42 protein-coding genes and 1 pseudogene are annotated in these 46,009 nt (G+C 61.9%); 20 read left to right on the top strand and 23 right to left on the bottom strand.

Annotated elements, in window-relative coordinates; genetic code table 11:
* From rpsP to ABI546_RS19165, 6 genes and pseudogenes are all read left to right on the top strand, one after another.
* Positions 1 to 133, top strand: a pseudogene (rpsP, locus tag ABI546_RS19140) (30S ribosomal protein S16); the annotation flags it as partial.
* A gap of 24 nt (positions 134 to 157) precedes the next feature.
* On the top strand, positions 158 to 766 hold the full coding sequence (gene rimM / locus ABI546_RS19145) for a ribosome maturation factor RimM (protein ID WP_348049179.1): 609 nt from the start codon (positions 158 to 160) through the stop codon (positions 764 to 766).
* Positions 767 to 825: 59 nt separating this feature from the next.
* Positions 826 to 1,605 (top strand): tRNA (guanosine(37)-N1)-methyltransferase TrmD, encoded by a 780-nt coding sequence (gene trmD, locus ABI546_RS19150; RefSeq protein WP_348049181.1) that lies wholly within the window; start codon positions 826 to 828, stop codon positions 1,603 to 1,605.
* Between the two features lie 131 nt (positions 1,606 to 1,736).
* Positions 1,737 to 2,102, top strand: a complete 366-nt coding sequence (gene rplS / locus ABI546_RS19155) for a 50S ribosomal protein L19 (protein ID WP_077595343.1) — start codon at positions 1,737 to 1,739, stop codon at positions 2,100 to 2,102.
* 66 nt (positions 2,103 to 2,168) lie between these two features.
* Positions 2,169 to 2,876, top strand: coding sequence for a CoA pyrophosphatase (locus ABI546_RS19160; RefSeq protein ID WP_348049183.1), 708 nt, complete (start codon positions 2,169 to 2,171; stop codon positions 2,874 to 2,876).
* Between the two features lie 291 nt (positions 2,877 to 3,167).
* Complete coding sequence (locus ABI546_RS19165) at positions 3,168 to 4,196, top strand: CobD/CbiB family protein (RefSeq protein ID WP_348049185.1); 1,029 nt, start codon at positions 3,168 to 3,170, stop codon at positions 4,194 to 4,196.
* A 7-nt stretch (positions 4,197 to 4,203) separates the two neighbouring features.
* Here ABI546_RS19165 and rsgA read toward each other — a convergent pair whose 3' ends face one another.
* Genes rsgA through ABI546_RS19180 form a run of 3 tightly spaced genes read right to left on the bottom strand, consistent with a single transcriptional unit; the run spans position 4,204 to position 6,769 of the window.
* Complete coding sequence (gene rsgA, locus ABI546_RS19170) at positions 4,204 to 5,166, bottom strand: ribosome small subunit-dependent GTPase A (protein WP_348049187.1); 963 nt, start codon at positions 5,164 to 5,166, stop codon at positions 4,204 to 4,206.
* Positions 5,163 to 5,483 carry a 4a-hydroxytetrahydrobiopterin dehydratase gene (locus ABI546_RS19175; RefSeq protein WP_348049189.1) on the bottom strand — a complete coding sequence of 107 codons (321 nt, stop codon included), beginning with the start codon at positions 5,481 to 5,483 and terminating at the stop codon, positions 5,163 to 5,165. Before ABI546_RS19175 ends, rsgA begins: the two co-directional genes overlap by 4 nt.
* Entirely contained in the window at positions 5,480 to 6,769 is a 1,290-nt protein-coding gene (locus tag ABI546_RS19180; protein WP_348049191.1) for a M48 family metallopeptidase, read from the bottom strand. The genes ABI546_RS19175 and ABI546_RS19180 overlap by 4 nt, the downstream gene beginning before the upstream one ends.
* A gap of 35 nt (positions 6,770 to 6,804) precedes the next feature.
* On the opposite strand from ABI546_RS19180, the gene orn reads away from it, so the two are divergent.
* From orn to ABI546_RS19195, 3 genes are all read left to right on the top strand, one after another.
* Entirely contained in the window at positions 6,805 to 7,368 is a 564-nt protein-coding gene (orn, locus tag ABI546_RS19185; RefSeq protein WP_348049193.1) for an oligoribonuclease, read from the top strand.
* A 381-nt stretch (positions 7,369 to 7,749) separates the two neighbouring features.
* Entirely contained in the window at positions 7,750 to 9,705 is a 1,956-nt protein-coding gene (locus ABI546_RS19190) for a DEAD/DEAH box helicase (RefSeq protein ID WP_348049195.1), read from the top strand.
* 399 nt (positions 9,706 to 10,104) lie between these two features.
* Positions 10,105 to 11,016 (top strand): proline dehydrogenase family protein, encoded by a 912-nt coding sequence (locus ABI546_RS19195; protein ID WP_348049197.1) that lies wholly within the window; start codon positions 10,105 to 10,107, stop codon positions 11,014 to 11,016.
* 5 nt (positions 11,017 to 11,021) lie between these two features.
* Here ABI546_RS19195 and ABI546_RS19200 read toward each other — a convergent pair whose 3' ends face one another.
* The 4 genes from ABI546_RS19200 to ABI546_RS19215 all read right to left on the bottom strand — a co-directional run bounded on the left by ABI546_RS19200 (position 11,022) and on the right by ABI546_RS19215 (position 15,068).
* Complete coding sequence (locus ABI546_RS19200) at positions 11,022 to 11,918, bottom strand: NAD(P)-dependent oxidoreductase (protein WP_348049199.1); 897 nt, start codon at positions 11,916 to 11,918, stop codon at positions 11,022 to 11,024.
* A gap of 97 nt (positions 11,919 to 12,015) precedes the next feature.
* A complete protein-coding gene (locus ABI546_RS19205) occupies positions 12,016 to 13,374 on the bottom strand; it encodes a Gfo/Idh/MocA family oxidoreductase (protein WP_348049201.1) in 1,359 nt (452 codons plus the stop codon).
* A gap of 98 nt (positions 13,375 to 13,472) precedes the next feature.
* Positions 13,473 to 14,354: a phytanoyl-CoA dioxygenase family protein gene (locus ABI546_RS19210; protein ID WP_348049203.1), complete on the bottom strand. Its 882-nt coding sequence runs from the start codon at positions 14,352 to 14,354 to the stop codon at positions 13,473 to 13,475.
* 33 nt (positions 14,355 to 14,387) lie between these two features.
* Positions 14,388 to 15,068: a GntR family transcriptional regulator gene (locus tag ABI546_RS19215; protein WP_348049205.1), complete on the bottom strand. Its 681-nt coding sequence runs from the start codon at positions 15,066 to 15,068 to the stop codon at positions 14,388 to 14,390.
* 176 nt (positions 15,069 to 15,244) lie between these two features.
* Here ABI546_RS19215 and ABI546_RS19220 point away from each other — a divergent pair, with 176 nt between their 5' ends.
* Complete coding sequence (locus tag ABI546_RS19220; protein WP_348049207.1) at positions 15,245 to 16,135, top strand: alpha/beta hydrolase; 891 nt, start codon at positions 15,245 to 15,247, stop codon at positions 16,133 to 16,135.
* Here the strand turns inward: ABI546_RS19220 and ABI546_RS19225 are convergent.
* The 4 genes from ABI546_RS19225 to ABI546_RS19240 all read right to left on the bottom strand — a co-directional run bounded on the left by ABI546_RS19225 (position 16,132) and on the right by ABI546_RS19240 (position 22,549).
* Positions 16,132 to 16,521, bottom strand: a complete 390-nt coding sequence (locus ABI546_RS19225; RefSeq protein ID WP_348049209.1) for a tautomerase family protein — start codon at positions 16,519 to 16,521, stop codon at positions 16,132 to 16,134. The genes ABI546_RS19220 and ABI546_RS19225 overlap by 4 nt on opposite strands.
* 55 nt (positions 16,522 to 16,576) lie before the next feature.
* A complete protein-coding gene (locus tag ABI546_RS19230) occupies positions 16,577 to 17,554 on the bottom strand; it encodes a GMP reductase (RefSeq protein WP_348049211.1) in 978 nt (325 codons plus the stop codon).
* A gap of 483 nt (positions 17,555 to 18,037) precedes the next feature.
* On the bottom strand, positions 18,038 to 21,025 hold the full coding sequence (locus ABI546_RS19235) for a VIT domain-containing protein (protein ID WP_348049213.1): 2,988 nt from the start codon (positions 21,023 to 21,025) through the stop codon (positions 18,038 to 18,040).
* 78 nt (positions 21,026 to 21,103) lie between these two features.
* On the bottom strand, positions 21,104 to 22,549 hold the full coding sequence (locus tag ABI546_RS19240; RefSeq protein ID WP_348049215.1) for an MFS transporter: 1,446 nt from the start codon (positions 22,547 to 22,549) through the stop codon (positions 21,104 to 21,106).
* A 144-nt stretch (positions 22,550 to 22,693) separates the two neighbouring features.
* Here ABI546_RS19240 and ABI546_RS19245 point away from each other — a divergent pair, with 144 nt between their 5' ends.
* A complete protein-coding gene (locus ABI546_RS19245; RefSeq protein ID WP_348049217.1) occupies positions 22,694 to 23,626 on the top strand; it encodes a LysR family transcriptional regulator in 933 nt (310 codons plus the stop codon).
* Between the two features lie 34 nt (positions 23,627 to 23,660).
* Here the strand turns inward: ABI546_RS19245 and ABI546_RS19250 are convergent, their stop codons facing one another.
* Positions 23,661 to 24,386, bottom strand: coding sequence for a hypothetical protein (locus tag ABI546_RS19250; RefSeq protein ID WP_348049219.1), 726 nt, complete (start codon positions 24,384 to 24,386; stop codon positions 23,661 to 23,663).
* Between the two features lie 185 nt (positions 24,387 to 24,571).
* Between ABI546_RS19250 and ABI546_RS19255 the strand changes: the two genes are divergently transcribed.
* From ABI546_RS19255 to ABI546_RS19265, 3 genes are all read left to right on the top strand, one after another.
* Positions 24,572 to 25,909, top strand: a complete 1,338-nt coding sequence (locus ABI546_RS19255) for an NAD(P)/FAD-dependent oxidoreductase (RefSeq protein WP_348049221.1) — start codon at positions 24,572 to 24,574, stop codon at positions 25,907 to 25,909.
* Between the two features lie 173 nt (positions 25,910 to 26,082).
* Positions 26,083 to 28,515, top strand: a complete 2,433-nt coding sequence (locus ABI546_RS19260; RefSeq protein WP_348049223.1) for a UvrD-helicase domain-containing protein — start codon at positions 26,083 to 26,085, stop codon at positions 28,513 to 28,515.
* Between the two features lie 44 nt (positions 28,516 to 28,559).
* Positions 28,560 to 28,982, top strand: a complete 423-nt coding sequence (locus ABI546_RS19265) for a hypothetical protein (protein WP_348049225.1) — start codon at positions 28,560 to 28,562, stop codon at positions 28,980 to 28,982.
* On the opposite strand, the gene ABI546_RS19270 is transcribed toward ABI546_RS19265, so the two are convergent.
* Positions 28,975 to 30,129, bottom strand: a complete 1,155-nt coding sequence (locus tag ABI546_RS19270; protein ID WP_348049227.1) for an ABC transporter substrate-binding protein — start codon at positions 30,127 to 30,129, stop codon at positions 28,975 to 28,977. The genes ABI546_RS19265 and ABI546_RS19270 overlap by 8 nt on opposite strands.
* Before the next feature lie 186 nt (positions 30,130 to 30,315).
* On the opposite strand from ABI546_RS19270, the gene ABI546_RS19275 reads away from it, so the two are divergent.
* Entirely contained in the window at positions 30,316 to 31,152 is an 837-nt protein-coding gene (locus tag ABI546_RS19275) for an IclR family transcriptional regulator (protein ID WP_348049229.1), read from the top strand.
* A 21-nt stretch (positions 31,153 to 31,173) separates the two neighbouring features.
* On the opposite strand, the gene ABI546_RS19280 is transcribed toward ABI546_RS19275, so the two are convergent.
* From ABI546_RS19280 to ABI546_RS19295, 4 genes are all read right to left on the bottom strand, one after another.
* On the bottom strand, positions 31,174 to 31,893 hold the full coding sequence (locus ABI546_RS19280) for an iron dicitrate transport regulator FecR (protein ID WP_348049231.1): 720 nt from the start codon (positions 31,891 to 31,893) through the stop codon (positions 31,174 to 31,176).
* Positions 31,890 to 32,726 carry a BPSS1780 family membrane protein gene (locus tag ABI546_RS19285; RefSeq protein ID WP_348049233.1) on the bottom strand — a complete coding sequence of 279 codons (837 nt, stop codon included), beginning with the start codon at positions 32,724 to 32,726 and terminating at the stop codon, positions 31,890 to 31,892. The genes ABI546_RS19280 and ABI546_RS19285 overlap by 4 nt, the downstream gene beginning before the upstream one ends.
* Positions 32,727 to 32,852: 126 nt before the next feature.
* Positions 32,853 to 33,803, bottom strand: a complete 951-nt coding sequence (locus tag ABI546_RS19290; RefSeq protein WP_348049235.1) for a homoserine kinase — start codon at positions 33,801 to 33,803, stop codon at positions 32,853 to 32,855.
* Positions 33,804 to 33,852: 49 nt separating this feature from the next.
* Complete coding sequence (locus ABI546_RS19295; protein WP_348049237.1) at positions 33,853 to 34,209, bottom strand: hypothetical protein; 357 nt, start codon at positions 34,207 to 34,209, stop codon at positions 33,853 to 33,855.
* A gap of 154 nt (positions 34,210 to 34,363) precedes the next feature.
* On the opposite strand from ABI546_RS19295, the gene polA reads away from it, so the two are divergent.
* Both polA and ABI546_RS19305 read left to right on the top strand, forming a co-directional pair.
* A complete protein-coding gene (gene polA, locus ABI546_RS19300) occupies positions 34,364 to 37,195 on the top strand; it encodes a DNA polymerase I (protein ID WP_348049239.1) in 2,832 nt (943 codons plus the stop codon).
* A 33-nt stretch (positions 37,196 to 37,228) separates the two neighbouring features.
* On the top strand, positions 37,229 to 38,239 hold the full coding sequence (locus tag ABI546_RS19305; protein ID WP_348049241.1) for a M28 family peptidase: 1,011 nt from the start codon (positions 37,229 to 37,231) through the stop codon (positions 38,237 to 38,239).
* On the opposite strand, the gene ABI546_RS19310 is transcribed toward ABI546_RS19305, so the two are convergent.
* The 4 genes from ABI546_RS19310 to ABI546_RS19325 all read right to left on the bottom strand — a co-directional run bounded on the left by ABI546_RS19310 (position 38,202) and on the right by ABI546_RS19325 (position 40,790).
* Positions 38,202 to 39,107: a fatty acid desaturase gene (locus ABI546_RS19310; protein WP_348049242.1), complete on the bottom strand. Its 906-nt coding sequence runs from the start codon at positions 39,105 to 39,107 to the stop codon at positions 38,202 to 38,204. The two genes, ABI546_RS19305 and ABI546_RS19310, sit on opposite strands and share 38 nt — an antisense overlap.
* 49 nt (positions 39,108 to 39,156) lie before the next feature.
* On the bottom strand, positions 39,157 to 39,570 hold the full coding sequence (locus tag ABI546_RS19315; RefSeq protein WP_348049243.1) for a hypothetical protein: 414 nt from the start codon (positions 39,568 to 39,570) through the stop codon (positions 39,157 to 39,159).
* Between the two features lie 59 nt (positions 39,571 to 39,629).
* Positions 39,630 to 40,139, bottom strand: coding sequence for a DUF393 domain-containing protein (locus ABI546_RS19320; RefSeq protein WP_348049245.1), 510 nt, complete (start codon positions 40,137 to 40,139; stop codon positions 39,630 to 39,632).
* A 78-nt stretch (positions 40,140 to 40,217) separates the two neighbouring features.
* The gene (locus ABI546_RS19325; protein WP_348049246.1) at positions 40,218 to 40,790 is read right to left on the bottom strand and encodes a MarR family transcriptional regulator; all 573 of its coding nucleotides are present in this window, start codon (positions 40,788 to 40,790) and stop codon (positions 40,218 to 40,220) included.
* Positions 40,791 to 40,939: 149 nt separating this feature from the next.
* On the opposite strand from ABI546_RS19325, the gene ABI546_RS19330 reads away from it, so the two are divergent.
* The 3 genes from ABI546_RS19330 (at position 40,940) to ABI546_RS19340 (ending at position 43,877) form a co-directional block, all read left to right on the top strand.
* Positions 40,940 to 41,857 carry an AraC family transcriptional regulator gene (locus ABI546_RS19330; RefSeq protein ID WP_348049247.1) on the top strand — a complete coding sequence of 306 codons (918 nt, stop codon included), beginning with the start codon at positions 40,940 to 40,942 and terminating at the stop codon, positions 41,855 to 41,857.
* Positions 41,858 to 42,026: 169 nt separating this feature from the next.
* A complete protein-coding gene (locus ABI546_RS19335) occupies positions 42,027 to 42,827 on the top strand; it encodes a fumarylacetoacetate hydrolase family protein (protein ID WP_348049249.1) in 801 nt (266 codons plus the stop codon).
* Positions 42,828 to 42,965: 138 nt separating this feature from the next.
* Entirely contained in the window at positions 42,966 to 43,877 is a 912-nt protein-coding gene (locus ABI546_RS19340) for a dienelactone hydrolase family protein (protein WP_348049251.1), read from the top strand.
* A gap of 289 nt (positions 43,878 to 44,166) precedes the next feature.
* On the opposite strand, the gene ABI546_RS19345 is transcribed toward ABI546_RS19340, so the two are convergent.
* Positions 44,167 to 44,475, bottom strand: coding sequence for a hypothetical protein (locus ABI546_RS19345; protein WP_348049252.1), 309 nt, complete (start codon positions 44,473 to 44,475; stop codon positions 44,167 to 44,169).
* Positions 44,476 to 44,728: 253 nt separating this feature from the next.
* Positions 44,729 to 45,850, bottom strand: coding sequence for a serine hydrolase (locus tag ABI546_RS19350; protein ID WP_348049253.1), 1,122 nt, complete (start codon positions 45,848 to 45,850; stop codon positions 44,729 to 44,731).
* Positions 45,851 to 46,009: the final 159 nt, after the last annotated feature.

The following is a 46,009-nucleotide window of genomic DNA, read 5'->3' on the forward strand; positions in this document are numbered from 1 at the left end:
CAAAGGTGGCGAAGAAGGCCTGCGCATTGCGCAAGACCGTCTGACCCACTGGATCAGCGTTGGCGCACAACCATCGCCTACCGTTGAGCGCCTGGTCAAGCAAGGTGCTACGGCTGCTGCCAAAACGGCCTGAAAACCGGTCTGATTTAGAGATTTGATGCAGCCCGGCCTTCAGCCGTCCGCTGGCTTGACACCCTCAAGCCTGCCGGACGACGCCATCGAAGTCGGGCGCATCCTGGATGCATGGGGTGTCAAGGGCTGGGTGAAAATCCTGCCGCACAGCACCGATCCAGAAGCGCTTTTTGCGGCCAAATCCTGGTTTTTGCAGGCGCCCGACGCCAAATTCCGCCCAGGGTTCACCGTGTTTTCCGGCACCGTTTCACTGAGCGTGGACGAGGCCAAAGTCCACTCTGATTCCGTTGTCGCCAAATTTGCCGGCCTGGATGACCGCAATGCTGCCGAGGCTTTGCGTGGCGCCCGTATCTTTTTGCCGCGCAGCAGCTTTCCCGCCGCATCCAAAGACGAGTACTACTGGGTTGACCTGATCGGCCTCAACGTCGTCAACCGCGAAGGCGTGGCCCTGGGGCTGGTTCGCGACCTGATGACCACCGGCCCCCATTCGGTGCTGTGCGTGGAGTACACCGCCCAGCAGGAAGACGGCACCAGCGTGACCGCCGAACGCATGATTCCGTTTGTCGCCGTCTATGTCGACAAGGTCGATATTGCCGGCAAATGCATCACCGTTGACTGGCAGCCTGACTACTGATTTTTGCGGCCCTGACGGGCAGATTGCCCTGTAGCGCGCGGCTCGCACACAATAGCCTCATGCGCTTTGACATCATCACCCTTTTCCCCGAGATTTTTGCGCCATTCCTGGTGAGCGGCGTGACCCGCCGCGCCTACGAGTCGGGTCTGGTCGACGTCAAACTCTGGAACCCGCGGGACTTTGCTGACGGCAACTACCGCCGCGTGGACGATCGCCCTTTTGGCGGCGGCCCGGGCATGGTGATGATGGCCGAGCCTCTCGCGCTGTGCCTGGAAAAAATCCAGGCCGATCGCGCCTCCTGCGGGGCGCCCAAGGCGTCCACAGTGCTTTTTTCTCCCGTCGGCAAGGTGCTGGACCATGCGGGTGTCGAAGGCTGGTCGGCCAGCCCCGGTGCAGTGCTGATTTGCGGACGCTATGAAGGGCTTGACCAACGCTTCATCCAGACCCATGTCGACTTGCAGATCAGCCTGGGCGACTTTGTGCTGTCGGGCGGGGAAATTGCTGCCATGGCCCTGCTCGATGCGGTGGCCCGTCTTCAGCCCGGCGTGCTCAACGACGAGGGCAGCCATCAGTTGGACAGCTTTAATCCCGCGCTCGACGGTCTGCTCGACTGCCCCCATTACACGCGTCCAGAAAGCTGGCGTGGCCAGCCCGTGCCCTCAACCCTGCTGTCCGGCAACCATGCCCACATTGAGCGCTGGCGACGGGAGCGTCGTCTGGCCCTGACCCAGCTGCAGCGCCCCGAATTGGTGCAAATCGCCAGGGGGCACGGAAAACTGAGCGAGAGCGATGAGGTTTTTCTGGCCGATCTGGTCGAAAACCCGGACAAAGATGCCTGACTTGCTATAATCAAAGAGTTTTCGATCCTCTGGCGGCCACTGCAACCATCTGAATCATCTGCGGATGAATCCATGGATTTGCGGTCTTTAGCGTAGCGCGTGTATGAGCGAAAAAGTTAGATGGAAAAATCATGAATCTGATCCAGACCCTCGAGCAGGAAGAAATTGCCCGCTTGAACAAAACCATTCCTGTTTACGCTCCCGGTGACACCGTGATCGTGAGCGTCAATGTGGTTGAAGGTACGCGTAAACGTGTGCAGGCTTTTGAAGGTGTGGTGATTGCCAAGCGCAATCGCGGCCTCAATTCCAGCTTCATCGTTCGCAAGATCTCGAACGGCGAAGGCGTGGAACGTACGTTCCAGGTTTACAGCCCGCTGATCGCGAAGATTGAAGTCAAGCGCCGCGGTGATGTGCGCCGTGCCAAGCTGTACTACCTGCGTAGCCGCAGCGGCAAATCCGCACGTATCAAGGAAAAACTGGGCGCCAAGGCTGCCTAAAAGCACCTCCGCCCTGAAAAGCCGCTCTGCCGAGCGGCTTTTTTTTGCCTGCTAATCTCTCATTCCATGAACCACACCCGGCCCCTGCCGAAGTTTGACCCCCGCAGCATCCCGGTGCTGGGTATTGATGACCATCTGGCCGGCGTCCCTTCGGCGCACCTTTCTCCCGAGGCCCTGCGCCAGCGCTTTCGGCACCCGCCCGTCTGGACGCCCGAACACAGTGTTGAAAAGAAGTTCACCGACCGTGCGCCTGCGCTGGCCGCTGTGCTGATTCCGCTCATCATGCGGGATGAGTTGACGCTGCTGCTGACGGAACGGACCACCAACCTGTCCACGCACTCGGGCCAGGTTGCCTTGCCGGGCGGCCGCACGGACGAGACCGACCGCGATGCAGTGGATACCGCGCTGCGGGAAGCGCACGAAGAGGTTGGTTTGCCGCGCGATCATGTGGAGGTGCTGGGCACCTTGCCGACCTATGTCACCGGAACTGCTTTCATCATCACACCGGTTGTGGCGCTGGTCAGGCCGGGCTTCGTGCTGCAACCCAACCCCGGTGAAGTCGCGGATGTTTTCGAAGTGCCGCTGGGCTACCTGATGAACCCGGCCAATCATCGCCGCCACGAAATGGCGTTCGATGGCGCTATACGCCAATGGCTTTCCATGCCTTATTCCGACCCTGCCGTGGAAGGCGACGGGAACGAGGCCAGGGAGCGCTATATCTGGGGCGCAACAGCCGGCATGCTGCGCAACCTCTACCGCTTCTTGATTGCCTAACACCCCCGTCCAGGCTCACTTCGTGTAGCCTGTTCCCCCAAAAGTGATGCACCCCTGTCCAAGCTCACTACGTGTAGCTTGTTCCCCCCTCAAGGGGGCGGCGCCTGGGGCCGGCGGAGCCGGACCCTCGACCCCCACTGGTGAATACCTCGCGGATTGGTTGTTGTATCGGACTCTTCATGCCAGCATGAGCCCCGGAACCGGCTTCGCCGGGCCGGAGGGCGGGCGGCCCCCTCGGGGGGGCAGGGAGCTACACGCAGTGAGCGACCGTGGGGGCAGTATGATTCTTGCATGAGCTTTTTTGCCGTTTTGTTTGCACTCATCATCGAACAAGCCCGACCGCTGGCGCGCGGCAACTGGATACATGCCGGCTTTCGTGGCTGGGCTCGTTGGACCAACCGCAGCCTGGATGCCGGCAAACCGCACCATGGCTGGATTGCATGGACAGTCGCCGTGCTGGTGCCGGCGCTGGTTACCTTCCTGATTCACTGGCTGCTCTGGACCGTCAACCCTGTGCTGGCTTTTGCGTGGAGCGTGGCGATCCTGTATGTCACGCTGGGCTTTCGGCAATTCAGCCACTACTTCACGGACATACGCGACGCGCTGGATGACGGCGACGAAACAACGGCGCGCGAGCTCTTGGCACAGTGGCGCCAGGTCGATGCGAGCGAGCTTCCGCGCAGCGAAATCGTCCGCCACGTCATTGAATATTCGGTGCTGGCTGCGCACCGCCATGTGTTCGGCGTGCTGGGCTGGTTTTCGGTGCTCGCCGCCCTGGGGCTGGGGCCTGCGGGCGCTGTGCTCTACCGCATGAGCGAGTTTGTTTCGCGCTACTGGGCTTATAAAAGGAAAACAGCCGCCGCGGCTGGCGAGGGTGCCAGCATGGCCTTGCAGCTTGCCGCAAGCCGCGCCTGGGGCGTGATTGATTTTGTGCCCGCCCGTGTCACTTCGCTCGGGTTTGCGGTGGTCGGCAGTTTTGAGGATGCCATCGACGCCTGGCGCAATTACGCGCAGCGCTTCCCGGCCACTGCGCCCGCGGCCTCTGAAAACCGCAACGACGGGATCATCCTGGCCGCTACCTCGGGTGCCGTGAACGTGCGCCTTGGCGGCGAAGCGCTCAAGACCACGTTTTCAGCGGATACCTCACAAAGTTTCCAGGCCGGTGGGCTTGATGCGGAAGACGGCATTGCCACAGAGGCCACGCCCGGCCGGGAGCCCGAAGTGGCCCACCTTCGAAGCATTGTGGGCCTGGTATGGCGTTCGGTCGTGTTGTGGATGGTCTTGCTGGCACTGCTGACCCTGGCGCGCCTGCTGGGCTGAGCCGTCCTCAGTAGCGGCTCTGTGACAGCTCGGCGAATAGCTCGCCGTACAAACGATAACGGCTGGCGCTGATGCTGCTCGGATGGCCGGTCGCATTGACTTCCGCGATCACACCGCAGCCGGGTTCATGCAGGTGCGTGCAGTTGTAGAACTTGCAATCCTGCGCATGAGCCTTGAAGTCGGGCATCAGGTTTGCCAATTGCGTGGGCTCGATATGGTTGAGGCCGAATTCCTGGAAGCCCGGTGAGTCAATCAACGCGCTGGCCCTGGCCTCGTCGATCCAGTAGAGCGTGGTGCTTGTCGTCGTGTGTTTGCCCGAGTTCAACGCCTGCGAGATCTCCGCCGTCAACACCTTGGCCTGCGGCACCAGCAGGTTGGTCAGGCTGCTTTTGCCTGCACCCGAAGGCCCTAGCACCAGCGTTTTCTTGCCGCGCAGCAGATCCAGCAGTTCCGCGGCCTGCCCCTCGTTCACGGGCGACTCGGTCGACTTGGGTTTGATCGCGAGCGAGAGCATGTGATAGCCCATGGTCCGATAAGGCGCCAGCTTGGCCCAAGCGCGGGTGAAAGGCTCGCCCAGGTCGCTTTTGTTGAGCGCGATGACGGGTGGAATGCCTTCGGCTTCGGCGGCGATCAAGGCGCGGGTCAGCTGGCTTTCCGAGAATTCGGGTTCGGCCGCAATCAGAATCAACACCTGGTCGAGGTTGGCGGCAAAGGACTTGGTGCGCATCTCATCCTGCCGGTAAAACAGGTTGCGACGCTCTTCGATTTTCTCGATGGTGCCTTCGTCTTCGGAGGGCAGCCAGCGGATGCGGTCGCCCACCACCGCCTGGCTTTTTTTGCCGCGCGGGTGGCAGATAAGGCGTTCACCGGTGTCGGTTTCGACCAGCACATGGCGGCCGAATCCGGCCACTACCAGCCCCGGCAACGTGCCCCCGATTGGGGGCGCGGCGGGGCGTGCCGGTTTGCTCAAGCCAGCAAGGCGTCAACCTTCGACGCGCAGAAAAAATCGCTGATGGAGACGCCGTTGACGTCGTGTGTATTGAAACGCACCGTGCATTTCCCGTAACTCAGGGCAAGGTCGGGGTGATGGTCTTCGGCATTGGCGATAAAGGCCAGCGCGTTGACGAAGGCGATCGTTTCGTAAAAATTCTGAAAGGTGAACGTTTTTTCGAGAGAGCCTTCAATCAGGCGCCAGCCTAACGCCTGCTCCCCGTTGAGCTTGCTGAGCTGGGTGACGATTTCAGTCGCGCTCAGCGCCCGGCGGTTTTGGTGAATCGGGTTGCTCATGCGGTGGCACTTTCAACGGAAGGGATCATGCGGCCCAACCGCTCGGAGGCCGGGGGGTGGGAATAGTAGAACTTCACAAACACCGGATCGGGCGTGAGGGTGCTGGCATTGTCCTGGTAGAGCTTGAGCAAGGCGCTCTGCAAATCCTTGCCATCTGTCTGGGCTACGGCATAGGCGTCGGCCTCGAACTCATGCTTGCGCGAGAACTGGGCGAAGACCGGAGAGATGAAGAAGCTGAAGAGCGGCACCACCAGCAAAAAGAGCAACAAGGCCAGTGCGTCGTTGGCGCCCGCCATGTTCGGGCGCACGCCGAGGCCGGTATAGAACCAGACCTGCGACGACAGCCAGCCCAGCAGCGCAAAGCCGGCCAGGCTCATCGCAAACATCGAGATGATGCGCTTGACGATGTGCTTGTGCTTGAAATGCCCGAGCTCATGCGCGAGCACGGCGTCCACTTCACCGGGGTTGAGCTGTTTGAGCAGGGTGTCGTAGAACACCACGCGTTTGGCCGCGCCGAAGCCGGTAAAGTAGGCGTTGGCGTGGGCCGACCGTTTGCTGCCATCCATCACGAAGAGGCCCTTCGCCGCAAAGCCGCAGCGTTGCATCAGGCTGGTCACGCGGGTTTTCAGCGCTTCATCTTCCAGCGGCTGGAATTTGTTGAACATCGGCGCCACAACGGTGGGGTAGAGCACCAGCACGAGCAGGTTGAAACCCATCCACGCCCCCCAGGCCCACAGCCACCAAAGGCTTCCAGCGCTGCCCATCAGCCACAGGATGAGCGCCACGATGGGCAGGCCAATCACCACACCCACCAGCGTCGACTTCAGCAGGTCGGCCAGCCAGAGCTTGAGTGTCATCTTGTTGAAGCCGAAACGCTCTTCAATGCGGAAGGTGCTGTAAAGGGTGAACGGCAGGTCGAGCACTCCGCTGATCAGGCCAAAAACGGCCAGCAGAGCCAGCTGCGGTACCAGCACGCCGTACGCGGCCAGGCCAGAGCTGGCTATTGCCTGGTTCAGCGCATCAATGCCGCCGAGCAGCGTCCAGCCCAGCAGCACTGCGGCGCCGAAGGCCATCTCCAGCATGCCAAAGCGTGCCTTGGCGATGGTGTAGTCGGCTGCCTTCTGGTGCGCCTGCAGCGTAATCGTGGCGGCAAAAGCGTCAGGGACCCGGTTGCGGTTTCGCGCTACATGGCGAATTTGCCGCGAAGCGAGATAGAACTTTGTGAGCAGCCCCAGCACCAGGAAGGCGGAAAACACCCCGGTGAAAACAAGCGAATAGTCGGTCATGGCTGGCAGTTTAGGCGATCAGCGAGAATCGCAAGATGTCCGAAACTGAATCCACACTTAAAAAATCCGACCAGAACCTCGTCTGGCTGGACTGCGAAATGACCGGCCTCGACCCGGAAAAAGAGCGCCTGATCGAAATCGCCGTCATCGTCACGGGCCCGCAACTCACGCCGCGCATCGAGGGGCCCGTTCTGGCAATCCATCAGTCCGACGAGTTGCTGGACCAGATGGACAACTGGAACAAAGGCACCCACGGGCGAAGCGGCCTGATCGACAAGGTCAAGGCGACCACGGTGACCGAAGCGGATGCAGAGGCGCAGATACTGGCTTTTTTGGCCCAATATGTTCCCAAGGGCGTATCACCTCTGTGCGGCAACACCATCAGCCAGGACAGGCGCTTCCTGGTCAAGTACATGCCCAAGCTTGAAGCCTTCCTGCATTACCGCAACGTTGACGTCAGCACCTTCAAGGAACTGGCCAAACGCTGGAGTCCCGAGGTCTACAGCGCGTTCAAAAAGCGCCAGAGCCACACTGCCCTGGCCGATGTGCACGAGTCGATCGACGAACTTGAGCACTACCGGCAACACTTCCTGAAGTGAGCTTTATTTAAGCCATTTTGGCGTTTTGTCCAGGTGGGACGTGCGCAAGCAGCTATTGAAATGATAGCGAATCCGGATGGCAGAGGCTGGCGCGGGCAAGCTGCAAGGCCCCCGGTTGAGCAGGGGACTGGTAGAAACCCGCAAACCGCGCTATAATCATGGGCTTGCAGTGCACTGGGTGCTCTGCATTTGTACATCTACCTCACACTTTTGACTCCAATAACGGAGTCACCGCTTCGGGCACATTTCTGCTGCTTGAACCGCATATTCGTTTGATGGTTGATGTTTTATTAACCATGAACGAATCCTCCGCATCGCGGCGGTGAAGTTTCCTGTTCCCTCGCCAAAAGCGTTGCGGACAGGTGATTAGTGAGAAAAAACATGACTGACTCTTTTGAGGCTCGTGGCGACGTTTTGCCCGATGCAACTGTTGATACCCCTATTGAAGCCGTGATCCACGTGATTCCGGACTTTTCTTCGGACGAGCCCTCGGCCGCCGCAACCTCCCTGGAAGCCGTTGCTCCGGAACCCAACGGTTTCGTGAAGCTGGGCTTGGCCAAGGCACTCCTGCAAGCCGTCGCCGACATGGGATTTACCCAGCCGACGTCCGTGCAAATGGCCACTATCCCCAAGGCCATGCAGGCCCTGGACCAGGACGTCAAGGCCGACCCCAAAGCCAAATTCACCGACTTGCTGGTCTCCAGCCAGACCGGTAGCGGCAAAACCGCAGCTTTCCTGCTGCCCGTGTTGCACACCCTGCTCAAACAGCAGGAAGAAGCCGAGCGTTTTGAGCGTTCCGAGTTCGAACGCCTGAGCGCCGAAGCCGTCGCCCGCGGCGAAGCCCCACTGAAAAAGCCCAAGCGCAAGGATCCAACCAGCCCGCGCAACTTCAAGGCCGCCACGCCTGGCGCGCTGATTTTGTGCCCAACGCGCGAATTGGCCCAGCAGGTCTGCGCCGACGCGATTGACCTGGTCCGCCATTGCCGCGGCCTGCGCATTGCCAACGTCGTTGGCGGTATTCCTTACCAGTTGCAAATTGCCAAGCTGCAAAACGCCGACCTCGTCGTGGCCACGCCCGGCCGTCTGCTCGATTTGCAGCGCAGCATGCAGATCAAGCTCGACCAGGTGCAATTCCTGGTGGTTGACGAAGCCGACCGCATGCTGGACCTCGGCTTTGCCGACGACCTGACCGAAGTCAACCAGCTCACCATCGAGCGCAAGCAGACCATGATGTTCAGCGCCACCTTCGCGCCGCGCATCATGCAGCTGGCCACGCGCGTGATGCGCCAGCCGCAGCGTGTCGAGATTGATTCGCCACATGAAAAGCATGCGTCCATCACGCAGTCCCTGCTGTGGGCAGACAACATGACCCATAAGCGCAAGCTGCTGGACCACATGTTGCGTGACACCACCATCAACCAGGCCATCGTGTTTGCGAGCACCCAGGTTGAATGTGATGGCCTGGCCAATGATCTGGTGCAAGAAGGCTTCAGCGCCGTGGCGCTGCACGGTGCGCTGGGCCAGGGCCTGCGCAATCGCCGCCTGATGGCTTTTCGTGACGGCCGCGTGCAGATCCTGGTGGCAACCGACGTGGCCGCCCGCGGCCTCGATGTGCCCACGATCACCCACGTGATCAACTACGGCCTGCCAATGAAGGCTGAGGATTATGTGCACCGCATCGGCCGCACCGGCCGTGCCGGGCGCGAAGGCCAGGCCTTCACGATCGCCGAGTTCCGCGACCGCCGCAAGATCCAGGACATCGAGCACTACATGCAGCAAAACCTCAAGCCCAGCGTGATCGCCGGCCTCGAGCCGCAGCAGCGTTTCGCCCCGACTTCCGATCGCCCACGCGGCAACTTCGGTGGTGATCGCGGCGACCGCGGTGGCCGCAGCTTCGGCGGCGGTGATCGTGGTGGCTATGCCGGCCGCAAGCCTGCAGGTGGTTTCGGTGGTGGTGGTGCAGGTGGTTTCGGCGGTGGTGCTGGCGGTGGCGGCTTCGGTGCTCCTCGCCAGAATGACCGTGGTGATGACCGCGCGCCCTTCCAGGGGCGTGCTCCTGGACCACAGGGTGGTTACGGCGATCGTTCCGGTTTCAATGACCGTGGCCCGCGCCGCCAGGATGACCGTGGCTTTGGTGGCGGCAACAACACCGGCTTCGCGCCGCGTGAAGACCGTGGTGGTGACCGCAACTTCGGTGCCCGCAACGAAGGTTTTGCACCGCGCCCTGACTTCGCCAATCGCAAGCCAGGTGGCTTTGCCAAACCCGCAGGCAAGGTGTTTGTGCCCCGCGACTCCGCCAAGAAGGCCGGCAAGTTTTCCAAGCCTGCGCGTGACTAAATTTTCAGCCATCGCGAACCCGACAAAAGCCGCTGCAGACACCAGGTCGCAGCGGCTTTTTCTTTTCCGCGTCGGGCATCGAGTCCGTGGGCGGGCCAGCATGTCCGCCACCATCGCACCGCTGCCCGGACGTTATGATGCGGTGGCGTCGCCGGCAGTCCGGCGCCGCGCAAGAAAAATCGACATGCACGCAGCCGCCTGGCCTCCTCTTTCAAAGAACTGAAACATTGCTTCCGCCGTGCGCTTGGGCATCCGTCCTGACGCACTGCAGAGGCACTGTCCGCACCCGCTGGATTTGATCCCGGCCGGTGTGCCAGATCACGACCATCCTTTCGACTCACGACGATTCCACGTCGTACTCGCGGTCGTGTTCATCTTTTCTTTTCTTTGGAAACTGTCATGTCCTTGTTCAATACCTTGCTGGCTCCGGCCATTTCGCTGGCGCCGCGCGCGCTGATCCGTAAGGTCTCGCGCCGTTATATCGCCGGCGATACCGTGGCCGAGGCGACCGAGCGCGTTGCCGCGCTCAACGCCGCCGGCTTCTGCGCAACTGTCGATGTCCTTGGAGAAAGCACCGAATCGCTGTCTCAAGCCGACCATACGACCGGTGAATACCTCCAGGTGCTCGAAGCGATCGCACGCGACGGGTTGCGCGCCAATATCTCGGTCAAGCCGACCGCACTTGGCCTGTTGCTCGACGCAACCCATTGCGAGCACAACCTGGCACGTCTGCTCAACGCAGCCGAGGCGCATTCCATTTTTGTGCGCATCGATATGGAGGATGCGAGCTGTACGCAGCACGAGATCGACTTGCTGTTGCGCTTGAAGCGCCGCGGATACAACAATGTGGGCCTCGTGCTGCAGGCCTACCTGAAGCGTACCGACGGCGACATCGCTCCCTTGCTTGGCACGGGCGAAAACCTGCGCATCTGCAAAGGTATTTATGTCGAGAAGCCTGACCTTCTCGTGGAGGGCGCCTTGGACGACCGTGGCGCGATCAACCCGCATTTTTTGCGCCATGTCGCGCGTTGCTTCGATAGCGGCACCTTCGTCGGCGTCGCGACGCATGACGAGGCGCTTGTTGACCAGGTGATTACATTGGCGCGCAGCCGACTGGTAGCCCAGACGGCGTTTGAGTTTCAGATGCTGCTCGGCGTGAGAGAAAGCCTGCGCGATCGCCTGCTCACCGAAGGTTACGCTGTGCGCATCTACGTTCCCTACGGCAAGGACTGGTACGGCTACAGCATGCGGCGCATCAAGGAAAATCCGCGGATGGCGGGTTATTTGTTGCGCGCCCTGTTGACCTGCTGAGAGGTTCAGCTCATGCCGTTGCGGCTGGCCAGCTCGACAAACAGCGCCGACTGGTCGAGGTCGGTCAGGCCGTTCTCCACGCCCTCGGCATAAAGCCGCTCAAACAGCGTGGTGACGGGCGCCTCAAAACCGATCTCTTGTGCTGTAGCCAGCGCATTGCGCATGTCCTTGAGCTGGATGTCCATGCGCGCGCGCGGCGCAAAGTCGCGCTCCAGCATGCGTTGGCCGTGCAGCTGCAGCACACGGCTGTCGGCAAAGCCGCCGGTGATGGCTTCCTTGACCTTGGCCATGTCGGCCCCGCCGCGTGCGGTGAACAGCAGCGCCTCGGCCACCGCGCCAATCGTGATGCCCACAATCATCTGGTTGGCCAGCTTGGTGAGCTGGCCGCTGCCGTGCGGGCCGACATGAACGGCGTGGCCCAGAAGCTTGAGCACCGGCAGGGCGCGGGCGAAATCATCTGCCTTGCCGCCGGCCATGATGGCCAACGTGCCGCTTTGCGCGCCGCCCGGGCCGCCTGATACGGGGGCATCCACATGGGAGATGCCCAACGCACCCAAACGCGCTGCATGGTCGCGTGCCTCGCGGGGCTGGATGGAGGCCATGTCGAGAAAGAGCGCGCCCGGTTTCATCGCGGCGGCCACGCCTTGTGTGAACAGCACGTCTTCCACCACCGGACCGCTTTCAAGCATGCTGATAACGACGTCGGCTGTGGTGACTGCGGCGCTGGCTCGTGCATGAACAGTGGCGCCCAGCACCGCCAGCGGGCCGGCCTTGTCCGGCGTGCGATTCCATGCCTGCACTGAGTAGCCTGCCTCGCACAGGCGCGCGGCCATGGGCAACCCCATGACGCCCGTGCCGAGGAAGGCGATGCGGGGAAGGGGCGCGGTGCTGGCGGTGGTCATACAGTGTCCTCGTGCGTGATGGCTTGAAGCCATCATGAAGCACCATCGCGCGAGAAGGCTGTCAGCCAGCTTTCTAGGTGGCAGTCGGCGCCACTTTTTACGCAGCTTTTTTCAACGCCGGCGCAAACATGCTTTCCATTTCCTGCCGCACTTTGTAGGCGTGGGTTGATGTGTCCATCGCCACATCGGCCCAGCTCAGGCTCTGACCCTTCTTGACGGCGCGCACGACCTTGACGTTGTGCGCCAGGCCCAGCGGCAGCCCGCCCATGGTCATCGAGGTGTCTGCCGGCAGCAGCTTGCCCCAGACGGTGTAGCCGCCTTCGCCGTCCAGCATGTCGCCGGGCTTCAGGTCGCGTTTGGCGGTGGCCACCACGTCGGCGTTCCAGCATGTCGCGACACCGGTGGGTTCACCGCGCAGCGCCACACTGGCCACCGACACACCGACTTCGAGCCCGATCAGGTGCCAGCGTTTGTACAGGGTGAAGTAGCGCCCGCTCGGGTCGGTGTGGGCGTTGTATTCCTCAAAGCAGTTCTTGATGTAGTCGGTTTCGGCTTCGACCGTGACCCAGACGCCCATGCGGATGTCGTAGGGAATCTTGCGGCCGTTGGCTTCCAGCGACGAAATCACTTCGACCATGCCTTTGCGCTCGAGCACACCGCCTTCGCTGATGGGCCTTGTGACGTAGGGAATGTCTTCGACGCTGGCCGGCGGGTAGAGCAGGCCGTTGCTGGGCACCGTGAGACCTGTGGCGTTTGCCACGGCGGTTGATTCAATGGACGGCTTGGAGCCGTCGAGAAAACTGTTGAACATCTTCGGGTTGAGCCCGCCGCGCGCGGCCTGCTCGGGCGTGAGGCCGTAGTTGCCCCACACCGTCTCGGGCGTTGACTCGCAAAAATGCGGCAGCCATTTGTGCCCGCGGCCCGCTGCCACCACCGGAAAGCCGCAGGTGCGCGCCCAGTCCACCAGGTCGCAAATCAGCGCCGGTTGGTCACCAAAAGCCAGTGAGTAAACCACGCCAGCCTCGGCCGCCTTGCGCGCCAGCAGCGGACCACAAAAAGCATCGGCTTCTACCGTGACGTTGACCACATGCTTGCCGTGCGCAAAGGCCTTCAGGCAATGGTCCACCGCGGCGATCGGGTTGCCGGTGCATTCCACAATGATGTCGATCTGCGGATGCGTAACCACCGCCTGCCAGTCGTCGGTGATCCAGGTTGCTCCTGTTTTGATAGCTGCTTGCGCTGATTCCGCCTCGGTCAGGGCCGTATTCCATCCCACACGGGCGAGATTGACACGCGCTGCATCGGGCGACAGATCCGCAATCGCCACCAGGTGCACACCCGGCGTTCGAGGGATTTGTGCCAGGTACATGGAGCCGAATTTGCCGGCGCCTATGAGGCCGATGCGGACTGGCTTGCCTTCGGCTGCGCGTTGCTGGAGTTTGGTGTAAAGGTTCATGGGGCTTTGTGTGTGTGACTCCGTTCGCACTGAGCCTGTCGAAGTGCTTCCCCGCGTACGGGGGGCTTCGATACCTCAGCCCGAACGGGGGGAGATGTTCAGGCTGCCTTGCGCTCCGGCGCGATTTCTTCCATCGAGGTCTGCAGCGCGCTCGCGGGCACGCCGTCCTTCCACGGCAAATCCACCGGGTAGTCTTTGAGCAAGCAGTCGTCGGGCAGGCAAGTGATAGGCGTGAAGTCGCGGTGCGCGATGTATTCGGGGCGCTTGTGGCGGCGGATGTGGTTGCTGACCGCGCACAGGCTCAGGTATACGCTCACCCGGTTGAAGGGCGAGAGGTTGCTGCCCGAGGCATGGACCAGGCAGGAGTGGAACAAAATCATCGAGCCGGCCGGGCCCTTGGGGCTGACGATGCCGCCTTCTTTGCCGCCGGCGCGCTGCACCAGCTGGCGTATCAGGTCGTTGTCCACCGTCCAGAGCGGGTAGCTGGTGGTGGTGAGGTCGTGTTTGGCATCAACCACGCCTTTTTTGTGGCTTCCGGGAATGAACATCAGCGGGCCGTTGTGCTCCGTCACGTCGTCCATGAAGATGGCCACGTTCATCGCGCGCTCGGTCGGCATCATGTCGTCGTTCAGCCAGGTGCCGTAGTCCTGGTGCCACTGCCAGACGTCGCCTTCAAACGCCATCTTGCCGTTGATCTTGAACTGGTGCATGTAGAGCTTTTCGCCCAGCAAATCTTCCACCGGCTCGATCATGCGTGGGTGCCGCGCAAGCCGCGCGAAGGGCTCGCTGTACATGTGCGCGGCGAAGTTGGTGCGCACGGCGTCCTTGCCTTTTTCACGCACGTTGTAGTCTTCGCGCCGGCTGTAGAGCTCGGGCACGGCCTCATTGAGTCCGCGGGTTTCTTCCGGCGTGAAGAGGCCAGGGAAAAACAGGTAGCCGTCGCGGTCGAATTGGGCGAGTTGTTCGGGGCTCAGTCTCATCGCGTGTCTCCTTCGGTGGTTGTTCGGAATGTTTCAGAGGGCCGTCGAAGCGGCGGGCTGGGCCAGGGCGCTGGACAGCAGCGCTGCCAGGTTGTGGCCGGCTTCTTCGCCGTGCTCGCGAATCAGCGCTTCGGCCTGCGTTGCGTCACCGGCGGCAATGGCCTGGGCGATAGCTTCGTGCTCATCCCAGATGGACTCACGCATCGTCGAGACCTGCAGCACCGCGCCCATGGCGCGGCGGATGTGGTGCCAGTGCAGTTGCGCGCTCTGGGCGATCAGCGGGTTGCCTGAGGCAGCGTAAATGGCCGCATGAAACGCCGCGTCGGCTGCCATCATGGCCTTGACATCATGGCCGCGCGCGGCTTTTCGGCCTTGCCGGATCAATTGCGGATCAAGTTGGGTATGGCCTTGCGCAGCCAGCCGGGCAGCCAGCGCATCCAGCGCGCTGCGCACTTGGTAAATCTGCACCAGCCAGGCTACGTCCAGCGGTGCGACCAGCACGCCGCGTCCGGGGGCGTCCAGCACAAAGCCGTCTTTTTTCAAAAGACGCAGGGCCTGCAGCACCGGTTGGCGCGACACCGAGAGTTGGGCCGCAAGATCTTCCTGCATGATGCGGGCGCCCGGCGCCAGCGAGCCTTCGCTGATGGCGTCCAGCAGGCTGCGGTAGACCTGGTCGACCAGGTCAGGAGCGGATTCGATTTTAATCAGTTGCATAGGGTTGTACTCTGTATACAGAATACAGGCGGCGAACCAAATGCACTCTCGGGTTTACCCGTAATGTTTGCTGTCGGGCGGGCTGTGCCAAGATGGCAGCCGTTAAACCCGTTTACCCGCTAGCCCGCTAGCCCGCTAACCCGCTAAACCCTTTGATATTTCCAGGAGCCAACACCATGTCCCAGCCCGATCCCGCCTGGCTTGACCGCATGTACAACAACCGGGCGCTGGTGGCGGACCATGCGCTGTACTTCGCGCGCTGGGCCGAAAGCTCCCAGGCCGTTCGCAAACGCGTGCCCTGCCAGCTCGACATTCCCTATGGCAACCGTGCGGGTGAAATGCTGGACGTGTTTCCTGCGGATGGCTTTGGCGCCGCGAGTGGTGCCCGCGGCCGGGGCGGTGCGCCGGTGCTGGTGTTCATTCACGGCGGGTACTGGCGCTCTCTCGACAAGGCCGACCATTCGTTCGTGGCTCCGGCCTTCACGCAGGCAGGCGCCTGCGTCGTGGTGCCCAACTACGCGCTGTGCCCCGCAGTCACCATTCCCCACATCACCCTGCAGATGGTGGCGGCGCTGGCCTGGACCTGGCGCCACATTGCGCATTACGGCGGAGACCCGTCGCGCATCACGGTGGTGGGCCATTCGGCCGGCGGGCATCTGGCTGCCATGCTGATGGCGTGCGACTGGAAGGCCTTTGCTCGTGACCTGCCGGCGGATTTGCTGAAAAATGCGTTGTCAATTTCAGGGCTGTATGACCTCGAACCGATGCGCCACACGCCCTTCCTCAAGGACTCCCTGAAACTCACGGCGGAACAGGTGCGCAAGGCCAGCCCGGCCCTGCTGCCGGCGCCAAGCCGCGGCAGCTTGTACAGCGTGGCGGGCGCCGACGAAAGTGCAGAGTTTCTGCGGCAAAACGTGTTGATCCAGCAAGCTTGGGGGGCCGATGCCGTGCCGGTTTGCGAATCCCATCTTGGACGCAACCATTTCAGCATCCTTGAGGCGTTGACTGAACCTTCGCAGCGCTTGCACCAGCTGGCTTTGCAGCTGCTGGCGCGTACCGGGCGTTAAATATTGACGTCGTACTCCAGCACCACATCCGAGGCCGGTAGCCCGCCGCGGATGGCCCAGTTCTCGCGCGGTTCCTCGCGCAGCAGCACTTTCACGTGGTCTGCCGGAATGCCGCACAGCCCGAGCTTTTGCAAGATAGCCTGGTACAGCGCGCGTTTGGTCGCGATGGACCGCCCTGCAAAGCAGTCAATTGTGACCAGCGTGTAGCGCTCCCCCTTGTCGGGCGGCGCGCGAAAGCGCTGCGGCTCATGGACAAAAAGCCGGATGGAGGTCGTCCAGTGCGGCACCTTCAGCGCAGTAACGAGCGCCTCCTGGACGGCGTCCAGGAGGGCGGCTTCTTCTGCGCCGGAATAGGGGCGGCGGACTTCAATGGCGGCTGTGGGCACGGGGGGCTCGATTAATTCGGGACAAGGCCCTATTCTCGCGCAGCGGCTGCCGGGTTCACATCAGCAGGTGTTCACCGGCGTTGTCGCCGCCCAGCGTGACATAGTTGACCTTGCGGATGTCCAGCAGCTTGGTGCCGCCGGCATAGCTGATGGAGCTCTGGATGTCTTCTTCCATTTCGCGCAGCGTGTCGGCCAGCGTGCCCTTGACGGGCTCCAGGATGCGCTTGCCCTCGACGTGCTTGTATTCGCCCTTGTTGAAGTCCGAGGCGCTGCCGTAGTATTCCTGGAAGAGCTTGCCGTCGACCTCAACCGTCTGGCCCGGGCTTTCTTCAAGGCCCGCCAGCATGGAGCCAATCATCACCATGGTCGCGCCAAAGCGCACTGATTTGGCAATGTCGCCGTGCTCGCGAATGCCGCCATCGGCAATGATGGGCTTGGTCGCCACGCGCGCGCACCACTTGAGCGCCGACAGCTGCCAGCCGCCGGTGCCAAAGCCCGTTTTCATCTTGGTGATGCAGACCTTGCCCGGGCCGATGCCGACCTTGGTCGCGTCGGCGCCCCAGTTTTCCAGGTCGATCACGGCCTCGGGCGTACCCACGTTGCCGGCGATCACAAAGGACGTGGGCAGCTTCTGCTTGAGGTAGCCGATCATCTTCTGCACCGTGTCAGCATGGCCGTGCGCAATGTCGATGGTGATGTACTCGGGCACCAGGCCTTCAGCAGCCAGGCGGTCCACCGTGTCGTAGTCGGGTTTTTTCACGCCCAGCGAGATAGAGGCGTAGGCACCGCGCGCTTTCATGTCTTTGACGAACTGGACGTTATCCAGGTCAAAGCGGTGCATCACGTAGAAGTAGCCGTTTTTTGCCATCCAGGCGCAAATCTCCTCGTTGACCACCGTCTTCATGTTGGCGGGAACCACCGGGATGCGAAAGCTGCGCCCGCCCAGCGTGGCGCTGGCGTCGCATTCCGAGCGGCTTTCCACGCGGCATTTGCGCGGCAGCAGCAGGATGTTGTCGTAGTCGAATATTTCCATGATTCCCAAGCCTTAGAAAAACTGTTGAAGAACGTCAGGGCCTGTTCACCATTAAACGGGATGCGAAAGCTGAATGCCGGGATGCAGTGCTAGGCGCAGTGAGCGCCGTGTAGCACCGCTACACAAGCGAACTGCAACACCGCAATGCGCCCGGCATTCAGCTTTCCCTTCGGGTTGGCCTGGCTTCCCGGCGTCTGCTTTGTCGAGCGGCTTGCAAATAGCTGGAGCTATTTGCCGCACCGCTCTTCGCGCATCCATCCGGGAACCAGGCCAACGCATTCCGTTTAATGGTGAACAGGCCCTGTCGGCACTTGGACTGGACCGGCTTTGTTTGCAGGCGCTTGCAGCAAAGGCAAGGCAGAAACAAAAAACCGGGCGCAATTGCTTGGGCCCGGTGATTGATTCTATGCGCTTCTCACAGAGGCCTCCCCCTGCGAAGCGGTATAGCCTTTATATGCCTGGTGGCATCTTGCTGAAGGGGGCTTAGCGCACCTCAACTTCGGCCACCCGCACGGTTTCCTGGCCGCGCGCCAGCCGCAAGGTCGTCCACTTGTCGCGTGCCTGCGGCGTGCCGAACCCGGTGGTGATGCGCACCATCACCGTGGTGCCGGCCGACAGCACCTGCTGGCGGTGGCCGTAGAACTGCGCCTCTACGCTGTACTTGCCGGCCTTGGCGGTTTTCAGGGAGAACTCCTCAGGTCCGTAGCCACCGGTGGCGTCGGGGCTCATCGCGCCACCCTGACGGGTCAACTGGTTTGCATAGCTGGCCCTTTCGCTGTTCGGGTCAGTCACCCACATGTCGATGTCGGTGTCGTCGCTGTCCCAGGCCATCACCACGCGCAGGGCCAGCGGCAGGTTGCGGCGCAGGCGCGTGTCGACCCGGCTCATGTCCAGCGGTTTGTCTGCCGCTGCGGCTTGAGCCGCAATGGCGTTGAGCTCGGCCAATGCAATCATGTTGACGCCGGCAAAGCGCCCGTTCCAGGGCCGCGACACCACTTCCCACAAGGCATTGACGGCGCGCTGCGTCTCGCCGTTGTCAGCCAAGGCCAGGCCCAGGTCACGCCATGACTGCGGCTCGTTCGGTGCCAGTTCGCTGATGCGCTCAAACACGGGGACGGCCAGGTCGTTGCGGGTTGCCTGCACCAGGCGGTAGGCATAGAGCCGCAGCAACTGGCGGTTCTCCAGGTTCATCTCGGCCAGGTTGGAGAGCACGCGCAGACCCAGCTCGGGCAGGCCGCGGTCGAAGAACACGCCGGCTGCGTCCATGTAGAAAGAGCTGCTGCTCAGGTAGGCGGCGCGCTCGTCCAGGTAAATGCGGTAGAGCTGGGCCTTGTCTGCGTCCTGAAGGCGCTTCATGTAGGGTGCGTCGGGTACCCAGGCTTGCAGGGCGATGGTAGCGGCAGGTGCTGACGCGACCGAATTGGCGGTGCGCTTGTCCAGGGCGTCACGGCCTGCCTTGGCCTCCATGACGGGGGCCGGCGCTGCAGCACGTGCGACGGGCGCAAAGGAGGGGGCTGCTACTGGTGAGCTCTGGGCTTGCTCGCGTAAACGCGCCGTGCCGGCCAGGCTGCCAAGAGCGCCCTGGCTGATTTGCATCTCGGCCTTGGGTTCCGCGCGTTTAGGCGTGTCCTTGGGAAAGTCCTTGTCCCACCAGCGCTGCTTCTGGTCAAACTGCTTCACCATGGCTTCGATGTAGGCTTGCCTTGTTTGCGTGGACTGCGCAAGTTGCAGCTGGTTCAGCCGCGCCACCTCGTCGGCCAGCTCGGGTGGGGCGGGAAGGTTGTAGCGTGCATAGTCAGCGGCCAGTTCCAGCACGATCAGCGAGCTGTTAGGGCCCACGGTGCCGTGCGTCGCCGCGATGCGCTGAAGCTCGCTGCTGTGCAGCGCCGCGTTCTCCGCCAGCTCGGCGCTGCGCCACTGCGCCCATTGCTGGCCGGGCCAGCGGCCTGCCGACGCCTTGGCGTTCACGTCCAGCGCCAGCGTGCGCTTGCGTCCGTCGGGGTGCACCAGTGCAATGTCGATACGGGCCTGGGTGTCAAGCAGCTCGCCTGCGACGGCGATGCGGCCCTGGCGCAGGCTGGTCGTGGGCGCCACGAGTTGTTGGGCCGACAGGCTGGTCAGTCTTTCAATGCGCCAGCCGTGCAGCCGCATGGCCTGCGCGCCTTCCTCGGCGGTCAGCAGCGTGGCGTCCACCAGCACGCCACCCGTGCGGTCGGCGAGCCGCGCCAGGCGCGGTGTGTCGGCAGCTGCTGTGCCGTTGATTACCATGACGGGCGCCGTGTGCAGGTAGTTGATGCTTCTTTTTCCATCCGTCATCAAGCCGTCCGTCACCATCAATGTCATATCAGCGTCGGCGGGAATCGGCAGGCTGTCGAAGTTGCTGGAGCCGTCAAAGGGTTCTGCGCGCAAGGCATCGGCCAGATCACCGAATCGGTCTGGCGCGACCATGAAACTGCGCACCGGTTCAGCTTTGTTGCGCACCACAAGCAGGCTCACCTTGACGGCCTTGTCCAGTTTTCGGAAATAGGCTTGCAGCACCGGCAGCACGCGGGCCTGCGCCGCCGCCGAGGCGGAGGCGTCCCATACCAGTGCGATGTGCGAGGGGGAGGGGCGCTTCACCAGCTCATCGCGAAAGTCCATCTGCGCGGTGAAAAATGATTTGCCACCCGACTCGCCCACCATGACCTGCGGCTTGCCCGTGTGGCGCACCGCCAGCTGCAACCATCCCGCCGGGCCCTGAGGTGCCAGCCATTGGTTTTTCTGCAAGTGCAATTCGGTGCCGGCTGCGTTGGCGCTGAGCTGCGCATCTGCGGGGGCCTGAATCAGCTGCACGTCTTGCTGGGCAGTGCCGTGGGCGCGCACCTGCACCTGCAATTGCCCCACCGCCGAGGCAAACGCCAGCGGCACCCGCAGCACGCCGGCGTCGCGATGGTGCGGCAGGGTTTCGTTGAGGGTGATCACGACCCGGCGCTCACCTTGCGCAGGAATCGGGTAAACGCGCAGCTTGTACTGGTTGCCGGCCGTCGCTTCCAGCAGCCCCGGGTCTACCCGGCGGCGGCGGATGTCTTCAAAAATTTCCTGTCCCTTGGCCTTGGGCACGGGTGCGGCGTCGCGCAGGCGGCCATTCACGTCCAGCGCAAAGCCTGTCACCACCTGGCCTTCTTGCAGGGGAAACTGCAGCTCGCCTTCCAGTACACGGGGGTTGGGGTTGAAGAGACGCAGTTCGATGCGGGTCTGCGCCTGGTCGCCGAAAAGATCGACCTCTATGGAAACTGCCCGCAGCTCAATGGCCTGGGCCGAGGGGCTCACCGCGATGGCCGGAGGCCGCCATGTGGGCGGCGGCGCGAATTTGCTGTTTATGGGCATGGACTGCGGCGCAATGCTTAATGCCGACACATGAAAACTGCAGCTGGCCGCTGCGGCGGCCAGAAGCAAACGGAGAAACCTCAATGCAGTGGTGCCTGGTGGCATGAAAACCCCTTGGGTGGTTGCGATGCACTGTGAAACGACGCAGGCAGCGCAAAGGGGTTAAATCAAATCAAATATTTTTCAGGACGCTTTTTCAGGCATCAGACCGCGTTTTGCGAACGCACGGCCTCCCACCGCGACGGCAATTGCGATGAGGGCTAACAGTGTTGCGACGGCAAATGTGGCTCGCATGCCGACGGCCACGGCTTCGGCGCTGGCCGTGGTGATGTCGGGCGCCGCCGATGCGAATGCAAACACCGAACCCATCGCGGACGCACCGCTCATGAGCCCGAGGTTGCGCGAAAGGTTGAGCATGCCGGACGTCACGCCGCGCTGGTCAGGGGGAACGTTCGCCATGACGGCCGTGTTGTTGGCGGCCTGGAACAGCTGGTAGCCGGGGGTCAGGATGAAGATGGCGGCGATGTAGCCCGTCACGCCGAACATCGCGGGCAGCACAGCCAGCGCAAAGGCGCCTGCTGCGACGGCGGAGAGCCCGGCAATGGCCACAAACGGCGCGCCTAGGCGATCGACCAGACGTCCCGACGGCACGCCGCTCAAGACAGAGATGAGGGGGCCGGCCGACATGACCACTCCCACAAGCGCCGCGTTGAGACCCAGTGCCCGGGACAGGTAAAACGGGCCGACCACCAGCGTTGCCATCATCACCGTCGCGACGAGTGCGTTCATGGACAGGCTTGCGCTTAAAGCCGGATCGCGAAAGGCCGCCAACCGGATCAGCGGTGACGCGGCTTTCGCCTGGGCGATGACAAACAAGCCCACGCCGAGGACGGCCGCCACCAGCAGCGCTGCGTTGAGCAGACCGAAATGGCCGCGCCCCGTTGTCATGGCAAGGGCGTAAGCGGTCAGGGTCAGCGCCAGAATCAGCGTGCCGAGATGGTCAAAGCGGGCGCGATCCGTCGCCGGTCCGCGGCGATCCGCGGGCAGGCAGCGGTACGCAAGAAGAAGCGTCAGAAGTCCCAGCGGAACATTGATGAAGAAGATGGACTGCCAGCCCACTGCAGCGATCAGCACACCACCCAGTGACGGGCCCAACGCGGTGCCGATTGCCGACATGGTTCCCAGCAGTCCCATGGCGCTGCCGGTTCGGGCCTTGGGAACTGTCTCGCCGACAAACGCCATGGTGAGGGCCATCATCACGGCGGCTCCGAGGCCCTGCATCGCCCGAGCGGCAACCAGCAGCCAGAGCGTGGGTGCGATGCCGCACAGGACCGAGGCCACAGTGAACACCCCAATGCCGGCCAGCAGCAGGCGCCGCCGGCCGATGAGGTCACCCAGCCGTCCGGCGCTGACGATCAGTGCGGTGATGACGAGCAGATACGCGATGACGACCCATTGGACGGCCTGAAACGAAGCGTTGAAAGCCTGTGCCAGCGTTGGCAGGCCGACGTTGGCAATGCTGGTGCCCAACGAAGACAGCAGCATGGAAAGCGACAGGCTGGCAAGCGCCCATCGGGCCGACCGGGCCAGCTTGGCGGAGTTGGTTGGTGAGGTGGTGGTGGTAGTCAAAATGAAAATGAGATAGGTAGGTTGTTGCCCTGAATGGGGGCTCCTGAAGCGTAGTTCTTGCCGTTGCATAGCGGAAGACGCACGAGTTGCACTTTATTAGTGTGTTTGACGCCATGTCATGGTCAAATGCGCTATGGTGGGCGCATGTCAACACCCGACCTGAACCTGCTGGTGACCCTTGATGTGCTGCTCGCGGAAGGCAGCGTCGCTCGTGCGGCGCGGCGGCTGCGGCTCAGCCCGTCCGCGATGAGCCGGGCGCTGGCGCGGTTGCGTGAAACCACCGGCGATCCCTTGCTGGTCAGGGCTGGGCGCGGCCTGGTGCCAACACCCCGGGCCATCGAACTTCGCGAGCGCGTCGCTCAGTTGGTACAAGACAGCGTGGCCGTTTTACGGCCCGTTGCGAAGCTCAAACTCAAGCAACTGGTCCGAACGTTTTCACTGCGAACCCGCGAAGGCTTTGTGGAAAACTTCGGCCCTGGCCTCATCGCCCGCATCGGCAAGGAAGCGCCGGGGGTGCGGCTGTGCTTTGTGCAAAAGGCCGACAAGGACAGCACGCCACTTCGTGATGGCGCCGTTGACCTGGAAATTGGCGTGGTCGGGCGCGGGGCTGGCCCGGAGTTTCGGGTACAGATGCTGTTTCGCGACCGGTTTGTGGGCGTCGTGCGGCAGGGCCACCCGCTGAGCCAGGGCGAGGTGACCGCCTCGCGCTATGCCGCGGGCGGGCACGTTGGCGTTTCCCGGCAGGGTATCGACAAAGGGCCGATTGACGAGGCGCTGGCACCGCTGGGACTCAAAAGAGACATCGTCACGATCGTCGGTGGCTTTTCCTCGGCGTTGGGTCTGGCCCGGGCCTCCGACCTGATTGCCAGCGTTCCCGAACGGCACACCGGGGTTTTGCGTGCGGGCCTGCACAGCTTTCCCCTTCCGGTTTCCTTGCCGGAGCTCACGATTTCATTGCTCTGGCATCCGCGGCTGGACGCGGACCCGGCCCACCGCTGGCTGCGCACTTGTGTTCGGGAGGCCTGCTCGGACCTTGAGTCCCTACCCGCTGGAGCTGAGACGACCGAACCCAGGTGAGTTGCATGAACTCCCGCGAGATCGATTCAGGCTGTCAGGGTGCGCAGCGGGACTGAGCGGCCGCCCGCAGTTGTCCTTTTTCGTCTTCTACCCAACCTATGACTCGCAAACGCTCCGGGTTGGCGCCGGCTGCAATGCTCATGGACCGCGCATCAAAAAACCTGTTTTGCTCTGTTTTTAATAGCTGCTTGCGCCCGTCCCAATTGGTCTGCAGCACATTTCTCACTAAATTTCGCTCAACCGGGGAGCCTTCGGTTCCGGCTGGCAGGGTTTCAACCAGTGCGAGCCACGCTGTCCATTGACGGCCTTTGGCTGCCCGGGGGATGGGTTTGAGTTCGATGGAGGCGCCCAGGTAATCACTCAACGCCAGGCCATGTGCGACACGCAGGCGGTTGCCCGTGAGGGGCCGCACGCGCGAGGTGGTGGCCAGGCTTTGAGGGGGAACGCTCTGGTGCAGCGCGTCCAGCCGTTGCAAGCTTTCGCGCGCGGCGACGGCCGAAAGCGGTGCGTCATCGCCCTTGTCGCCGGGAACCACCCAATCCAGCGCGACCTGGCCGGCCTCTTCGCGTGCCGTGGCCGGGTCGGCCCAGCAGGTGTCGCAGTTGGCGTTGATGAAACGCTCCAGCAGCACCGCCGGCTGGCGCTGGCCATCGCTGGCGCAATACGACTGCGCATGCGCCACGCCCGAAAAGCCGAGTCCTGCCGTCAAAAAGCAGACGGCCAGCCTCGCAAGCCTTGACCGAGCCAAACCTGTTGTCATGAAAACCCCAAATACGTCTATGTTCGCAGAAGCTGCAGGGCGCTGCCGGCAGCAGGGGAAACAGACAGGTGGACCCTACAATCGCAACAAAGTTGACCCGGCGCGCGCAGTGCTATCCTGCACGCGGTTTTTAATCATTGCAACCGTGTGCCCTGCACGCTGTTGCACCAACCAGTACCCCGCGCATGAACGAAACTCTCCATTCCACCTGTGATGTGCTGATCGTGGGCGGCGGCCCTGCCGGCTCTACCATTGCGGCGCTGCTTGCCGCCCAGGGGCGCGATGTGGTGCTGCTTGAAAAAGCGCATCACCCGCGTTTTCACATCGGCGAGTCACTGCTTCCGGCCAATGTGGAACTGTTCGAACGCCTGGGCGTGCGCGACCAGGTTGACCGTATCGGCATGCCCAAATGGGGCATTGAGTTTGTGTCGCCTGAGCATTCGCATTGCAGCTACATCGAATTTGCCGACGCATGGGACAAATCGATGCCGTCGGCCTGGCAGGTGCGCCGCTCCGAGCTGGACGAACTGTTGTTTCGCAATGCGGCGACCCGTGGCGCGAAAACGCTCGAAGGCTGCACCGTGCGCGATGTGGTTTTTGACGCGGAAGGCGCCACCGTTCAGGCCGAGCTCGATGACGGCGCGAAGCGCAGCTGGCGCGCCCGTTTCGTGGTGGATGCCTCCGGCCGCGACACCTTGCTGGCCAACAAGCTGCGCAGCAAAGCCAAGAGCCGCGAACACAACAGCACGGCCCTGTTCGGCCACTTCACCAACGTCGAACGGCTCGAAGGCAAGCGCGAAGGCAACATCAGCATTTGCTGGTTCCCGCATGGCTGGTTCTGGTTTATTCCGCTGGCTGACGGCACGACCAGTGTGGGCGCGGTGTGCTGGCCGTATTACCTGAAGTCGCGCGAAAAATCACTGCGCGAGTTTTTCATGGACACCATTGCCATGGCGCCGGAATTGAAAAGGCGCCTTGCCAACGCCACGCTCGTCGATGACGCGGTTCACGCCACCGGTAATTTCTCTTACAGCAGCACCCATGCCACGGGCGACCGCTACCTCATGCTGGGTGACGCCTTCACTTTCATTGACCCCATGTTTTCCTCGGGCGTGTACCTTGCGATGCACAGCGCCTTCGATGGCGCCGAGCTGGTCGCGACCGCGCTTGACCAGCCGGCTCATTTGCCTGCCGTGCGCAAAAGCTTCGAGGCCATGATGCGCAAGGGTCCGCGCGAGTATTCGTGGTTCATTTACCGCGTGACCAATCCGACCATCCGGCACATGTTCATGCATCCGGCTAACCCGCTGCGCGTGAAAGAGGCGCTGCTGTCGCTGCTGGCGGGCGACATCTTTAGCAAGACCCCATTCTGGGGGCGGCTGCGGGTGTTCAAGGCGATTTATTACGGTATCTCGCTGGCAAATATCCGGCGGACTTGGGCCGGCTGGAAGCGCCACCGCATGGCCATCCGCGATATGGGCGCGCTCAAGGGCGAAACCATCCTGAAGACGGACGGCAGCTAAAGCCCCCACGGTCGCTCACTGCGTGTAGCTCCCTGCCCTCCGAGGGGGCGCAGCGCCTGCGGGCTGGCAAAGCCAGAACCGCGGCCCCGGCTGGTGAAGGGAAATTTGCGTCGGGCGCGCAGGGGAGCATCCCTGCACCGTGCCGGTGCCGGGGTTCTTTCTACAATGGAAGGATGTTCCCAGAAGTCCCCAGTTCCCCTCTCCTGCAAAACCTCAATCCGGAGCAACTCGCAGCGGTCACGCTGCCCAACACCCATGCGCTGATCCTGGCCGGCGCCGGTTCCGGCAAGACGCGGGTACTGACGACGCGCATTGCGTGGCTTATGCAAACCGGCCAGGTGTCCCCCGGCGGCATTCTGGCCGTGACGTTTACCAACAAGGCCGCCAAGGAAATGATGGCGCGCCTGTCGGCCATGCTGCCGGTGAATGTGCGGGGCATGTGGATAGGCACTTTTCACGGCCTGTGCAACCGGTTTTTGCGTGCGCACTACAAGCTGGCCAATCTGCCGCAGAGTTTTCAGATCCTCGACACGCAGGACCAGCTCTCGGCCATCAAGCGCCTGTGCAAGCAGTTCAATGTGGATGACGAACGCTTTCCACCCAAGCAGCTGATGTGGTTTATTGCCGGCAACAAGGAAGACGGCCTGCGCGCCAAGGACGTGCCGGCGCGCGATGAGGAAGCCCGCAAGAAGGTCGAAATTTACGCCTTGTACGAAGAGCAGTGCCAGCGCGAAGGCGTTGTCGATTTCGGCGAACTCATGCTGCGCAGCTATGAGCTGCTGCGAGATAACGCACCGGTGCGCGAGCACTACCAGCGGCGTTTTCGCCACATCCTGATCGACGAGTTCCAGGACACCAACAAACTGCAATACGCCTGGATCAAGATGCTGGCGGGGCAGGGGCCTGATGCGGCCGAGGGCGCGAATGCCATGCCGGGCGGCTCGGTGGTGGCGGTGGGCGACGACGACCAGAGCATCTACGCCTTTCGTGGTGCGCGCGTGGGCAACATGGCCGACTTTGTGCGCGAGTTCGACGTCAAGCACCAGATCAAGCTGGAGCGCAACTACCGTAGCTTCGGCAACATCCTTGACTCGGCCAATGAGTTGATCAGCCACAACAGCAAGCGCCTGGGTAAAAACCTGCGCACGGAAGCCGGGCCGGGCGAGCCGGTTCGGGTCTACGAATCCACCAGTGATTTCGCCGAAGCGCAGTGGTTTGTCGACGAGGTCAAGCAACTGGTACGTGACGGGACCGAGCGCAAGGAAATCGCGCTGCTGTACCGCAGCAACGCCCAAAGCCGCGTGATGGAAACCGCGCTTTTCAACGCAGGGGTTCCCTACCGCGTTTACGGGGGACTGCGATTTTTCGAGCGTGCCGAAATCAAGCACGCGCTGGCCTACCTGCGGCTGCTGGAGAACCCGCACGATGACACCAGCTTTATGCGCGTGGTGAACTTTCCGCCGCGCGGCATTGGCGCGCGCAGCATCGAGCAACTGCAGGACATTGCGCGCGCAGCCGGTTGCTCGCTTTACGACGGCGTGAGCGCGGTACCTGGCAAGGCCGGTGCAAACCTCGGCGCCTTTGCCGCCAAAATCCAGGTGTTGAGTGAGCAGACAACGGGGCTGACGCTGCGCGAAATTATCGAGCTGGTGTTGCAGCACAGCGGCCTCGAAGAGCATTACAAAACTGAAAAAGAAGGCCAGGACCGGTTGGAGAATCTGGCCGAACTGGTGAATGCCGCCGAGTCTTTCGTGAGCCAGGAGGGCTTTGGCCGTGACGCCGTGGCGCTACCCGTCGACGAGCTGGGCGGGCGGCTGACGCAGTCTCCGGCCAGCCAGGGCGTGGATGCGTCCGCGCCGCAGCTCAACGAGCCCTTGCCGGAGGCGCTGGCGCCCGACACCGAAACCGGCGAAACCCTGTCGCCGCTGGCGGCGTTTCTCACGCACGCCGCTCTCGAGTCCGGCGACAACCAGGCGCAAGCCGGGCAAGACGCGGTGCAGCTCATGACCGTGCATTCATCCAAGGGGCTGGAGTTTGACTGCGTGTTCATCACGGGCCTGGAAGACGGCATCTTTCCGCACGAGAACTCCATGAGCGACCGCGACGGCCTTGAGGAGGAACGCCGGCTGATGTATGTGGCGATCACGCGCGCCCGCAAGCGCCTCTACCTCAGCCACTCGCAAACGCGCATGCTGCATGGCCAGACCCGCTACAACCTAAAAAGCCGATTTTTTGATGAATTGCCCGAGGCGGCACTCAAGTGGATTACGCCGAAAAACCAGGGTTTTGCCTCCGGTCTGGGGTCCGGTGGGTGGGGTGGCGCTAGCAATTCAGGAGCTGGTAGCGCACGTGGGGATTGGGCTAGTAACGTTTTTTCTTCAAAATCAGGCGGTGCAGAACGTTTTGCCAGCCCACCGGTGCCACCGCAGAAGAACGCGCCTTCGCACGGTCTGAAAAGCGGCATGGAAGTGTTCCACGCCAAGTTCGGCGAAGGCAAGGTGCTCATGCTCGAAGGCAGCGGCGACGACGCCCGTGCTCAAATCAACTTCACGCGCCATGGTGTGAAGTGGCTGGCCCTGAGCGTGGCCAAGCTGACGGTGGTGTAGTGACCTGCCTGGCGTTTTGTTGAATCCATCTTGAAGAGAAAAAAATGACAGAGACACATACCGATGCCGGAACCGACACCGGAAAGAACGCTGAAGGCGCGGAAAATGTCGAAAGCGCCGAAAGCGCCGAAAGCGCTTCGGCGATTTATGTTCCGCACCAGGAGTTTCGCACCGGCCTGCCGTATGGTCGCTTCCGCGTGATCGTGAACCCGGAGCGTGCACAAAAATACGTCAAGCACCGCCTTTTTGTCGTGGGCATTTCATTGCCCATGCTGGGTATCGGTGTGGTGCTTTCGCTGTATGGCTACCTGTGGGTCGGACTGCCGATGATCGTCATCGGCGTGTTGATGCACCGGGTCATCAAGGCCCACGCGCCCGGCATTTTGCTGCATCTTGCGCTGCACAACGCCAAGACCTACGAAGAAGCGATGGAGTACGAAATACTCGAAGTGCGCCGCGCTACCTGAGCAATTTGCCGTCGCGGCCGATCACGGTCACCTCCACAAACTTCGAGCCGACGCGATTCTCGGGCGAAAAGCTCACTTTGAAACCTCCTGCGTCGTAGCTGCTCATCTTCTCCAACTGGTTGATGATTTTCTGGCGCGTTGGATCGGCGCCGCTGCGGCGTATGGCTTCCACAAGAATTTTGGCCGCTATGAAGGACTCCATGCTGGCGTAGGAAACCACCTTGTCTGGCTGGTATTTGGCCATCAGGGTCTGGAACTCGCGGGCCACTGGCACGAGGGTGGAGTAGGGGTAGGGCATGACCTGAGAGATGCCGATACCGCGAGCATTGTCTTCGCCTGCATTTTTGAGCAGCTCCTTGAAGTTCACCACCGAAATGCTGAACAGGCGAGCTTTGCTGCCTTGTGCCCGCATTTTCTTGATGAAGGCGGCGGAGGCGCGGTTCACTGAAACCATGATGATGGCGTCAGGATTGGCCCCGCCGATGGCGGCGACCGCTGCAGCGACTTCTTCGGGCTTGGTACGGTCGTAGCTGCCGGTGGCCACAGCTGTCATGCCCAGTTTTTTCAATGCGCTTTCCGCACCTGCCAGGCCGCTTTTGCCGAAGGGATCGTCCTGGTACATCACAGCGAAGCGACGCAGGCCGATGGTGTGCAGATGCTCGACCATGCGGGCAGTTTCGTCGCTGTAACTCGCGCGGATGTGAAAGATCAGGGGGTTGACCGGTTCTCGCAAATCCAGGGCACCCGTGTAAGGTGCCAGCAGCGCGATGCCGGCTTCTTCCAGCACCTTGTTCTTATTCAATGCCAGCACGTTGCCGGTGCCGACGAAACCGAACAGTGCCAAAGGCTTGTCTTCGGCCAACAGCTGGCGCGTCAAAGCCAGGGTCTGGTCTGGCTTGTAACTGTCGTCCTTGAGGGAGACCCGGATCTTGCGGCCAAAGATGCCGCCGTTGTCATTGATATAAGCGAAATAAGCAGCCCCGCCCGCCACGTATTCGTTGCCGGTTCCGGCGATGACACCGGTTAGCGGCGCTACCTGCCCTATCACCAGATCCTCGCGCCCTGGCGCCGCGTGCCCGGGAAGAGCAAGTGACAGCAGGGCGGCAAAGCCCAACGTCCTTGCCATTAGTTGAAACTGGGTTTTCATCGAATTCTCCTGGTTGATGATCAATTTCATGTTCTGCATTGCAGAACTTTTTACTTATATCGTCATGACGGATTCTGAAACATTCAGACACATTTATACCTATGGCTTTCCCGGAGTGCCTCGATAAACAGACGGCGTAAGCATCACAATCCCACTATCTTTTTATTCTGCAATGCAGAACTGGTAATGTCTCTACCTTCTACGTCTAGCGGATCAGCTTCGCGAACAGCCAGCGTGGGTCATGCCAAGGAAGACCGGCACTTTGTGACTGCGTTGGCTCGTGGGCTGGATGTGCTCAGCGTTTTTCGTTCACGGGACCGGACCTTGGGCAATCAGGAACTCGCACGCCGTTGCGGCCTGCCCAAGTCGACCATTTCGCGTTTAACCTACACGCTGACCAAGCACGGCTATCTTGAGCATGCACAGGACGCCAATGGCCACGCCGGTTATCGCCTGGGCAGCGCTGTACTGGCGCTGGGCAGTGCCATGCTTGCGCGCATGGATATGCGGCAGCTCGCCAGGCCGCTGATGCAGGGCCTCGCCGACAGTTCGCAAGCCATGGTGTCGCTGGGTATGCGCGATCGCCTGAGCATGATTTATGTGGAGAACTGCCGTAGCGAATCCGCGCTCACGCTCAGTCTGGACGTCGGTTCACGTATTCCGTTGGCTAGCACGGCGATGGGACGTGCTTATCTGTGCGGCTGCACGGACACTGAACGTGAGACGCTGCTCGAGCGTATCCGCGTCCAGGATGAGGAGGCGTGGCCTGAGACTCGCGAGGCACTAGAGCTGGCGCTGAGACATTACCGTGATCACGGTTGTAGCGCTTCTTTTGGTGATTGGCAGAAGGACGTTAACGCTATTGCCGCTGCATTCCGGCCGGTGGGCGGGCGCTCTGTCATGGTGGTGAGCTGCGGCGGCCCGGCTTTCAGTCTCTCGCCGGAATTCTTGATGACACAGGTGCGGCCGCAACTCGTGGCGGTGGTCAGGCGGTTGCAAAGTATGTCGGGCGATGCCCGATAGACGTTGCTGGCGCAGTGATGATCAGTAGCTTATTTTCCCGCTGCCGTCCTTGATGCCTTTTCTGCCGGCGATCTCCCAGGCGGTCTGCTGGTTCACCAGTCTGGCCAGGAACTCGAGCTCCTCATCGCTGTGGTTGATCGCATTCGCCGGGGTCAGTCGGCGGCCGTCTTTGGGCTCCACCTCGCCCCAGAATGCCTGGTGGTAGCTTGACTGCGACACGGTTTTCTCGCCGTTCGATTCCATGTCGACCGTGCCGTAGCAATTGCAGAAATAGCTGCGATTGCCCTGGGAGGCAAAGACCTCGGCGTACACGCCGGTTCCGCGTATGCCGGCCGTCAGGGTGGGCAGAATGATGGCGCGGCTGTTGCCCTTGCCCCAGACGCTGACCACGGCCCCCGTGAGCAGGCGCAGCAGGCTGACGGCATTGATTGAACTGCCGCGTTCCACCTTCAGCAGGGAGTTTTCACGGACCTGGAACGCCGAGTTGCCAATGACAAACATCAGGTTGGAGCCGGGCCCGGTCTGGATCTGATCGCCGGTGAGAATGGTCTGTCCGGTTTGCAACCGGCTGCCGTTGAGCAGGGCATCCCCCCGCAACTCAACAATATTGCTGCGCTGCTGCGCCATGGCGGCCGGCAACCCCCCCATCGCGACCCAGGCGGCTGCGGCTTTGAGCGCGCTACGCCGCTGAAACCACAAGATTTCCTGTTCGTTGCGGCCTTGCAGCTGGTGCTGGGTCATGAAGCATCTCCTGGAGTAGCGGGGTCGTTGTGGGTGTTTTCCGTGCTTTCGGCGCCGTCCGGCGGGTCACCGGGCACCGTGGCCACGAAGCTATCACGAAACGTGAAGTAAATCGAGGTGGAAAACATGGCTGCGATCAGCAGGGCCAGCGGCATCATCGCCGCCGCCATGAAGTCGGCGCTGCCCGTGAGGCCCGCCAGCACGCTCAGCACAATGGCCAGGGCCATCGACACAACGAACCAGCCAAACCCGAACATAAGAAAGGCCCCGGCGTTGCGAACGCAGGCCACCACGCTGAAAAAGAGGCTTTTGACCGGAGACACCCCGTGCCAGTGAACCAGGGCCGGCGCATGCCAGAACAGCAGCAAAACAGGCAGGTACAGCAACAGCGACACCGACATGTTTTTCAGCATGGCGAGCTGGAACTGCGGCGTCATCATCGCCTCGCGGGTCGCGTCGGCGGCGACAGGCGGGTCCACCAGCATCGGCACCATCCAGTTGATCAGTACGCAGAAGGCCGCATACAGCGCACCCAATACCAGCATCGCACCCAATCGCTCACGCCCCGCGCGGAAAGCGCTAAGGAGCACGGTGGGCATGGGAAATTTACCCTTCACGGCCTCTTGCGTGGCTGCCATCAGCCCGAGCATGGCGGCTGGAACCACCATGAAAGCCAGGAGCAGCCCGACAACAGGGATCAATGAGAGCACCGTGACGGCAGCCAAATACAGGAAAAACAGGCCCGACATGGCCAGCGGCTGCTGCATGAAAGTCTTGATGCCAAGCCTGACCCAGGTCATGCCGGTGCTTGCGGGAACAATATTGAGTTTCATGGTCTTCAGCGGAAGAAAGGGGCCGGCCTGGACCGGGCGATAGCATGATGAGTTTGCCTGAAAGCCACAGACCCTGGAGTTGCCTGCCTTCTGGCCCTGGCGGAGCGGTTCGAAATGGAAAGGATGCTACAGAACGTAGGGCTGCGTGAGCCGCGCGCACAAGACACGTTCGAAATGGCTGGGATCGTGCGGCTTGAGCACCGCCGCCTCGCGCGGCAAATGCAAATCCCACAGGCGGGAAAGCCAAAACCGCAGCGCGCCGGCGCGTTGCATGGCCGGCAAGAGACTGCGCTCCTGCGCCGTCAGGCGCCTGACGCTTTCGTACGCGGCCATGAAGGCTGCCGAACGCGCTCCGTCACCTGCGCCGGTGTCCATATCTATGCACCAGTCATTCAGGCAGACGCCGATGTCAAACAGGAAGGTGTCGCAGCCGGCGAAGTAAAAGTCGAAAAAGCCCGTGAGCCGCCCGTCTTCGAACATCACGTTGTCGCGAAAGAGGTCGGCATGAATCGCGCCACGCGGCAGGCTGCCGAAAGCGGAAGAGGCCGCCACATGATTCTGGTAGGCCAGTTCGCCCAAAATAAGGCGGGTTTGTGCCGGGGTGATATAGGGCTGAACGACCGGTACGGTTTCGTTCCACCATGCCAGGCCGCGCAGGTTGGGCTGTCGGCGCGGGTAGTCGAGGCCTGCCAGATGCATGCGTGCCAATGTTTCGCCCACACCGGCGCAGTGATGGGGCGTGGGCGCGAGCTCGCTGTGGCCGCGCAGCTTGTTCACGACGGAAGCCGGTTTATCCTTCAGGCGGTGAAGGATCTGGCCTTTGGTGTCGGCTGCCGGATCTGGCACCGGAATGCCGTGCGCCGCCAGATGCTTCATCAGGTGCAGGTAAAACGGCAACTGCTCAAATGTCAGGCGCTCAAACAAGGTCAGCACGTACTGGCCCTGGTCGGTGTCGACAAAATAGTTGGTGTTCTCGATGCCGCCGGCGGCACCCTTGATATTTTGCAGCTGCCCCAGATTCAGGGCGTTCAAGAACGCTGCAGCCTCGTCAAACGAGACTTCGGTATAGACGGCCATGCCTGAAAGGGGATCCTGGAGTTCTTTAGGTGCGTGAGCTGCGAGGAAGTCAGAACTTCAGCACATTCCAGACGCGTGAACCGTTGGTGTCATTATTGGTGGAAGCCGGTGCTGTGCCCCGGGCACCTTCCGCTGGCTTGACTTCATAAGATGCGCCAGTGCCGACTTTGGGTTGGACCGTAATTTGCTGGGTTTCGCCTCCGACACGGAGCTCATCGATACGGCTGCCCGAATCTTCGGTGCGAATGCGCTGAATCGCCTTGTCCGGCCGGCCAGCGGGGACGGGAGCCTGAGCCTCTGCAGCCGCCGGCGGCGCCGGGTTTGGTGCCGGCGCCTGGGCTAGGGCCGCGGCCAGCGGCAGCACCGCAAGAGCGGCGGCAAGAAAAGGGCGAAATGCGTGGTTCATGCCTGCATTGTAGGCCGCAGGGCCCGGCCGACAAAGCCCTGTATGTCGTAATAAAGGGATGGCGGCTGTAGGCAAAAAGCCCTTGCCGGGGCCGGTGCGGGGCGCCAGTGGCACCGCAGACGGCGGCTCGCCGATATCCCCGACAATCGGCCTCATGAGCACCGACAAAAAAACCTTGCTGCTGGTAGACGGCTCCAGCTACCTGTACCGCGCGTTCCACGCCATGCCTGACCTCCGGGTCAACCCCGGCGACCCCACCAGCCCGGCCACCGGCGCCATCCGAGGCATGATCAACATGATGCAGAAGCTGCGCAAGGATGTGCGCGCCGACTACGCCGTCTGTGTGTTTGACGCCAAGGGCCCGACCTTTCGCGATGCGCTGTATCCCGAATACAAGGCGCAGCGCTCCCCCATGCCCGACGACCTGCGCAGCCAGGTTGAGCCGATTCACGAGGTGGTGAAGCTGCTCGGATGGAAAGTGCTGGATGTGCCGGGTGTCGAAGCCGACGACGTGATTGGCACGCTGGCCTGCATCGGGTCAAAGCAGGGTGTCGAAGTCATCATCTCCAGCGGCGACAAGGACCTGAGCCAGCTGGTGGATGAAAACATTACCGTGATCGACACCATGAACGACCGCCGCCGGGACCTGGCCGGCGTTGAGGCCGAATTTGGCGTGCCGCCGCGCCTGATGGTGGACTACCAGGCGCTGGTTGGAGATGCAGTCGACAACGTGCCGGGCGTGCCCAAGGTCGGGCCCAAAACCGCCGTGAAATGGCTGCTCGAATACGGCTCGCTCGACGCGCTGGTGGCGCGCGCAGGCGAGATCAAGGGCGTGGTCGGGGAAAACCTGCGCCAGTCGCTCGAGTGGCTGCCGAAGGGCCGCGAACTGCTGACCATCAAAAAAGACTGCGACCTCGTGGCGTACATCGACGGGTTGCCGGCCCTTGACGCCATTGGCATGGGCGCCCAACAGACCGAGTCTCTCAAGACTTTCTATGAGAAATACGGCTTCAAGGGCCTCGTCAAGCAGATCGACATCGAAACCACCCCGCCCGAATTGATCGGCGGCCCGGAGGGCCGACACAAGCCGGCGCCCGCCGGAGGTTCGGGTGGCCGCTCGGATTCACCGGGCCTGTTTGACGAGGCGCCGTTGTCGGACACGCCGGTGGCCGAGCGCGCCAGCAACCTCAAGTACGACACCCTCCTCACCTGGGAAGCCTTTGACGGCTTGCTCGCCAAAATCGAAGCAGCTGAACTGGTAGCGCTGGACACCGAAACCACCTCGCTCGATGAAATGCTGGCGCAGATTGTTGGCCTGAGTTTCAGCGTCACGCCCGGCGAGGCTGCCTACATTCCGCTCACGCACGACTACCCTGATGCCCCCGCGCAGCTGCCGCGTGACGAAGTACTCGCACGCCTCAAACCCTGGCTGGAGAACCCGGCCAAGGCCAAGCTGGGCCAGCACGTCAAATACGACCGGCACGTTTTTGCCAATCACGGCGTTGAAGTGCAAGGCTATGCGCACGACACCATGCTGCAAAGCTACGTGCTGGAAGTGCACAAACCGCATGGCCTGGCTAGTCTGGCCGAGCGCCATGTGGGCCGCAGCGGTATCAACTACGAAGACCTGTGCGGCAAGGGCGCGCACCAGATCAAGTTCAACCAGGTCGACATCGCCAAAGCCGCTGAATACTCCTGCGAAGACTCCGACCAGACGCTGGATGTTCATCGCGTGCTCTGGCCGCAGCTGGAAGCCAACGAAAAGCTGCGGTTTATCTATGAGCTGGAAATCAAAAGCAGTGAAACGTTGTACCGGATCGAGCGCAACGGCGTAATGATCGACGCGCCCACGCTGGCCGCACAAAGCCATGAGCTGGGCCAACGCATCATTCAGCTTGAAGCCGAGGCCTATGAGATCGCCGGCCAGCCCTTCAACCTGGGAAGCCCGAAGCAGTTGGGCGAGATCTTCTTTGACAAGCTGGGCATGCCCGTCATCAAGAAAACGCCGAGCGGTGCCCGCAGCACCGATGAGGAAGTGCTTGAAAAACTGGCTGAAGACTATCCATTGCCCGCCAAACTGCTCGAGCACCGCTCGCTGAGCAAGCTCAAGGGCACCTACACCGACAAACTGGCGCAGTTGGCCAACCCGCAGACGGGCAGGGTGCACACGCACTATGCGCAAGCGGTCGCGGTCACCGGCCGGCTTTCCAGCAATGATCCCAACCTGCAGAACATCCCGATTCGCACCGTCGAAGGCCGGCGTGTGCGCGAGGCTTTTGTCGCGCCTGCAGGCAGCGTCATCGCCAGCGCCGACTATTCACAGATCGAGCTGCGCATCATGGCGCACATCAGTGACGACGAAGCGCTGCTCAGCGCCTTCTCCAACGGGCTCGACGTGCACCGCGCCACCGCCGCCGAAGTGTTCGGTGTGCCGGTGGATCAGGTCAGCAGCGAGCAGCGCCGCTACGCCAAGGTTATCAATTTCGGTTTGATCTACGGCATGAGCAGCTTTGGCCTGGCGCGCAACCTCGGCATTGAAACCAAAGCGGCTGCGGCCTATATCGACAAATATTTCCAGCGGTATCCCGGCGTCAAAAACTACATGGACCAGACCGTGGTCTTTGCCCAGGAAAACCATTTCGTCGAGACCGTTTTCGGCCGGCGCCTTTACTTGTCAGAGATCAACGGCGGCAACGGGCCGCGCAAAAAGGCTGCGGAGCGCCAGGCCATCAACGCGCCCATGCAAGGTACGGCGGCCGACCTGATCAAGCTCAGCATGAATGCGGTGCAGCAGGTGTTGGATGCGGAAAAGCGCGGCACCAAAATGATCATGCAGGTGCACGATGAACTGGTGTTTGAAGTGCCCGAGGCTGAGGTCGAGTGGGTCAGGACCGAGATTCCGCGCCTGATGGCCAGCGTGGCGGATCTGAAAGTGCCGCTGCTCGCTGAAATCGGTATTGGGCCCAACTGGGACAAGGCGCATTAAGCCGCTCTCAATCCTCTTACCGCGAGCCCGCGCGTGAGAGGCCGGAAGCTCCTCGTTGCCGGCATCGTCCTTCCCTTGCTGGTGGGTGGTGCTGCGGCGGTATATGCCTGGTACCGGCTGACCCAGCCGTTTGTGTCGGCCAGTGACGTGGCGGTACCGGCAGCGCAAACCGCATCTGCCGCCAGGCTGAAGCAACTGGTCCATAAGCTCTCCACCGATTTTGCGGACCGCACTTTTGATAACGCGCCGCGCCTGGAAGGCGCTGCCGCTTATCTGGAGTCACAGCTTTCCGGGCTGGGCCTCAAGGCGGAGAGTCAGCGCTTCACGGCCGAGGGCCGGCCATACCGCAACCTGGTCGTGAAGCTGGGCCCCGATACGCCTGACGTGATGGTGGTGGGCGCTCACTATGACGTGGCCGGCGAGCAGCCCGGTGCGGACGACAACGCCAGCGGTGTGGCCGGCCTGCTTGAGTTGGCGCGACTGCTCAAGGGGCAGGCTTTCCGCCAGCGGGTGGAACTGGTGGTCTACACGAATGAAGAGCCTCCCTTTTTCCGCACACCTTACATGGGCAGCGCTGTCCATGCCCGGTCCCTTGCCGAGGCCGGAAAGCGTGCGTCCCTCATGTTGTCGCTCGAGTGCATCGGCTACTTCAGCGACGAGCCGGGAAGTCAAGCCCATCCCGTGCGGCTTCTCAATGCGATCTACCCCACCACCGGAAATTTCATCTCACTGGTGGGCTTCTACCAGGACGGCGACATCGCGCGCCAGGTGAAGGCTGCGATGAAGTCGGCCTCCGACTTGCCGGTGTACTCCATCAATGCGCCGGGCTTTGTTGTAGGAGTCGATTTTTCGGACCACCTCAATTACTGGAGTGAAGGCTATGTGGGAATGATGGTCACCGATACGGCTTTCTACAGAAACAAGGCGTATCACACGCCGCAGGACACCGCAGACAGGCTGGACTACCGGCGCATGGCCAAAGTCGTCGAAGGCGTGCGTGCAGCGGTCATGCAGCATGCGGCAGTTGCCGTACCGGTGCGCTAGTTTTCATCGCGCCCAGCACCCGTACGGCTGCCCACTCCGGCGCCACCGCATCCAGCCGGCTTGCCAATATGGGCAGGTGGTTGGCCGGCACGGCAGGGTAGAGGTGGTGCTCTATGTGAAAGAGCAGGTGCACGGTTAACCCGTTGACCCAGGCGCGCCGTTCTGTGCGGGCGAAGACGCCTTTTGGATCGCAGCCATGGTGCACGCTCCACACCGCAAAGAAACCGACCAGCATGTTGGATCCAATCATCGCGACCGCGTGGTAGCGCAGCCAGGCCTGCTCTGTCAGCGCTGCCGTCAGGCACACCGCAGCGATCAGCGTGAGCTCTGCGCCCACCCAGCGCCGCGTGCGCGGGCTACCGGTGCGCAGCGCCTGCGCATGGGTGCGGATGCTGAACAGCACGCCCAGTGCCAGTGCCCGCCACCCCGGTTGACGGGCCCAGCCACCTTCTTCGTCGCCATCGCCCAAGGGGTCTCTGTGGTGCACCAGATGCGTATGGCGTATGGCGTGGGTCGAGCACAGCATGGTGAACGTCAGGGCCAGCAGCACGGCGTCCAGCCAGCGGCGCGGCACGCCGATGCTGGCGTGGTAGCTGTCATGGGCCTGGCGCAGTGCGGTTAAAAAGAACGCGGCTGACAGCGGCATCGCCAGCCAGTACAGATCATGCTGCGCCGCCCACAGCGACCCTGCCAGCCAGGGCGCAGAAAGGCCCAGATTCAGCGCGACCTGGCCTGGGCGCAGGGAGACCAGGTCTTCCCAGCGAACCTGTGCCGGGCGGCGCATTCCGTCGGTGGCGCCGTTTATGCTGTCGGTGCCGTCACGGTTTTTGCGTGTGCCGTGGTTGCGCAGAGATATTGCATGGGACATGACATGGCCTCCCCGATCCGTGGTGTGTTGTTGTGTGCTGAGGGCGCCTTCAGGCTGAACCGGTAGCGATGCGTGGCTCGGCCGATGCGGCATGCTTCGCGATGCGGGCGGCCTGTATGTCAGCGGCCAGGTTTTGTGCCGCCACCCACTGCCTCACTTGCGTCCACACATTGCGCGAAATGATCGCCACGGTCACAAACACGCCCGCCAGCACCAGCCACAGAGAACGCCGCACCGTGTCGATGATGGTGCTGCGGTCATTGAACTCGCCGAAGGTCAGCATCAGCAGCAAGGTGCCCGACACCGCAAGCAGGTAGGCGCAGCGTATCCAGAATTCCGCGCCGCCGTCCGCATCGCACAACATGCGAAGCACCTTGTAGAGGATGGGCTTGAGGTAGGCGATGGCGATGACCGGGCCGACCAGCGCGATCAGCAGGGAGACAAAAAACAGGTTGGCACTCATGATGATTTCCTTTCGCTTTCGTTTACTTGGAGGGTTGGGTGAAGAGGTGAGGGGACTGCTCAGCGTGAGCAGGTGTCGGTATCGCAGCGCGCCAGGGCCGAGCGTTCGGCGGCACGCCGCACGGCGCCTTCAAACACCAGGCGCACCAGGCCGCGCGGAATACGATGGCGGTTGCGCGCCAGCACCGGGTAGCCCCATTCGGCCAGCGGGCGCAGCAGCGGCATGCGCATGGCCGAGCTGACCCAGCCCAGGCCGACGGCTTCATAGGCCAGGCGGAACACCTCAACACCCTTGAGCACGCGGCCGTCTGCGGTGCGTGCGTGGATCAGGTCGAGCAGGTCTTGCAGGGTGGCGCCTGCTGGCACATCGGTGAAGCCGGGTGCCGAGACATCGGCAAAGCGCAGGTGCCCCTGGGTGTCGCGCAGCATGAGGTTGCTCATCTCTGCATTGCAGAGCGGGCAGACGGACTCATAGAACAGCGTCAGCGGATAAATCGTGGGATCCAGGCCCGCCTTGAAGCTGTCGTAGCGGGTGTTGCCCAGGTCCGGGATGCTATGAATACTGGTCATATTTCTCTCCTTTAGAAATTTCAGTACAAACAGAAATAATTAGCCAAAAAAAAGGCCAACACTGGCCAGCCCTTCAAATCAAAAAGTAGGCGGTAAAAGCTCCGAAGGATCCATGGGTTTTGCATCGCTGTCTCCGCGCACAAATTTCTGCACGCTGGCGCCCATGCGCAAAACTTTTTCCAGCGTGGTGGGCGACAGCCGCAGCATCTCGTCGGCCCACAGGCCCAGCGACTCCATCAGCCGCAGGGTCTCACGCACGCGGTCTTGCGCATCGGCGGACTCGGCGTCAAAGTCTTCTTCCTTCACCAGACCCTGCAACATGCGCACGGTGGGGTCGAACTCGCGTTCCTTGCGCTCGCGCACCACGGTGCGAAACAGCTCCCACACATCGAGCGAGGTTTCGTAATAGTCGCGCCGGTCACCCAGCACCTGGGTGGTGCGGATGAGGTTCCAGTTGAGCAGTTCCTTGAGGCTGGTGCTCACATTGGAACGGGCTACTGTCAGCGTGTCGGCGATTTCTTCGGCATGCAGTGGCCGGCCATGGAAGAAGAGCAGGGCGTGGATTTGCGAGACGGTGCGGTTCACACCCCAGGACGTGCCCATTTCTCCCCAGTGGACGACAAATTTGCGGGCGACAGTGCTGAGTTCCATGAATCCGAATATACGCCTTCATTTATTTCTGTCAAGACAGAAAAATAAAGATTTCAGAAATGTCTCAAAGGCGTTCGGAGCGCTGTTGGAGGGCTTCGCAGGGCTTTCTACCGATGTGCCTTCCATCGCCTGCATCGAAAATACGGCGTATGACAGACGCCAGCCCTATCAAAACCTATGGCATGTCCGAGCGGGCCGACCATCTTGACTTCGACATCCGGTCCCAATTGGTGCGGCCGCCGCTGGTGCGCCCGCATCGGCACGAGTACTTCCAGATCCAGATCAGCCTGCAGGGCGACACCGAACAGAACGTGGCCGGCACGGTACGGCCCTTTCGGCGCGGCTATCTGAGCTTCATCCTGCCCTACCGCGTGCACGTGATTCCGCACCCTGAGGGTTCACGCTACGTCATCATCAATATGTCGCAGCAGTTTTTGCGCCCCGGCCTTGATGTGGACCCACTGGACCTGGAAGACGTGCCGCTGACCCGCGCGCCCGAACTCGCGCCCTTTCTCTTTCAGGAACACACCGACTTTTATTTTTCAGAAGCCGAGTTTCCCGAAGTCGAGGCGCTGCTCGAAAAACTCGCCTTTGAAAACGCCAACCGCCGCTTCGGCTCCATCGAGATGATCCGCGGCCTGATGCTGCAGCTGATTAGCCTGGTGTGCCGGAAATTCGAGGCCGACCTGCTGCGCTTTTCAGCCAGCCAGGCGCAACAGGGTAGCCGCCGCGCCAGCCTGCAGCGCGCGGTGCGCTACATCCGCGATCACCTGGCCGGCGAAGTCACGCTGGCCGATGCGGCGGCAGCCGCCTTCCTCTCGCCCAATTACCTGGCGCATCTGCTCAAAAAAGAAACCGGCAAAACTTTCACCGACCTGGTGACCGAGCGGCGACTGGAATTCGCGCAGGAACAACTGGCGCATAGCAGCCAGCGCATCGCCAGCATTGCGCATGCCTCAGGCTTTGCCGACGAAGCCTACTTCGCAAGGCGCTTCAGGCAGCGCTTTGGCCAGACGCCCAAGGCTTATCGCGACAGCGTGCGTGCCAAGATTTCCGGCACGGTTTAAAGACCTGCTCCAGGCCCTCGCTGCGGCGCAACACCGCTGAGTTGAATCGTCCGGTAAATGCGTAATTGCGTCTGCCTGCGCAGGGCATGGCCACCCTAAGCTCAATGGTTGGAGAAAAAAGCCACAAACAACAAGCTCCAGCCTTCATTCACAACTTCAGGAGACACACATGACAAAACCAGACATGAGCAAACGCGGAATTCTGCAAACAGGCGCGTTGATGACGGCAGGCGCCGTTGTAGGCTGCGCCACACCGGGTACGGCGGCCAATGCGCCCGCCACGCCCTTCACCGTGCCCGAAACCTACGTGCCGATTGCCGGCAGCGACCAGATGTTTCCGGTGCGCCGCATTTACTGCATTGGCCGCAACTACGCCGCCCATGCGATTGAGATGGGCTCTGACCCGACGCGTGAGCCTCCGTTTTTCTTTCAGAAACCGACGGACGCCATCCAGGTCGTGCCGCCCGGCAAGGTGGTGGACCATCCTTATCCCTCGCTGACCAAGAACTACCACTACGAAGTCGAGCTCGTCGCGGCCCTGGCCAAAGGCGGGCGCAACATCCCCATGAGCCAGGCGCTGGACCTGGTGTACGGCTACGCGCTCGGCCTGGACATGACGCGTCGCGATCTGCAGCGCGGCATGGGCGACCAGAAAAAGCCCTGGGAAATTGGCAAGAGCTTTGACCGCTCGGCCCCCATCGGCCCCATCCACAAGGTGGCGCAGACCGGCCACTACACCAAGGGCGCGATCTGGCTCAAGGTCAACGGCCAGGTCAAGCAACAGGCCACCCTCAATCACATGATCTGGTCGGTGGCCGAGCAGATATCCAAACTGTCCGAAGCGTTTGAGCTCTTTCCGGGCGACATCATTTACTCAGGCACGCCTGAAAACGTCGGCCCGGTGGTCAAGGGTGACGTCATTGAATGCCACATTGACGGTTTGCCCGAGCTGAGCGTCAAGATCGTTTAAGGGCCGGCCACTGGCGGAAACGGGGCGGGACAAGGGAAAACACCGTGTCATCGCCCCGTGATGGCAAGAACTTACGGGCCCGCATAGACTCCGACTGTTTGCCTTTTGCTCCCTCCAACAATTTACTGAGGAACCGCCATGCTTGAACACGACCAGAAAAAAGACTTCGATGCCCTGTTGCCCGGGCAGACCACCGAAGCCGGCGCCACCCGCCGCACCGCGCTCAAAACGGCCCTCGGCGTCGGCTACGCCGCGACGGCCATGCCCATCATGGCGCAAACGGCCATCAAGACCTCGTCGGACGGCCTGAAGACCGGCGAAACCACCTACGAAGTCAACGGCTTCAAGGTACCCGCCTTCTTTGCGGCGCCCGCAGGCAAGACCAACCTGCCCGTGGTCTTGGTGATTCAGGAAATTTTTGGTGTGCACGAGTACATTGCCGACACGGCACGGCGCTTTGCCAAAGCCGGCTACCTGGCGATTGCCCCTGAGCTTTATGCACGCCAGGGTGACCCCAGCAAGTACAACGAAATGGCCAAGCTGATGGCCGAAGTCGTCTCCAAAGTGCCCGACGCGCAAGTCATGGCTGATCTGGACGGCGCCGTGAAGTGGGCGGCTGCTAACGGTGGAAACGCCAAAAAAGTGGGCATCACCGGTTTTTGCTGGGGCGGCCGCATCACCTGGCTGTATGCCGAGCAAAGCAAGAACGTCAAGGCCGGCGTGGCCTGGTACGGTCGCCTGGTCGGCCAGCCATCGGCCCTCACGCCCCAGCACCCGCTGGACCTGGCGGCAGGCCTGAAGGCGCCGGTGCTGGGCCTCTACGGCGGGCAGGATGGCGGAATTCCGCTGACCACCATCAACCAGATGAAGGACGCGCTGGCTGAGGCCGGCGCCAAAGGCAACAAGGCCGCGGCGGCCTCCGAGTTTGTGGTCTACCCGCAGGCCCCCCATGCCTTCCATGCCGACTACCGCCCAAGCTACCGCAAGGACGCGGCCGAAGACGGGTTCAAGCGAGCGCTGGAGTGGTTTAAGGTCCACGGCGTCGCTTAACTCCCGCCAGCAGCCAGCAGCCAGCAAGCCGCCAAGCCCGAAAGGGCCGGCGGCTTTTTTTATTGCGGCCCCGACCGGATGTGCCCACTGAATTCTTCTCCGTTCGGGCTGAGGTATCGAAGCCCACCCCCGCAGCGCACCAGCCCTTCGATACCTCAGGGCGAACGGAAAGAGGGACGCGTGAAGGCTCTTAAACCCAGCATGAGCCGTGGAACCGACTTTGGGCGACGCCATCTGCAGTTCAAGTGCGCGGCTGCGTGGTCGTTGACATGACGCCCAGAGCCACCCCCTACGTCGGTTCTGCAGCGACCCAGTTCAGGCCCTGGCCGCGGCTGTAGTAATAATCCCCTTGCGGACTGATCACGACCGCGCGGCGTGTTGCGGGGTCTGAGAAATAACGCCACCCACTGCCCGGCGTGGCGGGAGACGCATCATGGCGTACCTCCTGCATCCCGTGGTCGAACCCGCCTACGGTGCGCTTATCCGTGACGTGCCGGCGTTCACGTTGAGAGCTGTGCTCCTGATCACAGGCTAAGAGGGGAGTGCTGATGGCGGCTGCCAGTATGCCGAGTGAGACAAGAAATGTGGTCGATTTCATGATGAGCTCCTTTGTGTGTAAGCCCAGTCGTTGGTGACTGTGTGAGCAGTATGTGCTCCGCCGGTGAGATTCATGCCAAAAACCTGCCACATTGAGAAAATCTCCTACAGGGGCAGGGTGATTCGAGTCGGCATTGACTCACGTCCATTGACTACCCTCTCCCTTAGGTAAGAGTGTCAACTAAAACGATACAAGCTCCGTGTCCGTGTCCGTGTAGAAGGAACTGTTAGCCCTCATGCTGCATTTCCGAAGGTCAATCACCGTTCCATGCGCGCACAATCTCATATAGCTGTGGCATCCAGTCCTCTTCCCGAGAGAAGAACAGCGTCATGCGGGTCGAACCTTCGCGCCAGCTGATGCGCTGGCCGCCAAGGCCCGAGGCGAAGGTCGTCTTCGGCGCGATGCGATTGCGCACCCAGAAGAAATACCCGTAGCCGTCAAACAGCACGCCGAACTTGCGCTGCGAGGGCAGACCGGGATTGTCGACTTGAAGGAGCATAGCCTTGCGCGCATAGTCGCCGATACAACTGCCCTCATCCGACACACGCCGCACCCAAAGAGCCAAGCGTTCCCAATCGGCGAGGGGCAGGCGGACGCCCGCGCTCGTGAGGCCGTAGCCTTCGCCGTCCTGCTCGACGAGCCCCCCGCCTTCCGCACCCATTGCATCGAATACTTGCTGCTGTAACCAGGAGCCGTAAGCGATGCCGGTCGCGCGACGCAGCACGATGCCGAGCAGCGCCGGGTCTGTCGACTTGTACGAAAAGCGCTCGCCCGGCTTTGCTTCGCCAAAAAATCCCTTGTGCATCGTGAGCAGCTTCGGTTGCAGTACGAGCTGCTGCATCGTCAGCGTGCCGTCGTTCAAGGCGCGGTTGTCGGCTGGGGTCCACGGGCTGCTCGTCTCGGGATTGACGGTATTGTCGGCCGTGCCACCTGCCATGCGCAGGAGATCGCGAACCGTGGCCTCGCCGACGGCATAGAGCGCGGCCTCCGGGACGAACTCACGCACCTTCGCCGCAAGTTGTAGCTTGCCGGCGCAGATCGCCTGCCCCACGGCCATTGATAGCACGCTCTTGCCGATGCTTGCGCCCCAGTACAGGCGCGCGGCCTCGTTTCGCTGCCACGCGTACACGACGGCGTCCCCGTCCATCAGCACGACGGCGGTCGGGGACGTGCGCAATTGCGCGGCGCGCGCCTGAGCGATGACCGTTTCCTCGCTGGCTGTCGGTGTGCGTGTCTTGAGTGGCTGCACCTGCGGCGCGGGGACAATCCGATGCCAGCTTGCGGGACCGTTGGCCCGATAGAGTTCACCGGGGCCGATCGTCAGAGCATGCGCGGTGGCGGAGAAGGTGACGGTGATAAGGAACACTCGAATCATTTGCCGTCCCCAAGCGGGTTGACGTGTTTCCCGCGAACCTTCATATCGATCCACCATTTACCCCACGCCGGTGAAAAAAAGACTCCATGACGACACCCATGACGACTAACGAGGCTGTAAATAAACCCGGTTTGCACGCACAGCCTCTTGGCTGTCGTA

It is taken from the genome of Polaromonas sp. (genome assembly GCF_039932935.1).
Lineage (GTDB): Bacteria > Pseudomonadota > Gammaproteobacteria > Burkholderiales > Burkholderiaceae_C > Polaromonas.

What these genes read in the sequence shown, in the direction of transcription:
- ABI546_RS19215 (WP_348049205.1), bottom strand. Translation starts at nt 15,068, where the DNA reads ATGCAACTGATTAAAATCGAATCCGCTCCTGACCTGGTCGACCAGGTC.
- ABI546_RS19160 (WP_348049183.1), top strand. Translation starts at nt 2,169, where the DNA reads ATGAACCACACCCGGCCCCTGCCGAAGTTTGACCCCCGCAGCATCCCG.
- ABI546_RS19320 (WP_348049245.1), bottom strand. Translation starts at nt 40,139, where the DNA reads ATGACCAGTATTCATAGCATCCCGGACCTGGGCAACACCCGCTACGAC.
- polA (WP_348049239.1), top strand. Translation starts at nt 34,364, where the DNA reads ATGAGCACCGACAAAAAAACCTTGCTGCTGGTAGACGGCTCCAGCTAC.
- ABI546_RS19235 (WP_348049213.1), bottom strand. Translation starts at nt 21,025, where the DNA reads ATGCCACCAGGCACCACTGCATTGAGGTTTCTCCGTTTGCTTCTGGCC.
- ABI546_RS19205 (WP_348049201.1), bottom strand. Translation starts at nt 13,374, where the DNA reads ATGAACCTTTACACCAAACTCCAGCAACGCGCAGCCGAAGGCAAGCCA.
- ABI546_RS19210 (WP_348049203.1), bottom strand. Translation starts at nt 14,354, where the DNA reads ATGAGACTGAGCCCCGAACAACTCGCCCAATTCGACCGCGACGGCTAC.
- ABI546_RS19285 (WP_348049233.1), bottom strand. Translation starts at nt 32,726, where the DNA reads ATGAAACTCAATATTGTTCCCGCAAGCACCGGCATGACCTGGGTCAGG.
- trmD (WP_348049181.1), top strand. Translation starts at nt 826, where the DNA reads ATGCGCTTTGACATCATCACCCTTTTCCCCGAGATTTTTGCGCCATTC.
- ABI546_RS19260 (WP_348049223.1), top strand. Translation starts at nt 26,083, where the DNA reads ATGTTCCCAGAAGTCCCCAGTTCCCCTCTCCTGCAAAACCTCAATCCG.
- ABI546_RS19245 (WP_348049217.1), top strand. Translation starts at nt 22,694, where the DNA reads ATGTCAACACCCGACCTGAACCTGCTGGTGACCCTTGATGTGCTGCTC.
- ABI546_RS19195 (WP_348049197.1), top strand. Translation starts at nt 10,105, where the DNA reads ATGTCCTTGTTCAATACCTTGCTGGCTCCGGCCATTTCGCTGGCGCCG.
- ABI546_RS19315 (WP_348049243.1), bottom strand. Translation starts at nt 39,570, where the DNA reads ATGAGTGCCAACCTGTTTTTTGTCTCCCTGCTGATCGCGCTGGTCGGC.
- ABI546_RS19325 (WP_348049246.1), bottom strand. Translation starts at nt 40,790, where the DNA reads ATGGAACTCAGCACTGTCGCCCGCAAATTTGTCGTCCACTGGGGAGAA.
- ABI546_RS19330 (WP_348049247.1), top strand. Translation starts at nt 40,940, where the DNA reads ATGACAGACGCCAGCCCTATCAAAACCTATGGCATGTCCGAGCGGGCC.
- ABI546_RS19340 (WP_348049251.1), top strand. Translation starts at nt 42,966, where the DNA reads ATGCTTGAACACGACCAGAAAAAAGACTTCGATGCCCTGTTGCCCGGG.
- ABI546_RS19200 (WP_348049199.1), bottom strand. Translation starts at nt 11,918, where the DNA reads ATGACCACCGCCAGCACCGCGCCCCTTCCCCGCATCGCCTTCCTCGGC.
- ABI546_RS19290 (WP_348049235.1), bottom strand. Translation starts at nt 33,803, where the DNA reads ATGGCCGTCTATACCGAAGTCTCGTTTGACGAGGCTGCAGCGTTCTTG.
- ABI546_RS19255 (WP_348049221.1), top strand. Translation starts at nt 24,572, where the DNA reads ATGAACGAAACTCTCCATTCCACCTGTGATGTGCTGATCGTGGGCGGC.
- ABI546_RS19295 (WP_348049237.1), bottom strand. Translation starts at nt 34,209, where the DNA reads ATGAACCACGCATTTCGCCCTTTTCTTGCCGCCGCTCTTGCGGTGCTG.
- ABI546_RS19335 (WP_348049249.1), top strand. Translation starts at nt 42,027, where the DNA reads ATGACAAAACCAGACATGAGCAAACGCGGAATTCTGCAAACAGGCGCG.
- rimM (WP_348049179.1), top strand. Translation starts at nt 158, where the DNA reads ATGCAGCCCGGCCTTCAGCCGTCCGCTGGCTTGACACCCTCAAGCCTG.
- orn (WP_348049193.1), top strand. Translation starts at nt 6,805, where the DNA reads ATGTCCGAAACTGAATCCACACTTAAAAAATCCGACCAGAACCTCGTC.
- ABI546_RS19230 (WP_348049211.1), bottom strand. Translation starts at nt 17,554, where the DNA reads ATGGAAATATTCGACTACGACAACATCCTGCTGCTGCCGCGCAAATGC.
- ABI546_RS19310 (WP_348049242.1), bottom strand. Translation starts at nt 39,107, where the DNA reads ATGTCCCATGCAATATCTCTGCGCAACCACGGCACACGCAAAAACCGT.
- ABI546_RS19265 (WP_348049225.1), top strand. Translation starts at nt 28,560, where the DNA reads ATGACAGAGACACATACCGATGCCGGAACCGACACCGGAAAGAACGCT.
- ABI546_RS19165 (WP_348049185.1), top strand. Translation starts at nt 3,168, where the DNA reads ATGAGCTTTTTTGCCGTTTTGTTTGCACTCATCATCGAACAAGCCCGA.
- ABI546_RS19180 (WP_348049191.1), bottom strand. Translation starts at nt 6,769, where the DNA reads ATGACCGACTATTCGCTTGTTTTCACCGGGGTGTTTTCCGCCTTCCTG.
- ABI546_RS19175 (WP_348049189.1), bottom strand. Translation starts at nt 5,483, where the DNA reads ATGAGCAACCCGATTCACCAAAACCGCCGGGCGCTGAGCGCGACTGAA.
- ABI546_RS19280 (WP_348049231.1), bottom strand. Translation starts at nt 31,893, where the DNA reads ATGACCCAGCACCAGCTGCAAGGCCGCAACGAACAGGAAATCTTGTGG.
- rplS (WP_077595343.1), top strand. Translation starts at nt 1,737, where the DNA reads ATGAATCTGATCCAGACCCTCGAGCAGGAAGAAATTGCCCGCTTGAAC.
- ABI546_RS19250 (WP_348049219.1), bottom strand. Translation starts at nt 24,386, where the DNA reads ATGACAACAGGTTTGGCTCGGTCAAGGCTTGCGAGGCTGGCCGTCTGC.
- ABI546_RS19350 (WP_348049253.1), bottom strand. Translation starts at nt 45,850, where the DNA reads ATGATTCGAGTGTTCCTTATCACCGTCACCTTCTCCGCCACCGCGCAT.
- ABI546_RS19190 (WP_348049195.1), top strand. Translation starts at nt 7,750, where the DNA reads ATGACTGACTCTTTTGAGGCTCGTGGCGACGTTTTGCCCGATGCAACT.
- ABI546_RS19220 (WP_348049207.1), top strand. Translation starts at nt 15,245, where the DNA reads ATGTCCCAGCCCGATCCCGCCTGGCTTGACCGCATGTACAACAACCGG.
- ABI546_RS19275 (WP_348049229.1), top strand. Translation starts at nt 30,316, where the DNA reads ATGTCTCTACCTTCTACGTCTAGCGGATCAGCTTCGCGAACAGCCAGC.
- ABI546_RS19270 (WP_348049227.1), bottom strand. Translation starts at nt 30,129, where the DNA reads ATGAAAACCCAGTTTCAACTAATGGCAAGGACGTTGGGCTTTGCCGCC.
- ABI546_RS19345 (WP_348049252.1), bottom strand. Translation starts at nt 44,475, where the DNA reads ATGAAATCGACCACATTTCTTGTCTCACTCGGCATACTGGCAGCCGCC.